The following is a 56671-nucleotide window of genomic DNA, read 5'->3' as shown; positions in this document are numbered from 1 at the left end:
CTGCCGGACAGCGTGATCAGCAGGTTCTGCGCCAGGTCGGTCGGATTCAGGCCCAGTTGCTTGATCTGCGTGCGGTCCATTTTCAGGCCCAGCGTCGGCAGGTCCATGCGTTGCTGGATATGCACGTCGACCGTGCCCGGCACCTGCTTGACCTTCTTCATCAGCTCCGAGGCGATCTGGTAATTGCTGGCCACATCCTTGCCGGCGATCTGGATGTCCACCGCCGCCGGCTGGCCGAAATTGAGGATCTGCGTGACGATATCGGCCGGCTGGAAGAAGAACTCCACGCCGGGGAACTGCTTGGGCAGCGCGCGCCGCAACTGGTCGATATAGCCCTGCGACGGCGCGTGGTCGGCGTTCAGCGACAGCAGGATCTCGGCGTCCAGCGTGCCGATGGTGCCGGCGTTGCTGTACGAGAGATTGATGGCCGAGTAGGGCGTGCCCAAGTTGTCGAGGATGGTCTGCAGGTCGCGCTGCGGAATCACGGTGCGGATGACTTTTTCCACCTCGTCCACGGTGCGCGCGGTTTCCTCGATGCGGGTGCCGGTCGGCATGCGCATGTGCAGCCGGATCTGGCCCGCGTCCACCGACGGGAAGAAGTCGCGGCCCAGCGTGAACACCAGCCCAAGCGACAGCACGCAGAACAGGATGAACGACAGCCCGAAACGGCGGCGGTGCGTCAGCAGCGACGACAGCACCACCACGTAGGCGCCGCGGAAGCGCTCGAAGCCGGCGTTGAAGCGCTCGTAGGCGCGCTGCAGCAGATTGGGCTTGCCGCCGGCGGCCTGGTGGGCGTGGCCCATCATCAGCATGACCAGCGTCGGCACCAGGGTGCGCGACAGGATGTAGGAAGCGATCATCGCAAACACCACCGCCTGCGCCAGCGGCACGAACAGGTAGCGCGCCACGCCGGTCAGGAAGAACATCGGCACGAACACGATGCAGATGCACAGCGTGGACACCAGCGCCGGCACCGCGATTTCGCCGGCGCCCTCCGAGATGGCGGTGTACAGGTCCGAGCCCTGGTGCATATGGCGCTCGATGTTTTCGATGGTGACGGTGGCGTCGTCCACCAGGATGCCGACCGCCAGCGCCAGCCCGCCCAGCGTCATGATGTTGATGGTTTCGCCCAGCGCGAACAGCATCATGATCGACGACAGGATGGACAGCGGGATGGACACCGCGATGATCAGGGTGCTGCGCCAGTTGCCGAGGAAGATCAGGATCATGGCGGCAGTCAGCAGTGCGGCGATCAGCGCCTCGCGGATCACGCCGGAGACGGCGGCCTTGACGAACAGCGACTGGTCGAACAGCGGCGTGATCTTCAGCTCCTTGGGCAAGGTCTGCATGGCTTGTGGCAGCAGCGCCTTGAGCGAGTTGACGATGTCCAGCGTCGAGGCGCCGCCGTTGCTCAGTACCGACAACAGCACCCCGCGTTCGCCGTTCTGGCGCACGATATTGGTCTGCGGCGAGAAGCCGTCGCGCACGTGCGCCACTTCGGACAGGTAGGTGACCGCGCCATTCTTGTTCAGCACCGGAATCTGATTCAGGCCGGCGATGGTGTCCGGCGAGCCATTCAGGCTGACGTTGTACTCGGTGGCGCCCAGCTTGGCGGTGCCGGACGGCAGCGTCAGGTTCTGCACGCTGATGGCGTTGGTGACGTCGGTCGGCGTCAGGCCCTTGGCGGCCAGCGCGCGCGTGTCCAGGTCCACCGACACCAGGCGCGATTTGCCGCCGTAAGGGTAGGGCACCGAGGCGCCCGGGATGGTGATCAGCTGCGGCCGCAGGAAGTTGACCGCCGTGTCGAACATCGACTGCTCGGTCATGCTGCTGCTGGACAGGCCAAGCTGGATCACCGGGATGCTGGACGCCGAGTACTTGATGATTAGCGGCGGCTGCACGCCCGGCGGCAGCTGCTTGAGCTGCGCCTGTTCCACCGCCACCACCTGCGCCAGCGCGGTCTGGATATTGGCGTTCGGCTGGAAGAAAATCTTGACGATGGTGGAACCGGCCAGCGACTGCGACTCGATGTGCGCGATGTCGTTGACGGTGGTGGTCAGGCTGCGCTCCGTGGTGGAGGCGATGCGGTGCCCCATCTCCTCGGCGGACAGGCCGTTGTACTGCCAGATGACGCTGATGACGGGAATGTCAATTTCCGGCAGGATGTCGGTCGCCATCTTGGACAGCACCAAGGGTGTCGACAACAGGATGAGCAGCGCCATCACAATGAAGGTGTAGGGCCGCCGCAAGGCGATTTGTACGATCCACATAACTGTATGCCCACATATGGAAAATGCTATGGACGCTACAATGCGCTCGAACCGGCGCGGCGACAACTTCCGTTTGGCAGGGGTCAGGCGGGGGCGGTGGTGACGTAATCGACTATGCGGTCGGCGCAGGCTTCGGAGATGGCCATGAAGCGCGCGCCGCTGCGGTAGCGGCCATGGGTGCCAACCGGATGGCTATGGACCACCGTCAGCGTGATCTCGTTGCGGATCGCGCTGCCGGGGAAGCAGAAATTCAGTACAAATTGTTCATCGGCCGGCATGGCCTGGTCGCTCACGAACGCCACGCCCATGCGCGAAATATCGATGATCTGCGCCGGTTGGGTATGCTGTCCGTGTATGTCGGTGAGATAGGCGTCCACTTGCAACAGGCGCCGTACATGCTCTCTTCTGGGGTCCATCGTTGTTTGGGATAGCCGCGAAAAGCGATAGTATAGTGCGACCGCGCACATACCGGCGATATGTTTTTCTCTACCCTGAAAGAATGACTACATCGCCCGACAAACAGATAACGAAGCTGCTGCGCAAGGTGTTCGGCATTGAATCCCTGCGCGACGGCCAACGCCGCGTGATCGACAGCGTGCTGGCTGGCCGCGACACCCTGGCCGTCATGCCCACCGGCAGCGGCAAATCGCTGTGCTACCAACTGCCCGCGCGTCTGCTCGACGGCATGACGGTGGTGGTTTCGCCGCTGATCTCCCTGATGAAGGACCAGGCGGAGCGGCTGGAGGAGGCGGGCATCGCCAGCGCGACGCAAGTCAACAGCAGCTTGTCGCGCGCCGAGGAGCTGGAAGCGCTGGAATCGATCGAAAAAGCCGGCAAGGACGTGGTGTTCTGCACCCCCGAGCGCCTCGCCACGCCTGAATTCCAGGAACTGCTGCGGCAGGCGGCCATCGCGCTGGTGGTCATCGACGAGGCGCACTGCATCTCCCAGTGGGGGCACGACTTCCGGCCGGCCTATCTGGAGATTGGCGCCGTGCTGGAAAAGCTCGGCAAGCCACAGGTGCTGGCCTTGACCGCAACCGCTACCGACGACGTCATCGCCGATATCCGCGCCCAGCTTGGGCGTCCGCGCATGCGCGTGGTGAACACCGGGATTTACCGCCCCAATCTGCAGTACCGGGTGCGGCAGGTCACCAATCCCGAAGAGAAAACCACCACCTTGCTGGACCTGGTACGCGACACGCCGGGCGTCGGCATTGTCTACGCCGCCACCGTCAAGGCGGTCAACGAGGCGTATCAGCTGCTGCGCGAGGCCGGCGAAAGCGTCACCATCTATCACGGCCGCTTAAAGGCGGCCGAGCGCAGCGAGAACCAGAACCTGTTCATGAACGGCGAGCGCCGCGTCATGGTGGCCACCAACGCCTTCGGCATGGGCATCGACAAAACCGACACGCGCTTTGTCATTCACCTGCAGGTGCCCGGCAATCTGGAAGCCTACTACCAGGAGTCCGGCCGCGCCGGCCGCGATGGCGAGGACGCCGAATGCACGCTGCTGTACTACCACGACGACACGCGCCTGCAAAAGTTCTTCCTCATGAAGAGCAAGGCGCCGGACGAGAAGCATGAACTCGACCGCGAAAAGCTGGAGCGCATGATTTCCTACGCGCAGAGCGGCTTTTGCCGCTGGAAGCTGCTGCTGGACTATTTCGGCGATCCGGTGCCCGGTTTTGAGAAGTGCTGCCGTTGCGATAACTGCCTGTCGCCGCCGGCGATATCAGGGGAGCACCTCGAACAGCAGGAACTGGGTCACCTGGGACTTGCTGAAGTTGTCGTCCGAGACCAGCACCAGGCTGGCGTGGCCGTTGGCTAGGCGCGGGCCGAACGCGATCCCTTCCAGGTTATCGATGATGGGCAGGCCGACGCTGCTCAGGTCCAGCACCAGCCGCTTTGTCATCGGCGTGAAGCGCGCGCCTTTCAGCGTCGGCAGGTGCTGCACGTCGGTGGCGCCGGCGGCATCCACCTCGTAAATGCGCACATACGTCTTGTAGCTGCCATCGTCAGCCTGCACGGCGGCGCGTTCCAGCGTCAGCATGCGGGTATCGCTCAGCGCCAGCATCTCCGAGATGCCGTTGTCGGCGGCCTTGCCCTTGCCCGGCCTGGCGGGGATGGCGTCCAGCGGATAGGCGTACTGCCCCAGCACCTCGCCGTCGCGGCCGAAATGGGTGATGCGGTTGACCGCGCCGTGCGTCGGATCCGGCTCCGGGCCATCCTGGTACATCGGGCCTTCCAGCGAGACCCACAGCGTGCGGCCGTCCGGCGCGAAACTCAGTCCTTCAAACGCCTGGTTGTCGCGCGGGCCGGACAGGCGCTCCTTCGATACCGTGAACAGCGGCGGCAGCGGCAGTTCGGACAGGAAGCCGCCGTCGCGTCGTGCGTGGCGTACAAAGGGATCGAGGCCCAGTTTGACGTCGCCCTCGCTGGCGTACCAGATGCTGCCGTCGCGCGGATCGACGCGCAGGGTTTCCAGGTCCGGCACCACGCCGTGGCCTTCCCTGTACGCCTCCTTCGACGGATAGACGCTGCCATCCGGCTGCTGCAGCAGGCTTACGCCGGTCAGCTGCACCGATTGGAAGGTGTGCTGGTCGAACGCCAGCCTGGCGCGGTAGTAGCGCGCCGGATTGTGTTGCGAACGGTCGTCGCTGATCATCACCCATTCGTCGCGGGTGGCATCGTAATCGATGCCGGACAGGCCGCCAACCATGGTGCCGGCGTACTGCATGCGGTAGGGCAGGCGTTGCTCGCCGATGAAACGCAGGCTGGAGATGGTGTCAGGCTGGCGGACGTGCAGTTGCGCGCAGCCGCCCAGCGACAGCGCGCAGGCGAGGGTGAGGAGGGTCTTTTTCATGGACGCGCATCATATCATCACTCCACGTACCATTGCGGGAAGGGATCGGCGTAATTCCGCCATGCCGCTTCGCCGGCGGCGTGTTCGGCGTCGGTCAGCACGCAGTAAGCGAATGCCTCCTCAATCGCGGCGCGGTCGAGGTTCTGGCCGATGAACACCACTTCGTTGAAGCGCTCGTCGTAGGGCTCGGCCCAGCGGCCGACCGGCTCCACCGAGGCGATCCTGCCGGCCCGTGAATACACCACCGCCCACTCCGGCCGCGTGGCCAGCCACAGATAGCCCTTGGCGCGCAGCAGGCCGGGGAAGGCGTGATCGAGGAAGCGGCTGAAGCGCTGCGGATGCAGGGCGCGCGGCTCGCGCAGCACAAAGCTGGCAATGCCGTATTCGTCGGTTTCCGGCGCGTGCTCGCCGGCCAGCTCGCGCGCCCAGCCGGCCATTTCGCTGGCCTTCCCCAGATCGAACTTGCCGGTGCCGAGTATCTGATGCAACGGCACATTGCCGCGTTCCGCAGACACGATGGCGGCGCCCGGATTGAGCGCCTTGATCACCGCGCGCACCTCGCCCAACTGCGTCAGCGACACCAGATCGGTTTTGCTGATCACCACCACGTCGGCAAATTCGATCTGCTCGGACAGCAGGCCGGCCAGCGAACGGTCGTCATCCTCGCCGGCGGTTTCGCCACGCTGCGCCAGGAAGTCGGTGCTGTTGTAGTCGGCCAGCAGATTGAGGGCGTCGACCACCGTCACCATCGTGTCGATGCGCGCCACCTGGTTGAGCGAGCGGCCATGCTCGTCCTCGAAATCGAAGGTGGCGGCCACCGGCATCGGCTCGCCCACGCCGGTCGACTCGATCAGCAGATAGTCGAAGCGGCCCTCGGCGGCCAGCTGGCGCACCTCCAGCAGCAGGTCTTCGCGCAAGGTGCAGCAGATGCAGCCATTGCTCATTTCGACCATTTTCTCCTCGGTGCGCGAAAGGGCCGCGCCGGCGTTGCTGCTGCCGTCGCGTAGCAGGCTGGCGTCGATATTCACCTCGCTCATGTCGTTGACGATGACTGCCACCCGCAGGCCTTCGCGGTTGGCGAGGACGTGGTTGAGCAGGGTGGTTTTGCCGGCGCCAAGAAAGCCGGAAAGGACGGTGACGGGCAGGCGGGTATCTGGAATGGACATGACGAATCTCGCTTCATTAATGCAATCGAGTTGCATATTAAGCGGATTCGGCAGTAAATGCAACAAAGTTGCGTTAGTCAATTGGTCGGCTTATGACCGCTTGCGGTTGCAGCTGGCGCAGGTGCCCTTGATGAGGAAGTCGATTTCCTGGGTCTGGAAACCGTCCGGCAGCTTGATCTTGCGCGGCAGCGCCACATCGGTAAAGCAGGTGACCTGCTCGCACCGGGTGCACTGGAAGTGCGCATGTTCGTGCGCGTGATGGCCGGCGCCGGCGCTGAAGCGCCATACCTGGTCGGCCCCGGCGATGCGGTGGATCAGTTCATTCTCGGTCAGCCATTCCAGCACGCGGTACAGCGTGACCGGATCCAGTTCCTCGTGCGCCGTCCTGGCCAGGTGGGCCTGGATCTCGTGGTGGGTCAGCGATTTTTTCTGGCCCAGCAAAAAGTCCAGCACCAGCACGCGCTGGCGGGTGACGCGGGCGCCGGTGGCGCGGATTTGTGATTCGGCGGTATCTGTTTGCATCCCGCTATGGTAACACGGTGCCGAATGCGGTTAGAATGTCGGCCATGAAGTACAGCCGCCCCTTCGTGCACGTGTTCCTTGCGCTCCTGCTGCTCCTGACGCAGCAGGTCGGGGTGGCGCACATCTATACGCACTGGATCGGCGCCGAGCAGCAAGAGCTTCAACTGACCGAAGAAGGCCAGGCGGAACACCGCAAGCGCCTCGCCGTCCACAAAGTGTGCGCGGAATGCGTGTCGGTGGCGCAGATGGCTGCCGCCATCACCAGTTCGCCGCTGACGCTGGCCATCTCCACCCTCAGCACCGGCCCGGTCACGGTGCCGGCCACGCTGCCCGCCTGCGAACGCACCACCTGCGTCTTCCATTCCCGCGCTCCACCTCTGGCCTGACACCCGAAATCCGTCCGATTTTTTGCCGCAGCGGGGCGCAAGGCTTCGTCACGCGTCCGTGCGGCCGTCACTTACATTGCTAGAGGTTTTACATGAAGATTCAACGCACGCTGCTGGCCAGCGCGATCCTGTCCGCCTATTCCACGCTGGCCTTCGGCCAGGCCGCGGTTCAACAGGTGGTGGTCACCGCCACGCCATTCGGCAACAGCGCGAATGACCAGATCCTGACCCCGGCCAAGGTGCTGGCCGGCGACGAGCTGCGCGACAAGACCGGCAGCTCGCTGGGCGAGACGCTGTCGCAGGAACTGGGCGTGTCGGCATCGGCATTTGGCGCCGGCGCCTCGCGCCCCATCATCCGCGGCCTGGAAGGCGCGCGCGTTAAGATGCTGGAAAACGGCATGGCCGTTTCCGACGTCTCCGGCCTGTCCAATGACCACGCGGTGGCGGCGGAGGGCGCGGTGGCACAGCAGATCGAAATCCTGCGCGGGCCGGCGGCGCTGCTGTATGGCTCCGGCGCCATCGGCGGCCTGGTCAACGTCGTCAACGAGCGCATTCCCACCGCGCTGGAGCCGAAGCTGACCGGCCAAGTGGAGGCGCGCGCCAGCTCGGTGGACAGCGGCCGCAATCTGTCCGGCACCATCGACGGCTCGGTCGACAAGATGGCCTGGCACATCGACGGCAATTTCCGCAACGCGGACGACTACAAAATCCCCGGCAACCGCGTGCTGGGTGACCCCGATTCGGCCAGCGGCCGGCTGCCGCACTCGGACACGCGCGAGCGCACCGGCGGCATTGGCGGGTCGTGGGTGGATAGCTGGGGCTTCATCGGCGCCTCGGTGTCGCGCCTGTCCAACGTCTACGGCATCCCGAGCGACGAAGGCTCAAAGATCGACCAGAAGCAGACCCGCTACGACATCGACAGCCTGGTCAAGGCACCGTTCGCGGGCTTTGAAACCTTCAAGTTCAAGGCCGGCTACACCGATTACAAGCATGCCGAAATCGGCGAGGATGGCGCGCCGGAAGTGCTGTTCAAGAACCACGCGACCGAGACGCGTTTCGAACTGACGCACAAGCCGGTGGCCGGCTGGCATGGCACCTTCGGCGTGCAGACCGAGAACACCAACTTCTCCGCCCTGAGCGCGGAAGGCGGCCCGGATACCGTGCCGGTCACGCATTCGACCTCGAATGCCGCCTTCCTGGTCGAGGAAACCGACTTCGGCCCGGTCAGGTTCAACGCCGGCGGCCGCGTAGAGCGCGTCAAGCGCGAGCCGGTGACGGGCGTGAAGCGCTCGTTCAATCTGCAATCGGCATCGGTGGGGGGGCTGTGGCCGTTCGTGCCGGGCTACGCGATCGGTGCCACGCTGTCCTACGCGCAGCGCGCGCCATCGACCGAGGAACTTTACTCCAGCGGCCCGCACGACGCCACCGCCACCTTCGACATCGGCAACGCCGACTTCAAGAAGGAGACCTCGCGCAATATCGAGCTGAATGTGCAGAAGACCACGGGCCTGATGCGCTGGAAGGCCAACGTCTTCCGCAACAAGGTCAGTGACTTCATCTATGGCCACATCACCGGCAACCTGCTGGACGAGGAGGGCAACCCGGGCGACGAGCTGCGCGAACGCATTTTCGAGCAGGCCGACGCCACCATCCAGGGCGCCGAGGCAGAGCTGGAATACAACCCGACCGGCGCCGGCTGGTCCGGCCGCGTGTTCGCGGACACCTCGCGCGGCAAGCTCGATCGCGGCGGCAGCCTGCCGCTGCAGCCGGCCAACCGCATCGGCGTCAGCACCGCATACAAGATGGGCGCGTGGCGTGCCGGCCTGTCGCTGGTGCACGCGCAGTCGCAGGACCGTCTGGCGTCGTTCGAAACCACCGACACCCCAGCTTACAACCAGCTGAACGCCAATGTGTCTTATACGCAGAAGGTGGACGGCTATGACCTGACCTGGTTCCTGCTGGCGAAAAACCTGACCAACGAAGAAATCCGCGTCTCGACCTCGGTGCTGAAGGACATCGCGCCGCTGCCAGGCCGTAACGTGGTATTCGGTGTGCGCGCCAAGTTCTGATGGCGGATATCCGGTGCGCCACTAGCTCAAATGGGCCCGGAAACTGGCCAGTTGGAATGCATCAAACCCCAGCATCGGGCCGAGACTGGTGAAATAGCGCCGATTGGTGGAATGTGCGTTGTACCCGCGTGGCGTGCGGTAGTAGTCGATCGCGTCGAGCAGGTCGCGGTCGGCCACGCCCATCGCTTGTGCCGTGCCAAGCGCCTTGAACCGATGGTCGGTCGACGCGGCGCTGGCCGCGTAGCCGCCGCCCGCGCAGACGCCCACTAAGCCCAGGCTATCTTCCGCCACGAACGGCAGCGTCATCAGAAAATGCGCCGCGCAGCGAATGTCCTCGACGCGCGCCGCAGGATTTTCCTGATCGCGCGGCTCGCCCTCGCTTTGTCCCTGGTAGGAAGGGTCAAAGGCCAGCGTCACGAAGCCCAGGTTGGCCAGCCTTGCCGCGTAGTTGGCGCCGATCTGCGCCTTGACGCTGCTGCCCGGCGTTGCGATCACCAGCGCCCTATTGTGGCCCGCGTTGCGTATCCAGCGCCAGGGCTTCGGCAGGGCCGAAGAACTCATAGTGCGTTTGCGACGGCGGCACGCCCAGTTCCGCCAGGTGCGACTTGATCGCCTTCATGAACGGGGTGGGGCCGAGGAAGTAGGCGTCCACATCGCGCGTCTGCGGCAGCCATGCGGACAGCTGCCGCGGATTCAGGTAACCGGTGGCATGCGGCTGCGGTCCATGGGCATCTGCCGACTCGTAGCAGTAGTAGCGCCGCAGTTGCGGATGACTGGCCGCCAGCGCATCGATATGCTCGCGGAAGGCGTGCACACCGGCGTGACGCGCCGCGTGAATGAAGTGGATCGCACGCCCGGTCGCCAGCGCCGCCGTCAGCATGGCCAGCGTGGGGGTGATGCCGACGCCACCGCTGATCAGCACCAGCGGCTTGTCGCTATCGGTCAGCACAAAGTCGCCGGATGGCGGGAACAGATCGACGCTGTCGCCCACCTGCAGCTGATCGTGCAGGAAGTTGGACACCAGGCCACCCGGCTCGCGCTTCACGCTGATGCGGTAGCTGACGCCATTCGCCGTCTCGGACAGCGAATACTGGCGGCGATGCGGCTCGCCGTTCACATCGACCTGAATACCGATGTACTGGCCCGGCTGGTGTGCCACCACCTTGCCGCCATCGGCGGGCACCAGCACGAAGGAGGTGATCTCATCGCTTTCCACCGTCCGGGCGCGGACCTTGAAGGCACGCGCGCCACGCCAGCCGCCCTCGGCCCGCTCGTTTTGCTGATAGACGCTTTCCTCGGCGCCCATCAGGATATCGGCCAGTTGGCCATAGGCCGCGCCCCAGGCTGCAATCACCGCGTCGGTGGCCACCTGTTCGCCCAGCACCTCGCGGATCGCCTTCAGCAGCGACGCGCCAACGACGGGATAATGCTCCGGCAGGATCTGCAAGGACACGTGCTTGTGCACGATCGTCGCCACCAGCGGACCCAGATTCTCCAGCTTCTCGATATTCTTCGCATACATGAGCACCGCATTGGCCAGCGCGCGCTGCTGATGGCCGTCATGCTGGTTGGCTTGATTGAACAGCGGCTTCACGTGCGGATAATCGCGGAACATCGACTGGTAGAAGTGGCGGGTCAGGGCTTCGCCGCCTTCTTCCAGAATCGGAACGGTTGCGCTGATGATGGCTTTGTGTTCGGTGCTAAGCATGATGATCTCTGTCGTAGGGAATTGATGACGTAAACAAGTATATCATATGAATGTTTAAATGCGCAGCAGGCGCCACCGGAAAAATCCGGCGGCGCCGCGGTTCAAGGTTTAGAGATCGAACTTCAGTTCAGCGACGTAGGTGCGTTGCGGATAAGGGTGGAAGTTCCAGTACTGGTAGTTATTCAGATTGTCCACACCCAGCGCCATGCTCCACTGCGCGTTAAAGCGATAGCGCAGGCGCGCATCGGCGGTGAAGTACTTGCTGGCCCCCTGATAGGCAAAGCCGTTGACGTCCGAATTATCCAGCGTTGAATACTGCTTGCCGCTGTAGCGCGCCGCCAGCGTCATCGACAGCTTGTCATTGACCGCGTACGTGGCCACGCCGGTGGCGCGCCACGCGGGAATGCGCGGCTGCCACTTGCCCACGCTGCTGGGCGCCTTGTCGTTGCGGATGATCTTCGAATCGGTCCACGTCAGGCTGGAACTCAGCTCCAGGCCGCGCAGCAGCACGTCGCTGGCGCCATACGAAACCTCCAGCCCCTTGGTGCGGATCAGGTCCACGTTCTGGATATTCGTCACCAGCGGGAGCACCAGCACATTGGTCTGCGAATACAGCGCGTCGGCGGTACGTTCGCCGAAGGCGGTCAGGCGCAGGTAGCCGCCATCCAGCTTGCGCTCGCCGCTGAGCTCCGTGGTCCACGACTTTTCCGGCTTGAGCTTAGGATCGTTGTTGGTCAGCTGGCCGGCGGCATTCAGGCCGCCCTGATACAGCTCCGACACCGTCGGCATGCGCACCGCGCGGCCCAGCGACGCCTTCAACACCCAGTCTTCGCTGGCCTGGTACGCCAGCGCCGCTTTCGGCGAGACATAATGCTCCGTGCGTTCCGCGTGCGCCGCCGCATTCAGCGCGTTGGCGGTCACGCCGTCGTGCGCATGCCAGTGCTCGAAGCGCGCGCCCAGAACGGTCTTCCATTGCGGCGCGAACTTCCAGGTGTCCTGCGCATACAGGCTGTTGATCTCCGTCTTGCCGGCAAAGCGCGAAGTTGGCGCGCTGACCGGCGTACCGCTGATCCAATCCGCGACAGGCGACTCGGTGCTGCTTAACTTGTAAGCCTCGCGCTGGTAGCCGAATTCCGCGATATGCGCCGCATCCGGGCGCCACACGCCCTTGGCCGCCAGGGTATTCCAGCCGGTGCCGCCCTGATTGACCAGGCGTCCGGCGCCGCCGTTCAGCGATGCCGGCATCGTCACGGTGGTCGCAGCGCGCAGTCGGTCCTTGTCGTAGTCATACAGACTGGCGGCGATTTCCCAGTCGAACACGCCCCTGGTGTTGGTCTTTAGCGTGAGGCCATGCATGACATGCCGCAGGTCTTCGTTGGAGACGTTGAAATCGGTTGGCGTCAGCGTGTACGCGTGCCCGCTGACGTTGACGGTGCCGCTGTACACCGGCTGGCCGGCCGCATCGCGCAGATAGCTGGTCGGGCGGCCCTCCGACGCATTGCGCCACAAGCCGAAGGTGTAGGTGGCGCGCATGGTCGGCGAAAAATCGACCGCCAGCTTGGCCTTCAACTGATCCTGCACGGTGTGATATTGCGTGGCCGCGCCCAGCAGATACCAGGGACTGTTGGTGCGGTCCAGGCCCGCCACCGCGCCGCTCACCGGCGTGCCGGCGCTGCTCAGTGACGACGCGCCGGCCGCGCGCGTGGGGAAGGTCAGCGGCTGTCCTTCGCTGTCGGTGCGGTTCAACGCCAGCCACCACGACCACGCGCCCTGGCGGTCGCCCAGCGAAAAACTGCCTTGCTTGCCGTCGTAGCGGTCATTGGTGCCGTACAGTTTGAAGGGCTGGTGCGTCAGCGTCAGCTTGGCGTGGGCTTCGAAGCGGGTCGGCATGCGCGTGACGTAATCGACCACGGCGCCGACCGAGTTGCCGCCGTACGCCGCCGAGAAAGGCCCATACAGCACATCGACGCGTTCGATTTCCTCGGGGCTGACCATGCCCCAGCGCGGCGCAAACGTGGCGCCGTTGCCGAGATAATTGGACAGCAAGATACCGTCCGCATACACCATCGAGCGCGCGCTGTTGCCGGTGCCGGAAGCGCGCGTGGACAGCACGGCGTGGTTGTAGTCGCCGATGTAGCGCTTGCGCACCAGGAGACTGGGCAGGTATTTGAGCGCGTCCTCGGCATCGGTGGCGTTGATATCGCGCTCGATGTCCTCTTTGGTGATGCCCTCAATGGTGGTGGGAATTTGCGTTGGCAGCGAAGTAGGGCGGTTGCCGGTGATGGTCACGGTGCCCAGTTGATGCAGCGGCACGCCGTCTTCGGCGTGGACCTGAGCGGCAAAGGCGGCAAGCAGCGCCACTGCCAGGGGAGACATGGTGGTGTTCATGCTATTCCTGATGATGCGTAATGATGGCCGCCATCCTCGCGAGCGGGAATGGCGGAAATGACGGACTAACGATCAGGAAAGGGCGGGCGGCCCGCGTGGGCTGGCGGCGCGCCATGGATGCAGCGGCTGCGGCGCGGTGTAGAACAGCGGGGGATACAGGTCATGGCCGCCGATGACGGCGAAACCATGCACGGGAGAAGGCGGCAAAGCCGGCGTGGACGCCTGCAGCGCGCAATAGGCGCAATGCTCCATGCCGTGCATGACGTTGGTCGGCGCCTTCTTGGCGCCGCTATCGACGGTACACATTTCCGCCAGCGCGGCGCTGGTGGTGGCCGCCAGCGCATGTGACACGGTCGGCGCCAGCGCGGCAAACAGGACGGCCAGCATGGCGATCCAGATGTGCAGCACTTGGCGTTTGGCGGACTTGAACATCCGGCAATTATAAACCAGCACGCGAAAATCTGGCTATTGTGAATGAGAACTGTTATCATTCCGCTCGTTTTAGATTCGTCAATATTGCTCCCATGCCTCAATTGTCCCTGCACGTAGCGCCATTCAAACTGACCGCGTTGGCCGCCGCGGTATCCCTGCTGACGGCGCCGCTCGCGCTGCACGCCCAGCAAACCGACGACGCGCCGATGGAAACCATCCAGGTGTCGGGCAGCTGGCTCGGCTCCGGCCTGCAGAACAGTGTGAAGAATTTCGCCGGCGCGCGGACCGTGGTCAGCAAGGAAGACATCGACGACACCGGCGCTGCCAACATCGGCGACGTGCTGCGCCGCATCCCCGGCGTCCAGTCGACCGACAACTCGGGCACGGCCGGCAGCGCCATCTCGCTCAACATCGGCATCCGGGGACTGACCGGGCGTTACTCGCCGCGGTCGACCGTGCTGCTGGACGGCATTCCGCTGGCGGTGGCGCCGTACGGCCAGCCGCAGCTGTCGTTCGCCCCGGTCAGCCTCAACAATATTGAATCGATCGACGTGGTGCGCGGCGGCGGCGCGGTGCGCTACGGCCCGCAGAACGTCGGCGGCATCATCAACTTCCGCAGCCGCGCCATCCCCGACGGCGACGGCATCCATGGCGACGCCAACGTCCGTTACAACAGCTTCGGCGAGGGCCGCAGCAACCGCCAGTACAGCGCCTTCGTCGGCGGCACCGCCAGCAACGGTCTTGGCGTCGCGCTGCTGTACTCGGGCATGGAAGGCTCGGAATGGCGCCAGGGCAGCGACGAGCGCGTCAACGACGTCGCGCTGAAGTTCCGCTACCCGCTGAACAACCACAGCGAGCTGTACGGCAAGGTGTCCTACTACGACGTGCTGTCGCGCACGCCGGGCGGCCTGACGGTGGCGCAATACAAGGCCGACCCGTTCCAGAACACGCGCCCGACCGACTTCTGGAGCGGCGACCGCCATGGCGTCGACGTCGGCTACCTGAACACCCTCTCGGCCACGCAGGAAGTCGAGATCAAGGCCTACTACAACGAAAGCTTCCGCCAGAGCGCGCTGATCAACAACGCCAAAACGCAGATCACCTGGCAGCCGCGCAACTACCAGGTGCTGGGCATCGAACCGCGCTACACGCAGCGCTTCAACGCCGGCGGCATGACGCACGACGTCACGGTCGGCTACCGCTTTCTGCGCGAGCGCGGCGACGACAACAACTACCTGCAGACGGTGGCGACCGGCCTGAACGGCGCCACCAGCACCTTCGTCAACAGCACCGACGCGCACGCGGCCTACATCGACGACCGCATCGCGCTGGGCCAGTGGCGCATCACGCCGGGCGTGCGTTACGAGCAGATCTCGTCGACCCGCAACGACCTGGCCGCCAAGGCGAGCTTCGACACCGACAACACCAAGGCGCTGCCGTCGCTCAACGTGGCCTACCTGCTGCATCCGGCGCTGACGGTGTTCGCCAACTACACCACCTCGTTTGGTCCGGTGCAGAACACGCAGTTGAATTCGCAAACACCTGCCAATCCGCTAAAACCGGAGCTGGCCAAAACGGCCGAGTTGGGCGCGCGCTGGAAGAGCGGTGCGGTGAGCGCCGAGGCCACCGTGTTCAAGCTCAAATTCGACAACCAGATCGTGCAAGTGCCCGGCATCACGCCGGCGACGTTCCAGAACATCGGCGCCACCAACCACGATGGCATCGAAACCGCCGCCGACTACACGTTTGACGAAGCCGGCCCGCTGGCCGGGCTGAACGTCTACGCCAACTACACCTACACCAAGGCCATCCAGGAATCGGGCGCGACGGCGGGGTTGGACGTGCCGTTCTACTCGCGCACCACCGACACGCTGGGCGCGCGCTACCGGGTGGGCGCCTGGACGGCCAACCTGTCGACCACGCACCAGACCAGGCAATACTCCGACACCGCCAACACGGTGGCGGAAGCGGCCAACGGCGGCGTCGGCCAGATCCCCGGCTTCCGCCTGTGGAACGCCAACCTGTCATGGAAAGGGCGCGGCTACGAAGTGGCGGCCGGCGTCAACAACATCGCCGACAAGCGCTACTACACCCGCAACGTCGACGGCAACGCCGGCCGCATGGCCGGCGCCCCGCGCACCGGCTACCTCCAGCTCCGCCTCACCTACTAAACTCCGGGGTCAGGTCCTCCATTTCTACACGAGCTCTACGGTTTAGCCGCTTTTTTCACCGCGCGGCTGGCCGTTGTGAGGGACACGCCGAAGTGGCGGGCAATTTCGCTGAGCGTGTAGGCGTGGGTGCCGTAGGCTGCCGCGATCGCGTCGTCCCGGCTGGCGTGAGTGTGACTGTACGCACTCAGCGGCGGGGCGAGGGCGCTGCGTTGTGATTTGGGTATGCCGGCCTGAGGTTGGGTGGTCGGGCGTTGAAACTGCTGCTGGAATGCCTCATCCCCGAGAATCAGTTGATGGACGGTGTTGATCAGCGGCGATGGGCAATCAATCCGCGCGTGAACGAACTGGCGGAAGGCCTCTTTGGCGTTCGGCATTGACGGATGGAAGCGTGTGAGCAACGGCGTGATTGCCAGCCAATCTGGAGGCGGCGTGTCGCTCAAGGTGAGGTGGTAACTGCTCCAGCGCCAGTCTTCCGGTAGCTTTACCAAGCGGGCCCGGACTGGGTTGAGGACGATATATCTGGTCAGTTCAAGCAGGTAGCTTTCCTTGTCGACCAGAATCGCCTTGTAGCGGCCTTGAAAAACGTGGCCGACCAGGCCGTGACGGCGGTTGAAGTATTGAGAATAGATGCCGTTGAGTTGTCGCATCCCCTGCGCCAGATGACCGTCCAGTGTTTCCACCAGGATGTGGTAGTGATTGCCCATCTGGCAAAACGCATAGATCGCGAAGTGGAATCGCTCACACACCTGTTTCAAAGTTTGCAGCCATACGGCGCGGTCGGTGTCATCGTAATAGATAAGCGCTTTCCGGTCACCGCGGCTGGTGACGTGATAGAGCGCGCCGGGAAATTCCAGTCTGAGTGGACGAGTCATTCACCGAGCGTAGCGCATCAGTCCAATTACAGTTTGTCCCAGATCAGCTCGTGTAGAAATGGAGGACCTGACCCCGGAGTTGGCGTAGGACTAAGATGACATTTTGCAATGTTCGCAGCCTACATAGGACTACAAGGTGCTCCTATACCGTCGGATTAGGCCGCTGGATATAGTGTCTACATCAACGACAGACACATTATCACGAGGCTTACTATGAACGCACTGCACACCACCCCAGCCGCCGCACCGCAAATCAGCCTGATCGGCGCTCAGCAGAACGACTTGCTCCGCGCCCTGTCGCGCGAGGATCTGCTCGCGCTGTTCGGCGATCTGGAACTGGTGACGTTGCCGGAAGGTAAGCATCTGTTCGACTTCGGCGACGCCGTCGAGTACACCTATTTCCCAACCAACGCCATCGTCTCGCTGCAATATGTGATGGAGGACGGCGCCACCACCGAGATCGCCGTGGTGGGGCGTGAAGGTGTGGTCGGCGTGGCGCTGCATCCGACCGAGCGCGCCAGCTATGCCGCCGTCGTGCAGACCGCCGGCTATGGCTATCGCCTGAAAACCTCGGTGCTGCGCGAAGTGTTCTACACCGGCGGCCCGCTGGCCCAGCAACTGATGCGCTACACCAGCGCCATGTTCGCCCAGCTGGCGCAAAGCGTGGCCGGCAGCCGTCACACCAGCATCGAGCAGAAACTGTGCCGCTGGCTGCTGGAACGCCTGGACCGTTCGCTCTCCAACGAGCTGAAGGTGACGCAGGAGATGATCGCCAACATGCTGGGCGTGCGCCGCGAGAGCATCACCGGCGCGGCTGGCAAGCTGGCCCAGGAAGGCTTGATTACTTACCGCCGCGGCCTGGTGACCGTGCTGGATCGGGATGGCATGGAACGCCGCGCCGGCAGCTGCTACCAGGGCCGCGTCGGCAACTCGGCAACGGCGGCGCAGCGTTACGCGGCTTGAGAGGGAATTAGTGGAGGACGCGGGACGGCGGGTTGATCAGGAAGCCGCCGAAATCCGCCCGCGCCGGCATCCTTGCCGCCAGATCCTGATCCAGCTTGCGCTGCACCAGCTTGTGCCAGGCGCTGGCCCAACGGGCCGCCAGCTGGGATTCTTCGGCCGAACGGGCATACAGCGTTCGTTCCACAGCAATTTTTTGACGTTGCAGGGCGTAGCTGGCGGAGAGCAAAGTAGTCATGGCGTAGTGTGACTGGCTTGGGTTGATCGGAAATGCATTGCCATTGTGCCTGCGCCCGCCCGGTTTTGAATGTGCGCCACTTCACCCATAACGATGAGTAATCTCCCAGGCGTGTAAAATACACGCCTGTTGCTTTTTCGCATCGCCGTCTTCCGGCTTACTTTCCCTGATGAATTTCTCCAAAAATGCCTTGGCGGGGCTGACCACGTCGTTCGCGTTGGTTCCTGAATGCATCGCTTTTGCGCTGGTTGCGCATCTCAATCCACTCACCGGCCTGTACGGCGCTTTCTTTATTTGCACCGTCACGGCGCTGTTTGGCGGCCGTCCGGGCATGATTTCCGGTGCCGCCGGCTCGATGGCGGTGGTCATCGTGGCCCTGGTGGCCCAGCATGGGCTGCAGTATTTTCTTGCCACAGTGATATTGAGCGGCGCAATCATGCTGCTGTTCGGCGTGCTGCGCATGGGCAAGCTGGTGACGATGGTGCCGCATCCGGTGATGCTCGGCTTCGTCAATGGCCTGGCGATCGTCATCGCCTGGTCGCAATTGCAGCACTTTAAGGTTGATGGCGCGTGGCTGCGCGGCGCGACGCTGGCGTGGATGGGCGCGCTGGTGGGGCTGACGATGGTGGTCGTTTACCTGTTGCCGCGCCTGACCAGGGCCCTGCCGCCGGCACTGGTGGCCATCGCGGGAGTCGGCGTGCTGTCGGCGACGCTGGGCTTGCCGGTGCGCACACTCGGCGATATGGCGCATATCGCCGGCGGGCTGCCGGCGTTCGCGCTGCCGGACGTGCCGATGACGCTGGAGACCGTACGCATCGTATGTCCTTACGCGCTGCTGATGGCGGTGGTGGGCCTGCTGGAAACGCTGCTGACCTTTAACCTCACCGATGACATCACCGAAACGCGCGGTTTGCCGAATCGTGAATGCGTGGCGCTGGGCGCGGCCAACGTGGCGTCCGGCCTGTTCGGCGGCATGGGCGGGTGCGCGATGATCGGCCAGACCATGATCAATCTGAGTTCCGGCGGCCGTACGCGGGTGTCGGGCGCGGTCGCGGGCATCATGATTTTGCTGTTCATCCTGTTCTTGTCGCCGCTGATCGAGCGCATTCCGCTGGCGGCGTTGGTGGGCGTGATGTTCGTGGTGGCGCAGCAGACTTTCGCCTGGAGTTCCCTGCAGGTGCTGGGCAAGGTGCCGCGTCATGACGCGCTGCTGATCGTGGCGGTGACGGCGATCACCGTGGCCACCGATCTGGCGACGGCGGTGCTGTGCGGGATTGTGATCGCGGCCTTGAGTTTCGCCTGGCGCCATGCGCGTGACATCCGCGCCAACGTGGCGCAGGGCGATGGCGTCAAAACCTATACGCCGCATGGCACGCTGTTCTTTGCGTCGATTACGCAGTTCCACGCGCTGTTCGATGCGCAGGGGGATCCATCATCGGTGACGCTGGATTGCCGTCACCTGCGGCTGGCCGATCACTCGGCGCTGGTGGCGGTGGCCGCCCTGAGCGAGCGCTATGCCAAGGCCGGCAAGACGTTGCGGGTGCTGCACCTGTCGCAACGCTGCGAAACGCTGCTGCGGCGCTCGGGCGTGATGGCGATGGTGTGACGAGGCGGCTGCAAAAGTCCGCCTCGTCGGGCCGGTGTTACTTGCCTTCCAGCGCGGCGATGGCGGCGGCGACGCCGGCGCCATAGGCCGGATCGGCCTGGGTGCAGTTGTAGATGTGACGTTCCTGCACCGGCTTCGACACGCCATGGATCGCGCGCGCGGTGTTTTCAAACAGCAGCTTCTTCTTCTCGTCGGTCAGCAGGCGGAACAGATTGCCCGGCTGCGAGTAGTAGTCGGTGTCCACCCGGTGGTTCCAGTGGTCGGCGGCGCCTTCCAGCGACAGCGGCGGTTCCTTGAACTGCGGGCTTTCCTGCCATTCGCCGCGGCTGTTCGGCTCATACGGCGTCTGGCCGCCGCCGTTCGGCGTGATGCGCATGGCGCCGTCGCGGTGGTAGCTGTGGAACGGGCACTTCGGCGCGTTGACCGGAATCTGGTGGTGGTTCACGCCCAGGCGGTAGCGGGCCGCGTCGCCGTACGAGAACAGGCGCGATTGCAGCATCTTGTCCGGCGAGAAGCCCACGCCCGGCACCACATTGGCCGGCGAGAAGGCCGACTGCTCGACTTCAGCGAAGTAGTTTTCCGGATTGCGGTTCAGCTCCAGGATGCCGACGTCGATCAGCGGGTAGTCGCCCTTCGGCCACACCTTGGTCAGGTCGAACGGGTGGTACGGCACTTTGGAGGCGTCGGCTTCCGGCATGATCTGCACCGCCAGTTTCCAGCGCGGGAATTCCTTGCGCTCGATGGCGTCGAACAGGTCGCGCTGCGAGCTTTCGCGGTCGACGCCCACCAGCGCGGCCGCCTCGGCGTCGCTCAGGTTCTCGATGCCTTGCTGCGAGACGAAGTGGAACTTGACCCAGAAGCGCTCATTGGCGGCGTTGATGAACGAGTAGGTGTGGCTGCCGAAACCGTGCATGTGGCGGTAGCCCTTCGGAATGCCGCGGTCGCTCATGACGATGGTGACCTGGTGCAGCGCTTCCGGCAGCAGGGTCCAGAAGTCCCAGTTGTTTTCGGCGCTGCGCAGGTTGGTCTTCGGGTCGCGCTTGACCACGTGGTTCAGGTCGGGGAACTTGAGCGGGTCGCGGAAGAAGAACACCGGCGTGTTGTTGCCGACCACGTCCCAGTTGCCTTGCTCGGTGTAGAACTTGACTGCGAAGCCGCGGATGTCGCGCTCGGCGTCGGCCGCGCCGCGTTCACCGGCCACGGTGGAGAAGCGCATGAAGATGTCGGTTTGCTTGCCGACTTCCGAGAACAGCGCGGCGCGCGTATACTTGCTGATGTCGTGCGTGACGGTGAAGGTGCCGTGGGCGCCGGAGCCCTTGGCGTGCATGCGGCGCTCCGGTATCACTTCGCGTGCAAAGTGCGCCAGCTTTTCCAGGTGCCATACATCCTGCAGCAGAACCGGGCCGCGCGGGCCGGCGGTCTGGGTGTTTTGATTGTCGACGACGGGGGCGCCGGCAGCGGTAGTGAGATTTTTCATTGAAACTTCCTTCGCCTGAATGGGATGAATGGAAACTTCCAGCATAACGACTACAGCTTGTTTGCGCCGCTCTCTTTAGGGAGAGGACGCCTGGGGCAAACGCAGCAACTGCGCCTGCGCCAGATTCGGATACAGCGGGGGACTGAGCACGTGCGACACGGTGCGCGCCACCATCGCGCACGCCATCAGGCTCAGCACCATGGCGTGGCCGTCGACCATTTCCATGACGATGATGAAGGAGGTCAGCGGCGCCTGCGTCGCCGCCGCCAGGAAGCCCACCATGCCCAGCGCGATCAGCGCGGCGGCGTGCGGATAGTGCAGCAGCAGCGCGATATCGTTGCCGAGCGCGGCGCCGATCGCCAGCGACGGCGCGAAGATCCCGGCCGGCACGCCGGACCACGCGGTCAGCCAGGTGGCGATGAATTTGAGGAAGAAGAAAATGCCCGGCTCATGCTCGGCGCCGGCCAGCATCTCGCGCGTGTGGTCGGAGCTGCTGCCGAACACGGCGCCGCCCGAATACAGGCCGATGGCCGCCACCGCCAGCCCGCAGCCGGCGGCAAACAGCACCGGCTTGCGCAGCCGCGCGCGGCTGAACCAGTCGCGCGGCGGGCCGCTCAGCGACGCCAGCAGCAGGCGCGAGAACAGGCCGCCGGCCAGGCCGCTGGCCAGCGCCACGATCAGGCCCGGCACGATCAGCGCGGTGTCGATGCCGGTGGCGTGAATCAGGCCGAAGTACGTGCCGTTGCCGTTGATCGATACGCCCATCAGCCCGGCCAGCACGATGGCCGCCATCAGCAGGCCGCTGCGGCGCTGCTCCGGCGTGCGCGACAGCTCCTCGATGGCGAACATGATGCCGCCCAGCGGCGTGTTGAAGGCGGCGGCGATGCCGGCCGCGCCGCCGGCCACCAGCAGGCCGTGCGCGCTGACGCCGCTGCGCTCCGGCAGCCAGCGGCGCGCCGTCAGCATGACGCCGGCCGCCACCTGCACCGACGGGCCTTCGCGCCCCAGCGACAGCCCGGCCAGCAGACCCCAGGTGGTCAGCAGCACCTTGGCGATGCTGAGCCTGAGCGACACGAACAAGCCTTGCTTGTCCGGCGCGGTGACCGGTTCCAGCGCCGCCATCACTTGCGGAATGCCGGAGCCGCCGGCGCCGGCCGCGTAACGCCGCGTCATCCAGACGATGGCGGCGGTGCACAGCGGCGTCCACAGCAGCGGCGACCACCAGACCGCCTGGTACATGCTGAAGAACCGCGCAAACGCGTATTCCGATACCGCGCTGAAGCCAACCACGGCCAGCCCGGCCAGCGCGGCAAAGGCCACCACCAGCACCCGCGCGCGCCACACGCGCCAGTCGCTGAATTCTTTGCGGAAGGTGTTGCGGATGTCGTGCGCAGGCTTCATGGGCTGGTCGGAAAATGAAAAACGCCCGGCTGTGGGGGCCGGGCGTTGTATCTTACATCAGTTTACTTAAGCGATTATTTGCTTGGGTAGACGATGTCGTCACGACGGTCGTGCGCGCGGGCCGCGTCGTCGGTGCCGGTGGTTTTTTCCTTGCCGTAGCTGATGGCTTCCATCTGGCTGTCTTTCACGCCTTGTACTTTCAGGGCGGTGATCAGGGCTTGAGCGCGCTTCTGGCCCAGGGCCAGGTTGTACTCGGCGCCGCCGCGGTCGTCGGTGTTGCCTTCGACTTTGATCGAGACGTTCGGGTTGGCGGCCAGGAACTTGGCGTGGTCGGCAACCAGGGCGTCGAATTCCGGCTTGACGGTGTACTTGTCGAAGTCGAAGTAGACGCTACGGTTTTTGTAGATCGAGCTGTTTGGGTCCAGGTAGGCTGGCAGCGGTGCTGGTGCAGGCGCCGGTGCTGGGGCGGCCACTGGCGCCGGCGCTGGTGCCGGAGCAGGGGCTGGCGCCGGTGCTGGCGCAGGGGCTGGTGCTGGGGTCGAGCAAGCGCTCAGCAGAGCGATGGTGCAGGCTGCCAGCAGGATATTGGTTTTAGCTTTCATCGAAATACTCCCGATTTAGTTTTGTTGGAGGGACATGGTGTGTGAGGCTGTTCCGCAGCCCGCGACCAGTATTATATAAGGGTTTCCCTTGGAAATATTGGTCTCTTGCATTATTTTTTCATCCAAGCTAAAAATGGCGTGATATCCATATTGCTTTCGATATACCAGGCGCGGCGCGCGATATCGAACTTGGCGCCCAGCGCCTTGACCTGATCCTTGTCCTGGAAACCGGCGGTCAGGTAATGACGCGTGACCGGCGCGGCCACCGAGGCTCGCTCGTTGCGCGCATTGCGTTCCAAGGCAGCCTCGGCCGCTGCTGAAGATTTGGGCAGTCGCATCTGCGCCAGGAAGCTGCTGCGGGCCGCCGCGTCGGCCGGCGACACCAGCGTCAGCCGCGCGCGGGCGCGGGTCGCCGCCACATAGAACAGATTTTCCTCTTCGCGCCGCGGCTGCGAAGGGTGGGGGAATTCCCCTTCCTCCAGGAAGGGCAGGATGACGTGTTCAAATTCCTTGCCCTTGGCGTTGCCGGCGCATTCGATCAGCACCGACTTGCGGTCGCGCTTGCGGCGGATGAAGGCTTCGCGCGCGTTGACCGCGTTCCAGAACTCGCGCAGGCTTTGCCCGGACGCGGCCGCCGCAGCCAGCAGGCTGGCGATCGACTTGTTGATGACGCCGGCGTCGTAGGCGCGCACGAAGATGCGGCGCGCGGTGGCGGCCAGTTGCACCCGCTCGCACAATTCGGTCAGCACGGCGGCGGCCGGCGCGCCGGTGTCGACCGTCGCCAGCCAGGCCAGCGCGTCGATCACGGCGCGCTTGGTGGCGGCGCTGGCAACGTCGCGGTAGCCCGGTTCGACGCCGTCGCGGCGCTCGTCCTCGATCAGGAACAGCTCGCCCAGCAGGTCCGGGCTTTTGAGGATCTGCTGCTTGAAGTTGTCCATGCTGCGGGCGGAGAACCGCATTTCGCTGAAGGCCACCAGCGCGTCGACGATGGCCACGCGCACCTGCTCGGACTTGACGGTGGCGAAATCGCGCAGGGCAATGGCCAGCAGGCCGCGCAGGAACAGGATCTCGTCGCGCTGCAGATAGCCGGCCATGGGCGGCGTGCGGTAGTCGATGTCGGCCTCGATCAGCGCGTTCTCGATGGCCATCGACTGGTGGCGGTCGCGCAGCAGGATGGCGCAGCCGTCGTAGCTGTGGCCGTCCGCCTTCCACTGGCGCACGGCGGCCACCACGCGCTGGGCGCAGTCGGCGGCGTCAGCGTAGTGGGCGTGCTGCAGCTCGGTGCGCAGCGGCAGCGCCGATTCCACGCGTTTTTGCTTGAACTCGGCCATGGCATAGGCCAGGTGCGGGCCGTGGCGCCAGGTCTGCGTCAGCGGATAGCGCGCCAGCTTGGGGAAGCGCTCGGCGAAGCGGCGGTTGAGGAACTCGTCGCTGGCGCCCAGCTTGGCGAAGATCACCTGGTCCTTGTCGCCGGCGCCGACGAAGAAGCATTGCGGGCGGTCGATCAGCGCCTCCAGGATGCGGAATGAGGCCTCGTTGAGGTCGTGCAGCTCGTCGCACAGCACCAGCCGGTAGTCGTGGAACTGTTCGGCCAGGCGGGCGCCGCCGTGCAGATTGCAGGCCAGGTCGTAGCTGGCGTCGAACGGGCCGCGGAACACCGCGCCGGCGCCGCCGTCCAGCCGCATGGCCTCGTATTCCAGCGTGATCAGGTAGTCGGTCAGCGGCACGCCCAGCAGCTCGGCGGCCTCCTCGTGGCCGAGGAATTCGACGTCGGCGTCCAGCGCCATCGTGGCCTTGAGGTTCTGCTGCACCTCCAGGAACTGGCTCAGCGCCAGGCTGTGGGTGTGCAGCTCCAGGCCGTCGACGCGGCCGGCGTAGCGCTCGCCGGTGCGGTCGATGGCGTGCAGCGCGTGGTCTTTCAGTGCGCGCAGGTCGCGGCACTGGCGCACGTCGTCGTTGTCGGCCAGGTCCATCATCCAGGCCGCGAAGTCCTCGAAGGTCAGCACCGCCACGCGCTCGGCCAGCGTCTGCGGCACGCCCACCTCCAGCAGGCGGCGGCGCAGCACCTCGCGCGCTTCCGGGGTGAAGGTCAGCGCCAGGATCTGTTCCGGCGCCAGCTTGCGCGCCAGCGCCTCGCCGATGCGCAGCGCCAGCGTGGTGGTCTTGGCGGCGCCGGCGTTGGCGTCCACCAGCACCACCTTGTTCTGCGCCAGCTGGATGGCGGTCTGTTCAGCGGTGGGGATCAGGCCTTGCGGCGTGAAGCGGGGTGGATTGGTCGGGTTCATCCCCTACATTATAGCGACCGGCAGCCGCAAGCTGGGGGCGCCGATGGCGGCCGGCGCGCCGGCCGGCGTCAGGCGCGCGGTGGCGCCCTCGATGAACTGGGCGCTGAACACGCGCCGCTCGGTGCCGGTATCGTGCTGGTCGATGCGCGCGCACAGCAGCTCGGCCGCCGCCGCCGCCATTTTGGGCAGCGGCTGGCGCAGCGTGGTCAGGTTGTAGCTGATCCAGTTGGACGGCTCGACCGCGTCGAAGCCGGCCACCGACAGCTGGCCCGGCACGTCCAGTCCCAGTTCGTGGCGCGCGTAGTCGAGGCAGCCGATGGCCATGACGTCGCTGCCGCAGATGATGGCGTCCGGCACGCTGCCCAGCTGGGCGATGATGGCCTTCAGGCCGAGCGCGCCGCTGCGGTAATCATAGGCGCCCGGCACCACCACCGGCGCCGGCAGGCCCAGCTCGGCGATGCGCTCGCAGGCGCCGCGCTGGCGTTCGCTGGCCACGCTGTAGTCGTCGTTGCCGGCGATGATGCCGAACTGGCGGTGGCCGGCGGCGGCCAGGCGCGAGGCCAGCATGCGGCCCGACTCCAGGTGGTCGCAGGTGACGGTGTTGACCGTATGGTCGCGCAACTGGCGGTTGAACAGCACCACCGGCATGCGGCGGCGGTCGAATTCGGCGATGTGGCTTGGCGACAGGCGGGCGGCGGCAATCACGCCGTCCACCTGGTATTGCCAGATGTCGGCCAGCACGCGGTCGACGTCGGCCTCGCGCTGCAGCGTGAACAGCAGCACGCGCTTGCCGCGCGCGGTCATCTGCTGGCTGACCTCGGCTAGCAGCTCCGGGTAATACAGATTGGCCTGACTGGTGATGATCAGCGCCACCATGTGCGAACGGCGGGTGATCAGGCTGCGCGCGGCGGCGTTGGGAATGTAATCCAGCAGCGCGGCCGCCTTCATCACCAGCGCGTAGGTGCCGCGCGACACACTGGCGCCCGGCTTGAAGCAACGCGATACGGCCGATTGCGATACCCCGGCCAGTTGCGCCACATCATAGGACGTCACGCGGCGGTTCTCGGCGGCGATCGCGGCCTTCAGCGCGCCGGCCTCATCCTCAACTGTCAGCTTCGATTTGCTCATCGTGAAAAGCGGTGGATTGTTCTTTTGTTGGTTTTTTATTAGTTAAACGAGCATAATTAAAAAATTACCGACTGGCAATAAATATCGCATTTCTGCAAAGAAATATCTTCTCACTTGTGGCTAGGGTGCAATGTTTGCCGCGCCCCGGCTTTATCTGATAAAATCCCGCCCCTTTACCTGAACGGAAAGGGCAAGATGGCCATTGCTTGCGGTGTTGACTTCGGCACGTCCAATTCGACGGTGGGCTGGGTGCGTCCCGGCCATCCGGTGATGCTGGGACTGGAGGATGGCAAAGCCACCTTGCCGTCGGTGGTCTTCTTCAACGCGGACGACGACGAGGTCAGGTACGGGCGCGCGGCGCTGGCCGACTACCTGGCCGGCTACGAGGGACGCCTGATGCGCTCGATGAAGAGCCTGCTCGGCACCAGCCTGATCGACGGCCAGACCGAGGTCGGCGGGCGGGCGCTGCCGTTCCGCATGCTGCTGGCGCAGTTCATCGGCGAGCTGAAAAAGCGCGCCGAGCGCGCCGCCGGCCGCGAGTTCACGTCGGCCGTGTTCGGCCGCCCGGTCCACTTTATCGACGACAGCCGCGAGAACGACCAGCTGGCCGAGGACACGCTGGCCGAGGTCGCCCGTTCGGTCGGCTTCAAGGACATCGCCTTCCAGTTCGAGCCGATTGCCGCCGCGTTCGACTATGAGTCGCAGATCGAGCGCGAGGAACTGGTGCTGATCGCCGACATCGGCGGCGGCACCTCGGACTTTTCGCTGGTGCGCCTGTCGCCCGAGCGCGCCAAACAGGCCGAGCGGCGCGACGACATCCTGGCCAATGGCGGCGTGCACATCGGCGGCACCGACTTCGATAAATACCTGAGCTTGTCGGCTATCATGCCGCTGCTCGGTTATGGCAGCCGCCTGCGCAACAACAGCGAGGTACCGTCCAGCTACTTCTTCAACCTGGCCACCTGGCACACCATCAACCAGGTCTACACCAAGAAGATGTGGACCCAGCTGGCCGACCTGATCCGCGACGCCGCCGAGCAGGAAAAGCTGCAGCGGCTGCAGCGCCTGATCGACGAGCGCGCCGGCCACTGGCTGGCGATGAAAGCGGAAGAGGGCAAGATCGCGCTGTCTTCCGCCGAGCAGGTGCGGCTGGACCTGGACCGGCTGGCGCCGCCGGTGCTGCTGGACCTGCGCCGCGAGCAGTTCGACGGCGCCATCGAGCAACTGGTGGGCTCGGTCGAAACCACGGTGCAGCAGTTGCTGCGCGACGCCGGCGTCACGCCGGCGCAGGTGGACACGGTGTTCTTCACCGGCGGCTCCAGCGGCGTGCGCAAGCTGCGCGAGCGCATCGGCGCGGTGGTGCCGTCGGCGCGCAAGGTCGAAGGCGACCTGTTCGGCAGCATCGGCGCCGGCCTGGCGCTGGACGCGGTCCGCAAGTTCGGCGCGTAAGCCATGCTCGACCAACCAATCGTCATGCTGGACTTTGAAACCACCGGGCTGTCGCCGGCGATGGGCGACCGCATCACCGAGGTGGCGGCGCTGCGCATTGTCGGCGGCGAGGTGGTGGAGCGTTACGTGTCGCTGGTCAATTGCGGTGTGCGCATTCCGTCCTTCATCACCGGCCTCACCGGCATCACCCAGGCCATGGTGGACAGCGCGCCGCCGGCCGACGAAGTGGTGCCGCGCCTGCTGGACTTCATCGGCGCCGACGCGCTGTCCGCCCACAACGCCAGCTTCGACGAAAAATTCCTGCGCGCCGAGGCCGAACGGCTGGCGCTGGCGCCGCGCCACGCGTCGCTGGTGTGCTCGCTCAAGCTGTCGCGCCGCGTGTTTCCGGCGTTGGGCAGCTACAAGCTGGGCCAGCTGTCCGGCGCGCTCGGCATCCGCTTCCGCAGCGCCGCCCACCGGGCCGAGGCCGACGCCGAGGTGGCGGCGCAGGTGCTGATCCATATCGGCAGCCACTTGCGCGCCGCCTACGGCATCCGCCAGATCGACCCGGATCTGTTCGTCGCCGTCAACAAGCTGGCGGCGGCCAAAGTACCACAATTCCTGCAAAAACGCGGCCAGCCCGTTTGACCGTCGTCAAACCCTCGCCGGGGACGCGTTTTACACTTTAATCAACAATGTTGTCATGTTGGTCAGAGGTGTATCGTGAAAAAACAGTGCACGGCCAAGGAGGGGTACGACGTTTTCCGGTGGTTCCTGGACGCCGCCGAGCGCGGCAACGCCTATGCACAATTCAACCTCGGCCGCATCTACAAGGCCGGCGACGGCGTCGCGCGCGACGAGGCCAAGGCGTTCGAATGGATGAGCAAGGCCGCCGCCCAGGGGCTGGCCTACGCCCAGAACCAGCTGGGCGCCATGTACTACTACGGCCGCGGCGTCGAGCAAGACGATGAGCAGGCGGTCCACTGGTTCCGCCGCGCCGCCCGCCAGGGCGACGCTTCCGCCCAGCAGAACCTGGGGCAGATGTACCGCAAGGGGCGCGGCGTGCCGCACAGCGACGACATCGCGCTGGCCTGTTTTTGCCGCGCCGCCGAGCAGGGCCTGGCCAGCGCGCAGACGCTGGTGGGCGAGGCCTATTGCCACGGCTGGGGCGTGGCGCGCAACTATCCGATGGCGCTGGCCTGGTTTCGCAAGGCCGCGCTGCAGAACGACGCCAACGCCCAGCTGCACCTGGGCCTGATGTACAAGCACGCGCGCGGCGTCGCGCGCAGCGAGGCGCAGGCGGTGGCCTGGTTCCGCCAGGCCGCCGCGCAGGAAGACCCGGTGGCCCAGCGGCTGGTGGGCGTGGCCTACGCCGAGGGGCTGGGCGTGGCGCGCGATCCGCGCCGCGCGTTCGCCTGGCTGCTGCGCGCGGCCGAGCAGGAGGACGCCGACGCCCAGTTCAACCTGGGCGTAATGCTGGCCAACGGCCGCGGCGTTGAGCGCGACGATGAAACCGCCTTTACCTGGTACCACCGCGCCGCCAAGGCCGGCCACGCGCTGGCGCAGTACAACCTCGGCGGCCTGTATGCGCGCGGGCGCGGCGTCGGCCGCGACGAAAAGATGGCGCTGGAATGGTATCGCCGCGCGGCCGAGCAGGGCACGCCGCACGCGCAGTTCAATGTCGCCGTCATGTACGCCAACGGCCACGGCGTGGCCAAGGACGACGTGCTGGCCGCCGCCTGGTACCGCAGCGCGGCCGAGCAGGGCGACGCCAGCGCCCAGAACAACCTCGGCGTCATGTACGCCAACGGCCTCGGTGTTGATCGCGACGACGTCCAGGCGGTCGACTGGTACGGCCGCGCCGCCGAGCAGGGCCACGCGCTGGCGCAGTTCAACCTGGGCGGCATGTACGGCAGCGGGCGCGGCGTCGAGCGCGATCCGGCGCAGTCCTTCATGTGGCTGACCTTGGCGGCGCAGGCCGGCGATGTGGCGGCCGTCAGCAACCGCCGCCGCATGTCGCTGGCGATGTCGCCGCAGACCATCGAGGCGGCGCGGGAGCTGGTGCGCAAGTGGCGCGACGCCCGTCCCGCGCCGTGCCGCGCGCCGCGCAAGCGGGCGGTCGAGTAGCCTCAGCCGGCGGCCGGCGCCGAGGCGGCAGCGGCGGCCGGCGCGCGGCGGTCGAGGAACAGGCTGTTGCCGTGGATCTTCTTGGCCTGTTTCTTCGAATCGGCGGCGGCGGTGGCGATCTGGTGGTGGGTGTAGTACTGGCGCGGCTCGACGCGGATCGCCCCGATCGACAGGCTCATCAACGAATAAAACACTTTCTTGCCCTGGCGGTCTTCGCTGATATAGCCGCCCCGTTCGCGGTCCTCGTTGCTGTAGAAATTCAGCACGTGATGCGCGAACTCGTCCAGCACCGCCTGGCAGCGCCGCTCCCAATCCTCGCTCTGGAACAGCACCATGAAATCGTCGCCGCCGATGTGGCCGACGAAATCGCGGTCGGGGTCGCAGTACGCGGTCAGGATGTTGCCGGTCAGCTGGATGACGTCGTCGCCCCGGCGGTAGCCGTAGACATCGTTGAACGGTTTGAAATGGTCGAGGTCGAAGTAGCAGACCCAGAACCGCGTGCCGCTTTCCAGCAGGCGGTCGATGTGCTCGGTGATCGGCACGTTGCCGGGCAGCTGCGTCAGCGGATTGGCGTAGCGCGCCGCGTGGATCTGCATCTGCGTGATCTCGCGCATCAGGTCGTGGCCGGTGCCCATGCCGAGGTAGCGGCCGTGCTCGGTGATCATGAAGCCGTTGAACAGGTGGTGCGCGTCGGCCTCGGCCATGCGGCGGCTGAGTTCCTGCAAGCTGGTGTTGCGGTCGGCGATCAGCGGCTTGCGGTCCATGAACTGCCTGCACGATTTTTTACCGTACAGCTCGCGCTCGTAGGGGCGGGCGAAGTGCTCGATCATGTCGAAGCGGTTGATCAGGCCCTGCGGCTGGCCGTCGTCCACCACCGGGATGATCATCAGCTTGGGATTTTGCTGGAAAATTTCATATACATCGTTGTTGTTCATGCTGGACGGCACCGCCGGCACCGCCTGCAGCAGCTTGTGGATGCTGGCGTTGTGCTGGTCCTGGCGGCGCTGCGGGTAGACCGCCACGCCGTTGCGCGACAGCGCCTTGACCACCTCGGCTGGCGCGGCGCGCGCCGGTACCGGGTGCGGCCGGCCCAGGTGATAGCCCTGGCCGCAGGCGACGCCGACGTCGCGCAGCACCAGCAGCTCGGCCTGGGTCTCGATGCCCTCGGCGATGACCCGGGTGTTGGATTTTTCGGCGATCTCCTGGATCGAGCGCACGAACTGCAGCTTCACCGGGTCATGATTGATGCCCTGGATGAAGTGCATGTCGATCTTGACGTACTCCGGCCGCAGCTCTGACCACAGGCGCAGGCTGGAAAAGCCCTCGCCGAGGTCGTCGATAGCGATCTGGAAGCCCATGGTGCGGTAGTGCAGCACCGCTTCGCGCATCAGGTCGTAGTCATAGGTCGGCTGGTTTTCGGTCAGCTCGATGATGACGCGCTCCGGGTTGATGCCGATCTGGTGGATCACTTCCAGCGTCTCGCCATGGCGGGCGTCGCGCTGCAACAGGCATTCCGGGCTGACGTTGAGGAACAGCTTGCCGGGCAGCTGCAACTCGGCAAAGCGCTCCAGCACCACCTTGCGGCACAGGTGCTCGACCTGCACCGTGAGGCCGTTGGCGCGCGCCGCCTGGAACAGATTGATCGGCGAATGCAACGGTGAATCGGACGGACCGCGTATCAAACCCTCATAGGCGATGATTTCGCCGGTCGGCATGTGTACAATCGGTTGGAACAGCGCACTGAGCTGCTTGCGCGCCAGGATGTCGTGCAAATGCGCGCGCAGCACGGCCGCCTCGTTGTCGTCGTCGCGGGGCTTCAGGTAGGTGACGCTGGCTGGGAGGGCGGAATTCACGATGAATCGGGTGCCAAATATCGGTTTAACTGTACGATCTTAAAGGGCATTTGTGACCGGAAGATGAATTTTGGAAACAAATTTTGCGGCACATACGGTAAACTGGGGCAATCGCCAAGGGGAGCAGGGTCTTTATGCAGTATCGTCACATCGTTTTTTGCCTGAGTTTGATGGGCGCCACGCATGCCGGCGCCACCGGGGTCGCGGTCCAGGTGCAGGATGCCACTGGCAAGGCGCTACCCGATACCGTGATCTATATCGAGCCAGAGAGCGGCGCGGCGCCCGCCCGGCCGGCTTCGGCGGTGATCGAACAGAAGGGCCTGAAGTTCCTGCCGCTGGTGACCGTGGTGCAGACCGGCGCCACCATCAATTTCCCCAACAACGACAAGGTCCGTCACCATATCTACTCGTTCTCGCCGGCGCACAAGTTCGACCAGAAGCTGTATTCCGGCCAGGCCGCCTCGCCGCAGGTGTTCGACAAGGCCGGCACCGTGGTCCTGGGCTGCAACATCCATGACAAGATGATCGCCTACGTCAAGGTGGTCGACACGCCGTATTTCGCCAAGACCGACGGCGCCGGCGCCGCCCGCATCGAGCTGCCGGCCGGCGGCAAGTACGTGGTCAAGGCCTGGCACTACAACACCGTGGGCGGCGCCACGCCCGAGCAGACGCTGACGGTGAAAGCCGGCGACCTGGCCACCACCGTGTTCAAGCTGCCGATGAAACCCATCGTGGCCGAAGACGCCGCGCTTTAAAAGGATGGCCTGAGCATGCACTTGCGTTTCCGCAGCCTCGAAAGCCGTATCGTCACCCTGTTCCTGGTGCTGATCGTCGCGGTGCAAGTGGTGGGCCTGCTGGTGATCCAGCGCGGCATCGACAACAACGCGCGCCTGGCCATCGCCAGCGAACTGGGTAACGGCGCCAAGGTGTTCCACCGCCTGCTGGAGCAGAACGCGCAAAGCCTGCTGGCCGGCGCGCGGCTGCTGGCGCGCGACACCGCCTTCGTCGCCGCCATCGGCAACAACGACGAAAGCGACCGCGCCACCATCGAGTCGGCGCTGGTCAACCATGGCCGTCGCATCAAGGCCTCGCTGACCATGCTGATCGGCGATGACCGCAAGATCAGCGCCGCCACCAATCCGGCGCAGGCGGCGGGGCTGGAGAAGATCGCCCTGTCGATGCTGGACGCGGCGGAATCGGCGGGCGGCGCCAGCGGCATCGGCATCGTCGACCGCCGGCCGTTCCAGATCGTCGCCGTGCCGGTCAAGGCGCCGATCACGATCGGCTGGATTGTAATGACCTTCCCGATCGACCGCCAGCTGGCCACCGACATGCGCGAGGTCAGCTCGCTGCACACCACGGTGCTGACCCGCGACACGCAGGGCAAATGGCTGTCGGCCGGCTCCACCTTTGTGGGGCCGTCGGCGCAGGACGTGGTGGAGCAGTTGCAGGCCATGGGCGCCAAGGCGCCCGCCGGCCCATTCGACCTGACGGTGGAAACCTCGCAGTACAGCGCGCGCCTGATCTCCATCGGCGACGACAACGGCCATTCCGCCAGCGTGCTGCTGGCGCGCTCGATCGACGAGGCCACCGCCGAATACCGCCGGCTGGAGCGCTGGCTGATCGGCCTGACGCTGGCCGGCATCGTGGTCTCGATGCTGGCCATCATATTCACCGCCAAGCGCATCACGCAGCCCATCGGCCAGCTGGTCACCACCGCCAAGCGGCTGGAGGAGGGCGACTACAAGGTGTCCATCGACAGCACGCGCGAGGACGAAATCGGCCAGCTGGCGCACGCCTTCGACGCCATGCGCGAGGGGATCGCCAAGCGCGAACAGGAAATCCGCCGTCTGGCGTACTGGGACACGCTCACCAACCTGCCGAACCGCGCGCAGTTCGTGCTGCTGCTGAACGACGCCCTGCTGGAGGCGCGCCGCCGCGAGGAATGCCTGTTCGTGCTGATGATGGACCTGGACCGCTTCAAGCACGTCAACGACGTCATGGGCCACAGCTTTGGCGACGCGCTGCTGCGCCAGGTGGCCGGCCGCCTGCAACTGCTGCTGGCCAACCGGCGCCAGTCGTCGGCGCAGGTGGCGCGCCTGGGCGGCGACGAATTCGCCGTGCTGCTGCCGGCCGCGAACACCGACGCCGCGCAGATGATGGCGGCCGAAATCCTGCAGGCGCTGGAAACGCCGCTGTCGCTGGAGGACCAGATGGTCGACATTGGGGCGGGCCTGGGCATCGCCGCCTATCCGGAGCATGCGGACGACGGCGAGACGTTGCTGAGCATGGCCGAAGTGGCGATGTACACCGCCAAGCAGCGCAACGACGGCGCCGTGCTGTACGACGCGGCGATGGACAAGTCCAGCGCCAAGAGCCTGTCGCTGCTGACGGAGCTGCGCAACGCGGTCGAGCGCAACGAGTTCCGCCTGCACGTGCAGCCGAAGATCTCGCTGGAAAGCGGCAAGGTGGTGGGCATGGAGGCGCTGGTGCGCTGGGTGCATCCGGAGCGCGGCAACGTCTTCCCCGACGAGTTCATTCCGTTCGCCGAACAGACCGGCTTTATCCGCGTGCTGACGCGCTGGGTGATGGAGCGTTCGGCGGAGCTGTGCCGCGAGCTGTCGCTCAAGGGCCATCACCTGAAGGTATCGGTCAACCTGTCCACGCGCGACCTGCTGGACCAGGACCTGCCGGCCAAGTTTGCCGACCTGCTGGCGCGCCACAAGCTGACGCCTGGCTCGTTCTGCCTGGAGATCACCGAGAGCGCCATCATGGACGACCCGGTGCGTGCGCAGAACACGCTGGAGCGCCTGAGCGCCATGGGCCTGGACCTGTCGATCGACGATTTCGGCACCGGTTATTCCTCGCTGGCCTACCTCAAGCGGCTGCCGGTGAATGAACTGAAGATCGACAAATCCTTCGTGCTGAACATGGAGAAGGACGAAGGCGATACCAAGATCGTGCGCTCCACCATCGACCTGGGTCACAACATGGGGCTGCGCGTGGTGGCCGAGGGCATCGAGAGCGAGGCGGTGTGGCGCCTGCTGGCGGCGCTGGGCTGCGACCAGGGCCAGGGCTATTTCATGAGCCGCCCCATCCCCGGCGACCAGATGATCGCCTGGCTGGAGAAGTGGCGCGCGCCGATCGCCATCGCCGCGCCGGAGGATAGCGAGGCGGCTGTCGATAGCTGATTTGCATTTCATTCCTCTAAAACTGCAGTACGTCGCATTATTTCGCGGCGGCGCGCGCCGCGGCGTTAAGCTGGCCAGATCGCAATCGTTCCGGGAGCATGCATGAACCGTTTGTTTGCCGTCTTGATCGCCGCCTTGTGCGGACACGCCGCCGCCGCTGATTTCTCCCCCGCCAGTTTCAAGCTGCAGAACGGCCAGCCCAGCCAGTTGCTGGTGCTCGGCACCGCCCATCTGTCGCAGCTGCCCAAATCGTTCGACCCCGCCAATCTGGGCGCCTTGCTCGACCTGCTGGCCAACTGGCAGCCGAAAGCCATCGCCATCGAAGCGCTGTCCGGCCCCCAGTGCGACTACATGCGCCGTTATCCCGGGCGCTACGACGACACCATCAAGACCTATTGCTTCGACGTCGCGCCGGCCCGCGCCGCCACCGGGCTGGATGTGCCGGCCGCCACCGACCAGACCGAGCGCATGCTGGCCACGTGGCCGGCCGCGCCAACGCCGGCCCAGCGCCGCAAGCTGGCATCGCTGTTCCTGGCGGGCGGCGAACCCGCGTCGGCCGTGGTGCAGTGGCTACGGCTGCCGGCCGAAGAGCGCCGTGCCGGCGATGGCATCGATGATCGCCTGGCGGCGCTGCTGGAAGACCTGCGCCAGAAGCGCAACGAAGACTACCTGATCGCCGTGCCGGTGGCGGTGCGCGGCGGCCTGGAACGCGTTTACTCGATGGACGACCACACCTCCGACGCGCCCTTGCCGGCGGCCGATGAAAAAGCCTACGGCGAAGCCGTCATGAAGGCCTGGGACAACCGCTACACCGCCGAACGCAAACAGGTTTCCGCCGCGCTGGAGGCCCGGCTGGACACGCCGGCCGGCGTGCTGGCCATGTACCGCGCCTACAATGCGCGCGGGCAGGGCGAGCTGGTCTACCGCAGCGACTTCGGCGCCGCGCTGGAGGAACCGTCGCCGCAGCGCTTCGGCCGCAACTACGTCGACTCGTGGGAGACGCGCAACCTGCGCATGGCGTCCAACATCCGCGAGGTGATGGCGGCGCAGCCGGGTATGCGCACGCTGGTCATCGTCGGCGCGTCCCACAAAGGTTATCTGGACGCCTATCTGAACCAGATGCACGACGTCAGCATCGTCAACACCGAGGCGCTTCTACGGGCCCAATAAACCCGCTATGATCGATAGCACATTCTTTGACTACATGGACCCACGAATGAATCAATTGAAGAAAGCGGCCGTTGCCGCCGCAGTCCTGGTCGCGCAAGGCGCCATGGCGCAGACCTGCAATGTCGCCGGTGGCGGCCTGGCGTACCCGGTCACCGCTACCGTGGACCAGCAGGACAATTACCATGGCACCGTCATCGCCGATCCATACCGCTGGCTGGAAGACGCCAACAGCGCGCAAACCCGGGACTGGGTGGTGGCGCAGAACAAGCTGACGCAAAGCTACCTGTCGCAGATTCCCGCCCGCGAAGCGATCAAGGAGCGTCTGACCAGGCTGTGGAACTTCGAGCGCTTCAGCGTGCCGTTCAAGGAAGGCGGCCGCTATTTCTACAGCCGTAACGACGGCCTGCAGAATCAGTCAGTGCTGTACACCATGAAGACGCTGGCCGACGTGCCGCGCCTGCTGCTCGATCCGAACACCTTGGCCGCCGACGGCACCGTGGCGCTGGCCGGCCTGGCCGTGAGCCCGGACGGCAAATACCTCGCTTACAGCACCGCCGCCTCCGGCTCCGACTGGAACGAGATCAAGGTGCGCGACATCGACAGCGGCAAGGACGTGGAAGATCACATCAAGTGGGTCAAGTTCTCGCGCACCGCCTGGCTGAGCGACGGCTCCGGCTTCTTCTACAGCCGCTACGACGAGCCGAAGGAAGCCACCAAGCTGGCCGACGTCAACTACTTCCAGAAGCTGTACTTCCACAAACTGGGCACGCCGCAAAGCGCGGACGTGCTGGTGTACGATCGTCCCGACCACAAGGACTGGGGCTTTGGCGGCGAGGTGACCGAAGATGGTCGCTACCTGATCATCAACGCCTCGCAGGGCACCGAGAACAAGAACCGCGTGTTCTACAAGGATCTGAGCAAGAAGGACAGCAAGGTAGTCGGCCTGCTGGAGGAGTTTGACGCGGCTTATGACTTCATCGGCAACGACGGCCCGGTATTCCTGTTCCGCACCGAGCGCAATGCGCCGCGCGGCCGCATCGTCAGCATCGACACCCGCAAGCCGGGCGTGTTGAACTGGAAGCAGATCGTCCCGGAAAGCAGCAACACCATGGTGTCGGCTTCGCTGGTCAACAACCAGCTGCTGGTGGATTATTTGAGCGACGCCCATAGCCTGGTCAAGGTCTACGACCTGAAAGGCAAGGCGCTGCACGACGTCGAGCTGCCGGGCCTGGGCACCGCCGGTGGCTTCAGCGGCAAGCGCGGCGACACCGAAACCTTCTACTCCTACACCAGCTTCACCACGCCCAGCACCATCTACCGCTACGATTTGAAGACCAACAAGAGCAGCGTGTACCGGCAGCCGAAAGTGGACTTCGACCCGACCGCGTTTGAAACCCGCCAGGAGTTCTACACCTCGCGCGACGGCACCAAGGTGCCGATGTTCATCGTCTCGAAGAAGGGCCTGAAGCTGGACGGCAGCAATCCGACCTATTTGTATGGCTACGGCGGCTTCAATATCTCGCTGACGCCGGCGTTCTCGGTGGCCAACCTGGCCTGGCTGGAAATGGGCGGCGTCTACGTGGTGGCCAACCTGCGCGGCGGCGGCGAGTACGGCGAATCGTGGCACGCGGCCGGCACCAAGCTGCAGAAGCAAAACGTCTTCGACGACTTTATCGGCGCCGCCGAATGGCTGATACAGCACAAGGTGACGTCGCCGGCCAAGCTGTCGATCGGCGGCGGCAGCAACGGCGGCCTGCTGGTGGGCGCGACGATGACCCAGCGTCCCGACCTGTTCGCGGCGGCGCTACCGCAAGTGGGTGTACTGGACATGCTGCGCTTCCACAAATTCACCATCGGCTGGGCATGGACCTCGGACTACGGCTCGTCCGACAATCCGGACGAGTTCAAGGCGCTGCTCAAGTATTCGCCGCTGCACAACCTGAAGAAGGGCGCTTGCTACCCGGCCACCATGATCACCACTGCCGACCATGACGACCGCGTCGTGCCGGCCCACAGCTTCAAGTTCGCCGCCACCGCGCAAGCCGACCAGGCACCGGGCGGCGCGCCGATCCTGATCCGCATCGAGAGCAAGGCCGGCCACGGCGCCGGCAAGCCGACCACCAAGCAGATCGAGGAAGTGGCGGACCGCTGGGGCTTCCTGGCCCGTGCGCTGCACATGGAGGGCGGCGAAGTCCAGGCGGCCGGCAGCAATGCCGCCGGCGCCGGCGCTTCGGCAGCGTCACAGCGCTGACGTTTCTTTCCCGGCGCGGCGAGCACCGGTGGTCAACGGTGGATGACCACCAGCAGCGCCTTCGCCTCGGTCTTGCCGTGATTGCGGATGATGTGTTGCTGGTCGCCCGGGTAGCGCGCGGTGCTGCCCAGTTTGACCTTCTTCTTGTCGTTGCCGACTTCCACCTCCACCGAGCCGTGTAACAGCGTCAGGTGCTCCTGCGCGCCGGGATCGTGGCCTTGCGAGGCCAGCTCACCGCCCGGCGCCAGCGTCAATTCATACCACTCGTATTTGCTGGCCAGTTCCAGCGGCCCGAGGATGCGCAGCACGTAGCCGGCGTGGTGGCCGGGCAGGGTGGGCGTTTCGTGGGCATCGATCACGCGGATGGTTTCCGTCTCACGCTCGGCGGTGGCCAGCAGTTCGCCGATCTGCACACCCAGCGCATTGGCCAGCCGCCAGGTGATGGCGATGGTCGGATTCGCCTTCTCGCGTTCTATTTGTGACAACATTGACTTGGAGACGCCGGCAATGCGTGACAGGTCTTCCAGCGTCAGGCCGCGCGCCAGGCGCAGGCGCTGCAGGGCGGCGCCTACTTCAGGAGGGGTATTGGACGAAACAATTGTGTTCATTATAGTGGTTGCGGAGTTCACTGGCACTCTATAAAATTCAATATATCGAATTTGAATTCGAAATAGCGAATTTTGCATAAGATAGCGGAATCGTATCACACACAAGGACCATCATGAGCAATCCACAAGACACCTTCTACAGCGGCCTCCAGCAAACCCTGGATCAACTGCGCGACCAGGGCCTGTACAAGCCGGAACGCGTGCTGGCCTCCCGCCAGGGCGCGGAAGTGATGAGCGAGGATGGTCGTACGCTGATCAATATGTGCGCCAATAACTATCTCGGCCTGTCGGGCCAGGAGTGGGTGGCGCAGGCCTCCATCGACGCCACCGAAAAGTACGGCTACGGTCTGTCCTCGGTGCGCTTCATCTGCGGCACCCAGACGGTGCACAAGCAACTGGAGCAGGCCATCTCGAAGTTCCTCGGCACCGAGGACACGATTCTGTACGCAGCCGCCTTCGACGCCAACGGCGGCGTGTTCGAGCCGCTGTTCGACGAGAACGACGCCATCATCTCCGATGCGCTGAACCACGCCTCCATCATCGACGGCATCCGCCTGTGCAAGGCCGCGCGCTTCCGCTACGCCCACAACGACATGGCCGACCTGGAAAGGCAGCTGCAGGCCGCGGCCGACAAGCGCCACAAGATCATCGTCACCGACGGCGTGTTCTCGATGGACGGCACCATCGCGCAGCTGGACAAGATCGTCGAACTGGCGGAGAAATACGGCGCGCTGGTGATGATCGACGAATGCCACGCCTCCGGCTTCATGGGCAAGACCGGCCGCGGCACGCACGAGCACCACAACGTCATCGGCAAGATCGACATCATCACCGGCACGCTGGGCAAGGCCCTGGGCGGCGCCATGGGCGGCTTCACCTCCGGCCGCAAGGAAGTGATCGAGATGCTGCGCCAGAAATCGCGTCCCTACCTGTTCTCCAACACGCTGGCACCGTCCATCGCCGGCGCCTCGCTGGCGGTGCTGGAGCGCCTGTCGTCGTCGACCGAGCTGCGCGACCGCCTGCATGAAAACACCGCTTACTTCCGCCAGGAGATCGAGCGTATCGGCTTTACCATCAAGCCGGGCACGCACCCGGTGGTGCCGGTGATGCTGTTCGACGCGCCGGTGGCGCAGAAATTCGCCGCGCGCATGTATGAACTGGGCGTGCTGCTGAGCGGCTTCTTCTACCCGGTGGTGCCGATGGGCCAGGCGCGCGTGCGCGTCCAGCTCTCCGCCGCGCACACCCGCGCACAGCTGGACACCGTGCTCAAGGCATTTGAACAGGCCGGCCGCGAACTGGGCCTGCTGAAGAACTAAGACGGACCTCGTCAGGAACCAAGAAATGGAACAACAAAAAATCCTCGTCATCGGCGCCAATGGCCAGATCGGCAGCGAACTGGTGGAAGCACTGGCGGCGCAGCACGGCGCGCAGAACGTCATCGCCAGCGATGTCTCGCCCACCAACCTGTATAACGCGGCGCGCTACACCACGCTGAATGTGCTGGACAAGCAGGCGCTGGCCGCGCTGGTCACGGAAGAGGGCATCACCCAGGTGTACCAGCTGGCGGCCATGCTGTCGGCCACCGGCGAAGCGGCGCCGCTCAAGGCCTGGACCCTGAACATGGACGGCCTGCTGAACATCCTCGAAGTGGCGCGCGAGCGCGGCGCCATCGGCAAGCCGCTCAAGGTGTTCTGGCCATCGTCTATCGCCGCCTTCGGCCCGAATACACCGCAAGCCGCCACGCCGCAGTTGACCGTGATGGACCCGACCACCATCTACGGCATCAGCAAGCTGGCCGGCGAGCGCTTGTGCGAATACTACTTCCTGAAGTACGGCGTGGACGTGCGTTCGATCCGCTACCCGGGCATCATCAGCTTCAAGTCGCCGCCAGGCGGCGGCACCACCGATTACGCCATCGCGATCTTCCACTCGGCGCTGCGCGGCGAACGCTATGAATGCTTCCTCGGCCCCAAAACCACGCTGCCGATGATCTACATGCCGGATGCAATCCGCGCCACCATCGAGTTGATGGACGCGCCGGCGGAGCTGGTGAAAGTGCGTTCCTCCTACAACGTGGCCGGCGTGTCGTTCAATCCGGAAGAACTGGCGGAAGCCATCGCCCGCAAGGTGCCGGACTTTAAAATCGCCTACAAGCCGGACAGCCGCCAGGCCATCGCCGACTCCTGGCCGCAAAGCCTGGACGACAGCGCCGCCAGCGCCGACTGGGGCTGGAAAGCGCGCATCGGCGTGGATGAAATGGTCGACAGCATGCTGGCGAATATCGACGTCAGCCTGGGCAAGGCCGCCTGAGAGCGCGCCGCCCGCCGCAACGGCAACGAGAAAGAGAGAGACATGAGATGGACATGAGCGTTTTTGATTTATTCAAAATCGGCGTCGGCCCATCGAGCTCACATACCGTGGGCCCGATGGTCGCCGCGCGCCGGTTCTTGCTGGACAACGCTCCGTTGGATGACGTGGCCGAAGTCAAGGCCGAACTGTATGGCTCGCTGGCCCTGACCGGCATCGGCCACGCCACCGACAAGGCCGTGCTGCTTGGCCTGATCGGCGAAACACCGCAGGATGTGGTGCCCACGCGCGTGGACGCGCAACTGGCGGAAGCCGAAGCGGCCGGCCAGCTCGCGCTGCTCGGCCAGCACGTGGTGCCGTTCAAGCGCGGCACGCACCTGGTATTCCACATGGCCGAATCGCTGCCGGAGCACCCGAACGGCATGCGCTTCACGCTGACCCGCAAGGACGGCGCCAGCGTCAGCAAAGTGTACTACTCGGTCGGCGGCGGCTTTATCCGCGAAGAGGGCGAGGAAGCGGTGGCGGTGGCGTCGGTGGTTGTGCCTTATCCCTTCGGCACCATGGACGAACTGCTGGCGCACGGCGTGCGCAGCGGCCTGACCATCCCGCAGATGCTGCGCGCCAACGAGTGCGTCCGCATCAGCGACGATGTGCTCAACGCCGGCCTGGATAAAATCTGGCACGTGATGCGCGACTGTATCGCCCATGGCCTGGACACGCCGGGCCAGCTGCCTGGCGGCTTGAACGTCAAGCGCCGCGCCGCCAGCCTGTGGAAGCAGGCGCAGGACAGCGCCGGCAGTCCCAACAGCCTGCCGCACGACGCGATGCATCAGGTCAGCCTGTACGCGATGGCGGTCAACGAGGAGAATGCCGCCGGCGGCCGCGTGGTGACGGCGCCGACCAACGGCGCGGCCGGCATCATCCCCGCCGTGTTGCGTTACTACGCGGAAGACTGCAAGCCGAGCGACCCGGTCACCGGCGTGCGCAACTTCCTGCTGACGGCGGCGGCCATCGGCATGCTGTGCAAGCGTAACGCGTCGATCTCCGGCGCGGAAATCGGCTGCCAGGGCGAAGTGGGCGTGGCCTGCGCGATGGCGGCGGCCGGCCTGGTGGCGGCGCTGGGCGGCAGCAATGGCCAGATCGAGAACGCCGCCGAAATCGGCATCGAGCACCATCTGGGCATGACCTGCGATCCGATCGGAGGGCTGGTGCAGATTCCGTGCATCGAGCGTAACGGCATGGGCGCCGTCAAGGCGATTACGGCCGCCTCGCTTGCTCTGAAGGGCGACGGCACCCACTTTGTCAGCCTGGATGAGGTGATCGAGACGATGCGCCAGACCGGCGCCGACATGCAGGCGAAGTACAAGGAGACTTCACTGGGCGGCCTGGCGATTCACGTCATCACCGTCAATCACGCGGCTTGCTGACGGCCAGCCGCAGCTTGAACTGATCGTCGACGGCCACGGTCGCCGCTTCGCCGACCGGCACCAGCAATGCCGGGCTGCTGACCACCTGGCCGTCATGCTTGATGACGGTTTTCACGAATACCGAGTTGCCGCCGGCTTTGGTCAGCAGCAGCTCCGTGCGCCAGGCGCCACTGGCCACCGCCGCCGGCACGCCTTCCTGTACCAGCAGCGCCGGGGCGGATGTCTCGCCGCCGGCATTCAACTTCATCTTGACCATGTATTTGTCCGTGCCCTGCGCAGCGGCGTTTGCGGCGCTTGCCGCGTTGACGGCCATGCCGCCATAGCCGCATGCGGCGACGAGGGCGGCGATGGCGAGACGGCCCGCGGCGCGCCGGAACTTGCTGGGTGGGGTGTGCTGCAACTGCATGATGCGCTCCTTCAGTGGGTGGATGGACTGCCAGTGGCAGTGGATCAATGCTGCCTGGGTGGGCATCTGCGTTTTCAGCATAGCGTCGGCGTAACTGCGTTTCAGCGTTGGGTGCTCGCGCACGACGGCGGCGTCACAGGCCAGTTCCTGGTCCAGCCGGAAGCGGCGCGCGGCCAGATGAACCAGCGGATGGAACCACAGCGCGCATTGCGTCAGCGCGCAGAGGGCGTTCATCAGCGGGTCGCGGCGGCGCATATGGACGGCTTCGTGGGCCAGAATGAGCTGCCGCTCATGCGGCGTGTAGCGCGCCGCAAAGTCGGCCGGCACGACGATGATGGGGCGCCACAAGCCGACCACTGTCGGACCTTCATCGGTGCGTGTGCTGTGATGGATGCCGCCATCGTGGCGCAGCGGCCCGAGTTGCCGGCGGTAGCGGCGATGGACCACAGCATGCCACGCCAACATCGCCACGGCGACCGCTAACCAGGCGGCCACCAGCCATGGCAGCCACGACTCCCACGGCTGCCATGGCTGGACGCCGGCGGCCGCGAAGGCCGCGGGCAGGGCGGCGCTGGCGAACTGCCGTAGCGGCGCGACGGCCTGCTGGACCGCTGCCGGCATGCGCCATGCGGACAGCGAGGCGGCGGCCATCGCCAGCATCGCTGCCGGTACGGCGGCCCAGGCCAGGTAGGCCAACTGCGCGCCGAAAGCCCTTCGTAGCGGCAGCCGGATCGCGCACAACAGCAGGATCACCGCGCCGGCAACCAGGCTGGCCGCCAGCAGCGCGCGCAGGATGTCATTTGCCATCGCTTAGTTTCTGAACGAGGCGCTTCAATTCATCGAGATCGCTGGCACTCAGCTTGCCGTGCTGGCCGAAGTGCGCCACCAACGGCGCGATGCGACCGCCGAACAGGCGCTCGACCATGCTGCTGCTCTCGGCCACCACCCACTGGTCGCGCGTCAGCAGCGGGGCATAGAGGAAACGCCGGCCGTCCCTGTCGGCGCGCAGCGCGCCTTTCTTGAGCAGGCGGTTGAGCAGCGTCTTGATGGTGGCTTCCTGCCATGGCTGTTGGTCGCTGAGCGCGGCGACCACGTCTTCCGCCGTGCGCGGGCTGCCGGTCCACAGCACTTCCATCACCTGCGACTCGGCTTCACTGATTTGAACTGGTTTCATAAGATCGATTACGCATGTAAACGATGGTGATGATTACACGCGTAATCGATTGCGTCAACGTTTTTCGTGTTGAAGGAGCTTGCGGAACGCGTCCGCGGCGAGCGGCTTGCTGAAGTGGTAGCCCTGCATCTCGTCGCAATCCTGCTCGCGCAGGAACTCCAGCTGCTCCACCGTCTCCACGCCCTCGGCGATGGTGGTCAGCCCCAGGCTGCGGGCCATGTTGATGATGGCGCTGACGATGGCCTTGTCCTCGCTGTCGGTGCTGATGTCGCGCACGAAGGACTGGTCGATCTTCAGCTTGTAGACCTTGAACTTCTTCAGGTGGCTCAGCGACGAGAAGCCGGTGCCGAAATCGTCGATCGACATGCGGATGCCGCGATCGTGCAGCTGGTTCATGGTGGCGATGGCGCCTTGCGGATCCTGCACCGCCACGCCCTCGGTCAGCTCCAGCTCCAGGTATTCCGGCGGCAGGCCTTCCTCGTACAGCACCTGGGCCACGTGCGACGGCAGGTCGGCGGTGCGGAACTGGATGGCGGACAGGTTCACCGCCATCACCAGCGGCGGCAGGCCATCGTCCAGCCACGCGCGCGCCTGGCGCACGGCCTGGCGCAGCACCCAGTCGCCGATGGCCACAATCAGGCCGCTGTCCTCGGCGGCCGGGATGAATTCGGCCGGCGACACCGCCCCCAGCTCCGGCGTGTTCCAGCGCAGCAGCGCCTCGGCGCCGACGATCTGGCCGGTCTTCAGCGATACCTGCGGCTGGTACACCACGTGCAGTTGTTCGCGCTCCAGCGCATAGCGCAGCGCGTTCACCAGCTGCAGATGGCGCGCGGCGCGCTGCTGCATGGCGGCGGTGAAGAAGCGGAAGTCGTGGCGGCCGGCGCGCTTGACCTGGTACATGGCGGCGTCCGCGCGTTGCAGCAGGGTTTCCACGTCCCAGCCATCGTCCGGATACATGGCGATGCCGATCGAGGCCGATACCTTCAGGTCGTGCGCGCCGACCGTGTGGGCCTGGCCGGTGACGTTCAGCAGCTTGCGGGCGACGTCGCTGGCTTCGCTGCCGCCGGCATTCGGCAGCACGAAGATGAATTCGTCGCCGCCCAGGCGCGCCACCAGGTCGGTCTCGCGCAGGCAGCCGGTCAGGCGCAGCGCCAGTTCGGACAGCAGGGCGTCGCCCACCGTGTGGCCGAGCGTATCGTTGATGTCCTTGAAGTGGTCCAGGTCCATCATCAGCAGCGCCATCGGGGTGCGGTGGATGCGCGCCTGTTCCAGCAGATGGCGGGCGCGCTCGTGCAGTTGCGAGCGGTTCGGTAAGCCGGTCAGCAGGTCGTAGTGCGCCAGGTATTGCACCCGCTGGTCCGCCTGCTGCCGCACCGCTTCGCGGTCGAAGTTTTTCAGCGCGAACTCGATGTCCAGCGTCATCTCCAGCAGCAGCTCGCGTACCTCCGGATCGAAGGCATTCACATCGCTGGAGTAGGGCGCGAAGAAGCCGATGATCTCGCCGTCGCGGCGTAAGGGCACCGCCGCCGACGAGGCCCAGCCATAGCGCGCGCCGTGCGCGTGCCAGTAGGCCGTCTCGGGCGCGTGCTGGTAATCCTGGCACCAGTAGGGCTGGCCGCTGTGGTAGGACAGGCCGATCGGCCCGCGGCCTTCCGGCGTGTTGGGATCGAGCGACACTTCCAGCTGGTCCAGGTATTCGACGCCGCCGCCGAAGGAGGCGGCCACGTTGATCCGGCCATGCTCCTTGTCGATGATGCCGATCCAGGCCATCGCCATGCCGCCGTAGTTGACCACGTCGCGGCAGATGCGTTCGAACAGCTCGGCCTCGCTGTGGCTGCGCACGATGGCCTGGTTGCACTGGCTGAGTGCCGAATACAGGCGGCTGATGCGCTGGATGCGCTCCAGTGCCTCGTTGCGCTCCCGGTCCAGCCGCGCCAGCCCTTGCTGGGTGTGCGCCAGCCAGCCCCACACGCTGTCGCGCGCGTTGTCGTTGACGGTCAGCGGATCGGAGAAGTCACCGCGCCCCAGCTTTTCCATGCCGGCCTGCAGTTGGTCGACCGAACAGCCGAGCGCCGCGTCCAGCCGCCGCTTGGCGCGCCACACCAGCAGTACCAGCATCAGGGCACTGAACATGAAGGCGCTGCGCGCCAGGTTGGCGTCCAGCGCCGTCTCCTCGACCAGGGCGCGGGTGCGGCGGTCGACGCTGTCGTTGACGGCGCCGATGGGGCGCATGATGTCGGCCTTGGTGCGGTGATAGGCGGCGTCGTGCAGCATGGCGGTGGCCTGTTCGACGCTGCCGCCGTTGGCGCGCAGGTCCATGGCGGCCACTTCGAGGTTAATCAGCTTGTCCGACTCGTTCTTGGCGGTGGCCAGCAGCGCCAGCTCTTCCGGCGAGAAGTGCGCCTCGCGCATCAGTTGCATCAATGGTGCCGGCGCGTCGCTGGCGCGCGGCCGCACACCGTTGGGCTGCACCAGGTCCCAGTAGACGTTTTCGTAATTGCGCGGGCGCGGCGCGCGGCCTTCGCGGATGTCGACGATGTCGTTGTAATTCTTGCGATACTGCGGCTCGCCGGTGGCCACGTAGGTGCGGGCCATGCGCGTCAGGTCGTCGGAAGACTGGCGCAGCTCCTCCACCAGGTTGTGCGAGGCATAGCGCACGTCGTTGGCCTGGTCGATGCGTTTTTCGGTCCACACATAGAACATGAATGCCACCGCCACCAGCAGCAGCGTGCCGGAGCAGGCCCACAGGTAGCTGACGAATTGCGGTTGCGGCGGACGGGCGTGGGACTTCATCGATTCTGCACAGGTGGACGGAAGGTCAACAGTATATGGCCTGACCACGTCACCAGCCAGCACCGCAGGTCAAGGTCATGACCATAAAACAACGTGAATTTCACGGGACGGCGCAAGGCGCACTATAATAGTCCCTCGCTTTGTACCGTCCTGCAGCTCAACTGGAATCTTCTTCTTATTTATGCAATACGTGTCTACCCGCGCCGCCCAGTCGGCCGCCGCTTCGTCTCCCCACCAATTTTCCGACATTCTGCTGGGCGGCCTGGCCAGCGATGGCGGCTTGTTCCTGCCCGCGACGTACCCGCAAGTGACCGGCGCCGAGCTGGATGCGTGGCGCAAGCTGTCGTACGCGGAGCTGGCGTTCGAGATCCTGAAGAAGTTCGCGACCGATATTCCGGAAGCCGACCTGCGCGCGTTGACCGCCAAGACCTATACCCAAGAGGTGTACAAGAACGCCCGCAAGGACGAAAGCGCCGCCGACATCACGCCGCTGCGGGTGCTGGAAGAGGGCGAGAACGGCACCAGGCTGGTGTTGCAGGCACTGTCCAATGGCCCGACGCTGGCCTTCAAGGACATGGCGATGCAGCTGCTGGGCAACCTGTTCGAATATGCGCTGGCGCGGCAGAACGCGGAACTGAATATTTTCGGCGCCACCTCGGGCGACACCGGCAGCGCCGCCGAATACGCAATGCGCGGCAAGAAGGGCATCCGTGTCTTCATGCTGTCGCCGCACAAGAAGATGAGCGCCTTCCAGACCGCGCAGATGTTCTCGCTGCAGGATCCGAACATCTTCAACATCGCCATCGAAGGCGTGTTCGATGACGCGCAGGACATGGTCAAGGCCGTGTCCAACGACCTGGCATTCAAGGCCAAATACAAGATCGGCACCGTCAACTCGATCAACTGGGCGCGCGTGGTGGCGCAGGTGGTGTACTACTTCCGCGGCTACCTGGCGGCGACCACTTCCAACGAGCAGAAGGTGTCGTTCACCGTGCCGTCGGGGAACTTCGGCAATATCTGCGCCGGCCATATCGCCCGTATGATGGGGCTGCCGATCGACAAGCTGGTGGCCGCCACCAACGAAAACGACGTGCTGGACGAATTCTTCCGCACCGGCGTCTACCGCGTGCGCAAGTCGGCCGAAACCTATCACACCAGCAGCCCGTCGATGGACATCTCCAAGGCGTCCAACTTCGAGCGCTTCGTCTATGAACTGGTGGGCCGCGACAGCGATCGCACCCGCGCGCTGTTCCAGAAAGTGGAGACCCACGGCGGCTTCGACCTGTCCGGCAAGCCAGGCAGCGACGGCGACGAATTCAAGCTGGTGTCGAAGTACGGCTTCAAGTCCGGCAAATCCACCCACGCCGACCGCGTCAACACCATCCGCGACGTGGCGGACGACTACGGCATCGTGATCGACACCCACACCGCCGACGGCATCAAGGTCGCCAAGGAGCACATGGAGCCGGGCGTGACGATGATCGTGCTGGAAACGGCGCTGGCGGCCAAGTTCAACGAAACCATCCTGGAAGCGCTGGGCGAGGATGCCGAACGCCCGGACGGCTTCGAGAACATCGAAGACCTGCCGCAGAAGTTTGTGGTCATGAAGCCAGATGTCGCGGCCATGAAGGCCTACATCGCAGCCAATACGGGTCTGTGATGAGCGAGCCGCGTAAGCCGATGCTGTCCGTCAGCGAAGCGCTGGCGCAGATGCAGGCCGCCGTGCGCCCGGTGGCGGAGGTGGAAGTCATCCCGACGCTGGAGGCCAACGGCCGCGTGCTGGCGACGGCGCAGGTGTCGGGCATCAACGTGCCGGGCGCCGACAATACCCAGATGGACGGCTACGCGGTGCGCGCCGCCGATTGCGCCAGCGGCCAGGCGTCGCTGACGGTGTCGCAGCGCATTCCGGCCGGTCACGTGGGCCAGCCGTTGTTGCCGGGGACGGCGGCGCGCATCTTCACCGGCGCCATGATTCCGGAAGGTGCGGACGCCGTCGTCATGCAGGAGCAGTGCGAGCTGGTTGGCGATGTGGTCACCATCCGCCATGCACCCAAGGCGGGCGAATGGATACGCCGCGCCGGCGAGGACATCACCAGCGGCAGCGTGGTGCTGCCGGCTGGCACCCGCCTGCGCAGCCAGGAGCTGGGCCTGGCGGCGTCGGTCGGCCTGGCGCAACTGCCGGTCAGGCGCAAGCTGCGCGTGGCGGTGTTCTTCACCGGCGACGAGCTGACCATGCCGGGCGAGCCGCTGGCGCCGGGCGCGATCTACAATTCCAACCGTTTCACGCTGCGCGCGCTGCTGGAGAACCTGGGCTGCGAGATCACCGATTTCGGCATCGTGCCGGATTCGCTGGACGCCACGCGCGTGGTGCTGCGCGAGGCGGCGCAAGGCCATGACCTGATCGTGACGTCCGGCGGCGTATCGGTCGGCGAGGAGGATCACATCAAGCCGGCGGTGGAAGCCGAGGGCAAGCTGAATATGTGGCAGATCGCGGTCAAGCCGGGCAAGCCGCTGGCGTTTGGCGAAGTGCGGCAGGCGTTCTTCATCGGCCTGCCGGGCAATCCGGTGTCCAGCTTTGTGACCTTTTTGCTGTTCGTGCGGCCGTTCGTGCTGCGGCTGCAGGGCGTGGAGGGCGCGATCGCGCCGCGCGCGTTCCCGATGCGCGCCGATTTCGACTGGCCCAAGGCCGACAAGCGCAACGAGTTCCTGCGCGTCCGCATCAACGACGCCGGCGGCGTGGAGCTGTTCCGCAACCAGAGTTCCGGCGTGCTGACGTCGACCGTGTGGGGCGATGGCGTGGTTGACAATCCTCCGGGCCAGGCCATCGCCGCCGGCGACGTGGTTCGATTTATACCGTTTAGCGAGTTATTGTACTGATGGTGATTACCGTAAAATTCTTTGCCAGTGTGCGCGAGGCTGTGGGCACGTCGTCGGAATCGATGGCGCTGCCGGCCGGCGTGGGCACGGTGGGCGCGCTGTGCGAGCATCTGGCGGCGCGCGGCGAGCAGTGGCAGCAGGCCTTGAGCCATCCGGCGCTGCGCATGGCGTACAACCAGGTGATGTGCGGCGCCGACACGGCCATCGCCGATGGCGCCGAAGTGGCGTTCTTCCCGCCGGTGACGGGCGGCTGAGCCGTTCCGCTCAAGTCGTTTTTTTGGCCTTGCGCGCGGCGGCCAGGTCGTCGCACATGCCGCACGCCTTGGCGTGGCGGTAGCGGCGCCACGCCGAGTAGGTGAACACGCCCGCCGCGATCAGCGACCAGGCGGCGGCGCTGAGGTAATCTTCCCTGGCGGTGGATCCTTTGAACCATTCCACCGCCGCCAGTATGCCAAACAGCGGCACGGCCGCCAGCAGGAAGCGTTTTATCCAGAATAGCGCACCCATGGTTTCTCCCTCGTTTTTATCGGACCGAATGCATGCAGTCTAGTTTGACATCTTTTCGCGTCGCCGTCATCGGCGGCGGCCCCGCCGGGCTGATGGCCGCGCAGACGCTGGCGCAAGGCGGGGCGCAGGTGGACGTCTATGATGCCATGGCCTCGGTCGGACGCAAGTTTTTGCTGGCGGGGCGCAGCGGCATGAATATCACGCACGACGAGCCGTATGCGGATTTCGTGACGCGTTACGGCGCCAGCGCGGCGCCGTTGCGGCCAATGCTGGATGCGTTCGGCCCGGGCGCGGTGCGCGATTTTGTCCATGGCCTCGGGCTGGAGACGTTTGTCGGCACTTCCGGCCGCGTGTTCCCGACCGATATGAAGGCGGCGCCCTTGCTGCGCGCCTGGCTGCATCGCCTGCGCGAGAGCGGCATCCGCTTTCACATGCGCCACCGCTGGCTGGGCTGGCGGGATGAGGCGCTGTGCTTCGAAGCGCCTGGCGATGACGGTGGCGCTCAGGATGGCGAAGGCCGTCCGGCGGCCACGCGCGATCTGCTGGTGCGGCCTGACGCGGTGGTGCTGGCTCTGGGCGGCGGCAGCTGGGCGAGGCTGGGTTCAGACGGCGCCTGGCTGCCCTGGCTGGCGGCGCGTGGCGTGGCGGTGGCGCCGCTGGCGCCGGCCAATTGCGGCTTCGATGTCGCCTGGAGCGAGCATTTCAGCAGCCGTCACGCGGGCGAGCCCTTGATGACGGTGGCCGTCATCGCGCGCGACGGGCAGGGACAGGAAATGCGCCGTCAGGGACAGTTCGTGGTGACGCGGGGCGGGGTGGAGGGCAGCCTGATTTATGCGCTGTCCGCCGCGCTGCGCGACCAGATTGCAGCCGATGGCCAGACGACCATCTGGCTGGATCTGATGCCCGATTGGAGCGAGCAGCGGGTGCTGGACGAGTTGTCGCGGCCGCGCGGTGCGCGCTCCATGGCCAGCCATTTGCAAAGTCGGCTTGGCATCAAGGGGGTGAAGGCGGGGCTGTTGCGCGAGTGCCTGAGCAAGGAGCAGTTCGGCGACGAGACGCGGCTGGCGGCCGGCATCAAGCGGCTGCCGGTGACGCTGCTGCGGCCACGCCCCATCGATGAGGTGATCAGCACCGCCGGCGGCGTGCGCTGGGAGGCGTTGCAAGGGACGATGCTGAAGGCTGTGCCGGGCGTGTTCGTGGCCGGCGAGATGATCGACTGGGAGGCGCCAACCGGCGGCTATCTGTTGACCGCCTGCCTGGCCGGCGGCGTGGCGGCGGCGCGCGATGCGCTGGCCTGGGCCGCGGCGCGCTAACCTTCGGGCCGCGTCGATGACGCGGTGCCGCGCCGCCGGCGGCGCTTATTCCCAGCTGACGTCGCCCGAGCCGGTGCGGCTGACGTTGCGCTGGTCCGGGTTGCCCAGCACGCGGATATCGCCGCTGCCGCGCAGCGTCAGGTCGGCCGACTGCTTGGCGAAGACGTGGCTGGTGCCCGAGCCTTTCAGATTCACGGTCACTTTTTCCGCCGCCAGGTGGCGCGCATCCAGGTCGCCGGAGCCGGTCAGTTCCGCCTCCAGCGTCTTGCAGCTGCCGGACGCGGTGATCTTGCCGGAGCCGATCATCTCCAGCTCCACGTTCTCGGTGCTGCCGGCGTTCAGATTCAGGTTGCCGCTGCCATGCGCGCCGGCGGTCAGCGTGCGATAGCGGCCGCTGAAGTTCACATTGCCCGAGCCATGCAGTTGCAGTTCCATGCGCTCGCCGTTGAAGCCGGACGCCTTGGTATCGCCGCTGCTGCTCACCACCAGTTCCTCCAGCGACGGCAGTATCAGCTCCACCTGCAGCCGGTGACGGGGATTCAGCAGCATGCCCTTGGTGCCGATGTGCAGGTCGCGGCCATCCTGCACGGTTTCCACGTTGGCCAGCGAACGCTGTTCGCCGCGCACCCGCAGCGACGCGGCCTGGCCCTGCGTCAGTATCAGGTCGATCGGCCCGCTCAGCTCCACCGAAGTGGCCATGGCGTCGATCTTGCGCGTCTCGCTGCCCAGCGAGCGGCCAACGGTGCTGGTCGGGTTATTGCTGCCGTAGGCCTTCAGCATGCTGTAGGTCACGCCGATCAGCACAAAGGCCAGGACCAGCAGGCTGGCGCCGATTTTCATTAAAGCTCGCATATTCCCATCCTCAACGGCCGCGCAGCAGCGACACGTTCATCGCCGCATAGCGTTTCAGGCCGATCACGGTATAACGGGTCAGCACGATGCTGACCAGGCACAGGCCGATGCCGCCCAGGATCAGCCCCAGGCCGATCAGCGACTGCGTGGTGCGCGCGCCGCTGTCGAAATCGGTGGTGATGACGACGTCGCCGGTGGCCACCGACTCGGCGCGGTTCAGCAGCCGTCCGCTGCGGCTCAGGCCTTCCTCGTCCGAAGGCGCGCCGTCCGTTTCATCCTTGTTGATCTGCACCCCCATGCGGTCGATCGACACGCGCCAGCCCTGCGCATCTTCTTCCTCGGCGCGGGTGTCGAAGTGGGAGTTGGTGAACTCCATCAGGTGGTGCAGCGGCCCCTCCAGCGCGAGCTCGTTCTGGCCCGACAGGCCGCTGGCCGTCAGCGCCACGCCGCCGATGTAAAAGGCAAACGCCGAGATATAGATCGCGCCCAGCAAGCTGGCATAGACCATGGCCGGGATGACCATGAACAGGTTGAAGATCGCCAGCCCGACCAAGGACACCATGGCGCGTGCCAGGTTGAACGGCGTCTTGCTCTGGCCGAAGGCGCTCAGGTGCGCGTTGGCGCGCAAGGTCATGGCGATCTTGCGCGGCTCGTCCAGTTCCTGGTACACCTCGGCCTCGCTCCGGCCGGCCACCAGGCCGTCGATGAAGCGCTGCTCGTAGTAGGCCAGGGTCTTGGCCACCGTTTCCGGCGGCAGACCCTGCATCGCCTGCCTGAGCGCGTCGAGGTATTGCTGCTTGTTCATGATGTCAGTTTTCCAATGTTGCTTTGAGTTTCAGCCCACGATACGGCTTAACCGATGATGCGACTGTACGCACACGCCCGTCCACGCGCCACAGGCATGTGACAGGCTGCATAAAAGGCGGCACAGGCGACCAAAACCGGCTACTGGACGGCGCTCCTCTTCAACAGCGCGGCGGCGGCCACGCCGCTGCGCACCGCCGCCTCCAGCGTCGCCGGATAGTTCTTGGCGGCATCGCTGGCGGCCGTGTAGTCGCCCGCTAGCACCAGGCCGGGCAGGCCGGTGTCGTTGGCGGGACGGCGCAGGCCCGGCGCACAAGCATAGGTCGCGCGCTTTTCGGTGATGACCTTGAACCAGTCGGGCCGGCCCAGCTCCGGCCATTGGAAGTCGACCGCCAGTTGCACCGCCACCGCCTCGGCCAGCAATTCCTGCGGCTGGGCGGCGGCCGGCCCGGAGGCGCTGATGACTACCGCCAGCAGGCCCGCCTGGCTGGCGTCCAGCTGGCCGCGGTCGAACACGAACTGGCCGTAGTGGTGGTTGCCGGGATCGTCGCGCAGCGCATAAAACGGCAGTTTCAGGCGGATCGCGGCGTCGTACTGCAGGTAGACGGTGGTGATGGCCTCCGGCTCGAAGGCGGTCAGCCGGGCGCACAGGGCGCTGGTGTCGCGGCCGGGAATGTCGTGCAGCAGCGTGGCGGCCTGGCTGGCGCCGGTGGCCAGCACCACGCCGCCAAAATACGTGCTCCAGGTGCCGCCGACCGCCGAGCCGCTGATGTCCAGTTGCCACAGCCGGCCCTCGATCGAACGGATCGCCTGCACCTTGGCGCCGCCGCGCGCCGAGCCGCCGCGTGCTTCCACCCAGGCGGCGGCCGCCTCCGGGAACAGTTTGCTCAGATCGGTGCGCGGCAGCAGCATGTCCGAGGCGCGGCGGCGCGCGCCCAGGCTATCGCGCAGCACGTTGAGGAAGATCTGCGCCGAGGCGCGTTCCGGCGGCGTGTTCAGCGCCGCCAGGCACAGCGGACGCCACATCAGCGCGATCAGGCGTGGCGTCTGGTCGAAGCGCTCCAGCAGTTCGCTGACGCTGCAGTCGTTGTGCAACTGCCAGTCCATCCAGCGCGCCGAGGTGGTGAAACGGGCCAGGCTGAGTTTGTCTTCGCCGGTCAGGCCCTGGGCTCTGAACAGGGCGGTCAGCAGGTGCAGCGGCGCCGGTAGCGGCAGCGATGGCGCCACAAAGTCCATGCCGCCGGTGTTGGGCGGATAGCGCATCTGCAGCGGCAGCGTCAGCACGGCCTGGTCGCGCGCGACGCCGGTGAGTTGCATCAGGCGCAGTGTTTCGCTGTAGGCGCCCAGCAGGATGTGCTGGCCGTTGTCGAGGTGGGCGCGGTCGGTGTCGACGCGGCGGGCGCGGCCGCCGAAGGTGCGGGCGGCCTCCAGCAGCGTCACCTTGTAGCCGGCCTGGGCCAGCTCGACGGCGGCCGCGCAGCCGGCCCAGCCGGCGCCGATCACCGCCACCGAGCGCCGCGTCTGGCCGGGATCGGGCTGGCCGCGTTTGTCGGTGGGCGCGCCCGGGGAGGCAAGATCGCGGTCAGCCACGGACGTAGGTCTTCCACGCCAGCCACAGCTTGCGGATCGGCGTCAGCGAGATGCGGTGTTGCAGCACGTGGTAGCCGTCGGCCTCGACTTCGGTCAGCAGGGTGCGGTAGATCGCGGCCATCATCAGGCCGGGACGCTGGGCGCGGCGGTCTTCCTTGGGCAGCAGCGCGAAGGCTTCGTCGTAGACGGTCTGCGCGCGGGCGATCTGGAAGGCCATCAGTTGTTCAAACTTGTCGGTGTGCCTGGCGTTGAGGATGTCGGCGGCGGTCACGTTGAACTGCTGCAGTTCGTTGATCGGCAGGTAGATGCGGCCCTTGCGGGCGTCCTCGCCGACGTCGCGGATGATGTTGGTCAGCTGGAAGGCCAGGCCGAGCTTTTCGGCGAATTGCAGCGTTTGCGGATTGGTCACGCCAAAGATGCTGGCCGACAGGATGCCGACCACGCTGGCCACGTGCCAGCAGTATTTGTTGAGGGCGGCAAAGTCGAGATAGCGGGTCTGGTTCAGGTCCATCTCCATGCCGTCGATAATGGCCTGCAGGTGCTCTTCCTTCAGGTTGTACGGCTGCAGGTGCGGCGCCAGCGCCTGCGTCACCGGATGGGTCTGGGTGCCGGCGTACATGCTGCTGATTTCCTTGCGCCACCAGGCCAGCTTGATGCGGGCGATCGACTCGTCGGTGCACTCATCCACGGTGTCGTCGACTTCGCGGCAGAAGGCGTACAGGGCGGTGATGGCGCGGCGACGCTCCGGCGGCAGGAACAGGAAGCTGTAGTAAAAACTGGAGCCGCTTTGAGCGGTCTTTTGCTGGCAGTAGTCGTCGGGTGACATGGATAAAAAAGCAATGGGCTGTTCGAAGCCGCTATTCTATAGGAAGGGGGATGCGCGTGGTCTGCAACTTATGGCGATTTGCGGATACAATATGTTACCTTTGTCGGAGTTCTTACGTATGAATCTACAGATTGTCGCAGCCTTGATGATTCTTCCAGCCGTTGCTGGATGCCAGGGCTCGTCTGCGGACGATACGGTGCCGATGAAAACGGCCACGTATTACATGCAGAATTTGCAGGAGGCGCGTGACACGGCCCAGCGCTGCAAGCTGCTCGACGAGCAGAAACTGCGTACCTTGAGTGTTGGGGATTACCAGGAATGGCAGATTTCCAACGAGGGCGTGAATTGCCAGACGGCGTTGTCGGTGTCGGAGGCGGCGTCGGTGCGCGAGCTGGTGCTCAAGCAGGGCAAGTCCTCGGCGCCAGTGGCGGCGCCCAAAGTTTCTGCGCCACCGCCGTCATCCGCGGTGCCGGCGCTGCGCGAGCGCAGCGACCAGAAAATCAGCTCGTCCCGGACGTACGCGCCGGTTTAACGCTCGGGCGTTCCGCCGGCGGCGTCAACGGAGCCGCATCAGGCGCTTCTTCATGCGCACGGCGGCCCAGAAGACGCCCATCCAGTCGCGC

Annotated in this window: 48 protein-coding genes (2 of these 48 only partly in view); 21 read left to right on the top strand and 27 right to left on the bottom strand. The window is 65.4% G+C overall.

Annotation, left to right across the window (positions count from 1 at the left end; all coding sequences use genetic code 11):
* Both FHW58_RS07390 and FHW58_RS07385 read right to left on the bottom strand, forming a co-directional pair.
* Positions 1-2270 carry the 5' portion of an efflux RND transporter permease subunit gene (locus FHW58_RS07390; protein ID WP_179672401.1) on the bottom strand. It extends 937 nt beyond the left edge of the window, so 2270 of the gene's 3207 nt are visible here — the first part of the coding sequence; its start codon is at positions 2268-2270; its stop codon lies off the left edge, out of view.
* Between the two features lie 83 nt (positions 2271-2353).
* A complete protein-coding gene (locus tag FHW58_RS07385) occupies positions 2354-2686 on the bottom strand; it encodes a PilZ domain-containing protein (RefSeq protein WP_179672400.1) in 333 nt (110 codons plus the stop codon).
* Positions 2687-2769: 83 nt separating this feature from the next.
* On the opposite strand from FHW58_RS07385, the gene FHW58_RS07380 reads away from it, so the two are divergent.
* Positions 2770-4098: an ATP-dependent DNA helicase RecQ gene (locus tag FHW58_RS07380; protein ID WP_179672399.1), complete on the top strand. Its 1329-nt coding sequence runs from the start codon at positions 2770-2772 to the stop codon at positions 4096-4098.
* On the opposite strand, the gene FHW58_RS07375 is transcribed toward FHW58_RS07380, so the two are convergent.
* From FHW58_RS07375 to FHW58_RS07365, 3 genes are all read right to left on the bottom strand, one after another.
* Positions 4003-5133 carry an esterase-like activity of phytase family protein gene (locus tag FHW58_RS07375; protein WP_179672398.1) on the bottom strand — a complete coding sequence of 377 codons (1131 nt, stop codon included), beginning with the start codon at positions 5131-5133 and terminating at the stop codon, positions 4003-4005. The two genes, FHW58_RS07380 and FHW58_RS07375, sit on opposite strands and share 96 nt — an antisense overlap.
* 17 nt (positions 5134-5150) lie before the next feature.
* Positions 5151-6299, bottom strand: coding sequence for a GTP-binding protein (locus tag FHW58_RS07370; RefSeq protein WP_179672397.1), 1149 nt, complete (start codon positions 6297-6299; stop codon positions 5151-5153).
* A gap of 90 nt (positions 6300-6389) precedes the next feature.
* Positions 6390-6821, bottom strand: coding sequence for a Fur family transcriptional regulator (locus tag FHW58_RS07365; RefSeq protein WP_179672396.1), 432 nt, complete (start codon positions 6819-6821; stop codon positions 6390-6392).
* 44 nt (positions 6822-6865) lie between these two features.
* Between FHW58_RS07365 and FHW58_RS07360 the strand changes: the two genes are divergently transcribed.
* Together FHW58_RS07360 and FHW58_RS07355 are read left to right on the top strand one after the other, a co-directional pair.
* Positions 6866-7207: a hypothetical protein gene (locus FHW58_RS07360; RefSeq protein ID WP_179672395.1), complete on the top strand. Its 342-nt coding sequence runs from the start codon at positions 6866-6868 to the stop codon at positions 7205-7207.
* 92 nt (positions 7208-7299) lie between these two features.
* On the top strand, positions 7300-9276 hold the full coding sequence (locus FHW58_RS07355) for a TonB-dependent receptor (protein WP_179672394.1): 1977 nt from the start codon (positions 7300-7302) through the stop codon (positions 9274-9276).
* 21 nt (positions 9277-9297) lie between these two features.
* Here FHW58_RS07355 and FHW58_RS07350 read toward each other — a convergent pair whose 3' ends face one another.
* The 4 genes from FHW58_RS07350 to FHW58_RS07335 form a co-directional block, all read right to left on the bottom strand.
* Positions 9298-9837: an alpha/beta hydrolase gene (locus FHW58_RS07350; RefSeq protein ID WP_179672393.1), complete on the bottom strand. Its 540-nt coding sequence runs from the start codon at positions 9835-9837 to the stop codon at positions 9298-9300.
* Entirely contained in the window at positions 9779-10984 is a 1206-nt protein-coding gene (gene hmpA, locus FHW58_RS07345) for an NO-inducible flavohemoprotein (RefSeq protein ID WP_179672392.1), read from the bottom strand. The genes FHW58_RS07350 and hmpA overlap by 59 nt, the downstream gene beginning before the upstream one ends.
* Before the next feature lie 108 nt (positions 10985-11092).
* Complete coding sequence (locus FHW58_RS07340; RefSeq protein ID WP_179672391.1) at positions 11093-13372, bottom strand: TonB-dependent receptor; 2280 nt, start codon at positions 13370-13372, stop codon at positions 11093-11095.
* Positions 13373-13444: 72 nt separating this feature from the next.
* Positions 13445-13804 carry a DUF2946 domain-containing protein gene (locus FHW58_RS07335; RefSeq protein ID WP_179672390.1) on the bottom strand — a complete coding sequence of 120 codons (360 nt, stop codon included), beginning with the start codon at positions 13802-13804 and terminating at the stop codon, positions 13445-13447.
* Between the two features lie 92 nt (positions 13805-13896).
* Between FHW58_RS07335 and FHW58_RS07330 the strand changes: the two genes are divergently transcribed.
* Positions 13897-15975 carry a TonB-dependent siderophore receptor gene (locus tag FHW58_RS07330; RefSeq protein ID WP_179672389.1) on the top strand — a complete coding sequence of 693 codons (2079 nt, stop codon included), beginning with the start codon at positions 13897-13899 and terminating at the stop codon, positions 15973-15975.
* Positions 15976-16010: 35 nt separating this feature from the next.
* On the opposite strand, the gene FHW58_RS07325 is transcribed toward FHW58_RS07330, so the two are convergent.
* Complete coding sequence (locus FHW58_RS07325; protein WP_179672388.1) at positions 16011-16847, bottom strand: transposase; 837 nt, start codon at positions 16845-16847, stop codon at positions 16011-16013.
* 213 nt (positions 16848-17060) lie between these two features.
* Here FHW58_RS07325 and FHW58_RS07320 point away from each other — a divergent pair, with 213 nt between their 5' ends.
* Complete coding sequence (locus tag FHW58_RS07320; protein WP_179672387.1) at positions 17061-17810, top strand: Crp/Fnr family transcriptional regulator; 750 nt, start codon at positions 17061-17063, stop codon at positions 17808-17810.
* 7 nt (positions 17811-17817) lie between these two features.
* Here the strand turns inward: FHW58_RS07320 and FHW58_RS07315 are convergent, their stop codons facing one another.
* Positions 17818-18045, bottom strand: coding sequence for a hypothetical protein (locus FHW58_RS07315; protein WP_179672386.1), 228 nt, complete (start codon positions 18043-18045; stop codon positions 17818-17820).
* 169 nt (positions 18046-18214) lie between these two features.
* Here FHW58_RS07315 and FHW58_RS07310 point away from each other — a divergent pair, with 169 nt between their 5' ends.
* Positions 18215-19651, top strand: coding sequence for a SulP family inorganic anion transporter (locus tag FHW58_RS07310; protein WP_179672385.1), 1437 nt, complete (start codon positions 18215-18217; stop codon positions 19649-19651).
* Between the two features lie 37 nt (positions 19652-19688).
* On the opposite strand, the gene FHW58_RS07305 is transcribed toward FHW58_RS07310, so the two are convergent.
* The 5 genes from FHW58_RS07305 to FHW58_RS07285 form a co-directional block, all read right to left on the bottom strand.
* On the bottom strand, positions 19689-21128 hold the full coding sequence (locus tag FHW58_RS07305; RefSeq protein WP_179672384.1) for a catalase: 1440 nt from the start codon (positions 21126-21128) through the stop codon (positions 19689-19691).
* A gap of 75 nt (positions 21129-21203) precedes the next feature.
* Positions 21204-22529, bottom strand: a complete 1326-nt coding sequence (locus FHW58_RS07300) for a chloride channel protein (protein ID WP_179672383.1) — start codon at positions 22527-22529, stop codon at positions 21204-21206.
* A 74-nt stretch (positions 22530-22603) separates the two neighbouring features.
* A complete protein-coding gene (locus FHW58_RS07295; protein ID WP_179672382.1) occupies positions 22604-23131 on the bottom strand; it encodes an OmpA family protein in 528 nt (175 codons plus the stop codon).
* A gap of 110 nt (positions 23132-23241) precedes the next feature.
* Entirely contained in the window at positions 23242-25416 is a 2175-nt protein-coding gene (locus FHW58_RS07290) for a UvrD-helicase domain-containing protein (protein ID WP_179672381.1), read from the bottom strand.
* A 3-nt stretch (positions 25417-25419) separates the two neighbouring features.
* On the bottom strand, positions 25420-26544 hold the full coding sequence (locus tag FHW58_RS07285; protein ID WP_179672380.1) for a LacI family DNA-binding transcriptional regulator: 1125 nt from the start codon (positions 26542-26544) through the stop codon (positions 25420-25422).
* A 195-nt stretch (positions 26545-26739) separates the two neighbouring features.
* Between FHW58_RS07285 and FHW58_RS07280 the strand changes: the two genes are divergently transcribed.
* From FHW58_RS07280 to FHW58_RS07270, 3 genes are all read left to right on the top strand, one after another.
* Entirely contained in the window at positions 26740-27993 is a 1254-nt protein-coding gene (locus tag FHW58_RS07280; RefSeq protein WP_179672379.1) for an Hsp70 family protein, read from the top strand.
* 3 nt (positions 27994-27996) lie between these two features.
* Entirely contained in the window at positions 27997-28620 is a 624-nt protein-coding gene (locus tag FHW58_RS07275) for a PolC-type DNA polymerase III (RefSeq protein WP_179672378.1), read from the top strand.
* A 75-nt stretch (positions 28621-28695) separates the two neighbouring features.
* On the top strand, positions 28696-30099 hold the full coding sequence (locus FHW58_RS07270) for an SEL1-like repeat protein (RefSeq protein ID WP_179672377.1): 1404 nt from the start codon (positions 28696-28698) through the stop codon (positions 30097-30099).
* A 2-nt stretch (positions 30100-30101) separates the two neighbouring features.
* Here the strand turns inward: FHW58_RS07270 and FHW58_RS07265 are convergent, their stop codons facing one another.
* On the bottom strand, positions 30102-31919 hold the full coding sequence (locus FHW58_RS07265; RefSeq protein ID WP_218892720.1) for a GGDEF domain-containing protein: 1818 nt from the start codon (positions 31917-31919) through the stop codon (positions 30102-30104).
* A gap of 167 nt (positions 31920-32086) precedes the next feature.
* Here FHW58_RS07265 and FHW58_RS07260 point away from each other — a divergent pair, with 167 nt between their 5' ends.
* From FHW58_RS07260 to FHW58_RS07245, 4 genes are all read left to right on the top strand, one after another.
* Positions 32087-32707: a methylamine utilization protein gene (locus tag FHW58_RS07260; RefSeq protein WP_179672375.1), complete on the top strand. Its 621-nt coding sequence runs from the start codon at positions 32087-32089 to the stop codon at positions 32705-32707.
* A 15-nt stretch (positions 32708-32722) separates the two neighbouring features.
* Positions 32723-35143 (top strand): bifunctional diguanylate cyclase/phosphodiesterase, encoded by a 2421-nt coding sequence (locus FHW58_RS07255; RefSeq protein WP_179672374.1) that lies wholly within the window; start codon positions 32723-32725, stop codon positions 35141-35143.
* 102 nt (positions 35144-35245) lie between these two features.
* Positions 35246-36313 (top strand): DUF5694 domain-containing protein, encoded by a 1068-nt coding sequence (locus FHW58_RS07250; RefSeq protein WP_179672373.1) that lies wholly within the window; start codon positions 35246-35248, stop codon positions 36311-36313.
* Positions 36314-36359: 46 nt separating this feature from the next.
* Complete coding sequence (locus FHW58_RS07245) at positions 36360-38564, top strand: prolyl oligopeptidase family protein (RefSeq protein WP_179672372.1); 2205 nt, start codon at positions 36360-36362, stop codon at positions 38562-38564.
* A 32-nt stretch (positions 38565-38596) separates the two neighbouring features.
* Here the strand turns inward: FHW58_RS07245 and FHW58_RS07240 are convergent, their stop codons facing one another.
* The gene (locus FHW58_RS07240) at positions 38597-39172 is read right to left on the bottom strand and encodes a helix-turn-helix domain-containing protein (RefSeq protein ID WP_179672371.1); all 576 of its coding nucleotides are present in this window, start codon (positions 39170-39172) and stop codon (positions 38597-38599) included.
* A 113-nt stretch (positions 39173-39285) separates the two neighbouring features.
* Here FHW58_RS07240 and kbl point away from each other — a divergent pair, with 113 nt between their 5' ends.
* The 3 genes from kbl to FHW58_RS07225 are packed head-to-tail and all read left to right on the top strand — an operon-like array spanning position 39286 to position 42906.
* The gene (gene kbl / locus FHW58_RS07235; protein ID WP_179672370.1) at positions 39286-40488 is read left to right on the top strand and encodes a glycine C-acetyltransferase; all 1203 of its coding nucleotides are present in this window, start codon (positions 39286-39288) and stop codon (positions 40486-40488) included.
* A 25-nt stretch (positions 40489-40513) separates the two neighbouring features.
* The gene (locus FHW58_RS07230; protein ID WP_179672369.1) at positions 40514-41482 is read left to right on the top strand and encodes an NAD-dependent epimerase/dehydratase family protein; all 969 of its coding nucleotides are present in this window, start codon (positions 40514-40516) and stop codon (positions 41480-41482) included.
* A gap of 47 nt (positions 41483-41529) precedes the next feature.
* On the top strand, positions 41530-42906 hold the full coding sequence (locus tag FHW58_RS07225) for an L-serine ammonia-lyase (RefSeq protein WP_179672368.1): 1377 nt from the start codon (positions 41530-41532) through the stop codon (positions 42904-42906).
* On the opposite strand, the gene FHW58_RS07220 is transcribed toward FHW58_RS07225, so the two are convergent.
* From FHW58_RS07220 to FHW58_RS07210, 3 genes are read right to left on the bottom strand one after another with little or no spacing between them, the layout of a single operon-like run.
* The gene (locus FHW58_RS07220; RefSeq protein WP_179672367.1) at positions 42887-44119 is read right to left on the bottom strand and encodes a M56 family metallopeptidase; all 1233 of its coding nucleotides are present in this window, start codon (positions 44117-44119) and stop codon (positions 42887-42889) included. The two genes, FHW58_RS07225 and FHW58_RS07220, sit on opposite strands and share 20 nt — an antisense overlap.
* Entirely contained in the window at positions 44109-44486 is a 378-nt protein-coding gene (locus tag FHW58_RS07215; RefSeq protein WP_179672366.1) for a BlaI/MecI/CopY family transcriptional regulator, read from the bottom strand. The genes FHW58_RS07220 and FHW58_RS07215 overlap by 11 nt, the downstream gene beginning before the upstream one ends.
* Before the next feature lie 54 nt (positions 44487-44540).
* Positions 44541-47279, bottom strand: a complete 2739-nt coding sequence (locus tag FHW58_RS07210) for a bifunctional diguanylate cyclase/phosphodiesterase (protein ID WP_179672365.1) — start codon at positions 47277-47279, stop codon at positions 44541-44543.
* A gap of 181 nt (positions 47280-47460) precedes the next feature.
* Between FHW58_RS07210 and thrC the strand changes: the two genes are divergently transcribed.
* From thrC to moaD, 3 genes are read left to right on the top strand one after another with little or no spacing between them, the layout of a single operon-like run.
* Positions 47461-48939 (top strand): threonine synthase, encoded by a 1479-nt coding sequence (thrC, locus tag FHW58_RS07205; RefSeq protein WP_179672364.1) that lies wholly within the window; start codon positions 47461-47463, stop codon positions 48937-48939.
* Positions 48939-50156 carry a gephyrin-like molybdotransferase Glp gene (gene glp, locus FHW58_RS07200; RefSeq protein WP_179672363.1) on the top strand — a complete coding sequence of 406 codons (1218 nt, stop codon included), beginning with the start codon at positions 48939-48941 and terminating at the stop codon, positions 50154-50156. Before thrC ends, glp begins: the two co-directional genes overlap by 1 nt.
* Positions 50156-50410, top strand: coding sequence for a molybdopterin converting factor subunit 1 (gene moaD, locus FHW58_RS07195; protein ID WP_179672362.1), 255 nt, complete (start codon positions 50156-50158; stop codon positions 50408-50410). The genes glp and moaD overlap by 1 nt, the downstream gene beginning before the upstream one ends.
* 10 nt (positions 50411-50420) lie before the next feature.
* On the opposite strand, the gene FHW58_RS07190 is transcribed toward moaD, so the two are convergent.
* The gene (locus tag FHW58_RS07190) at positions 50421-50663 is read right to left on the bottom strand and encodes a hypothetical protein (protein WP_179672361.1); all 243 of its coding nucleotides are present in this window, start codon (positions 50661-50663) and stop codon (positions 50421-50423) included.
* A 32-nt stretch (positions 50664-50695) separates the two neighbouring features.
* On the opposite strand from FHW58_RS07190, the gene FHW58_RS07185 reads away from it, so the two are divergent.
* Complete coding sequence (locus FHW58_RS07185) at positions 50696-51976, top strand: TIGR03862 family flavoprotein (protein ID WP_179672360.1); 1281 nt, start codon at positions 50696-50698, stop codon at positions 51974-51976.
* 45 nt (positions 51977-52021) lie between these two features.
* Here FHW58_RS07185 and FHW58_RS07180 read toward each other — a convergent pair whose 3' ends face one another.
* The 4 genes from FHW58_RS07180 to hpnD form a co-directional block, all read right to left on the bottom strand.
* Positions 52022-52828, bottom strand: coding sequence for a head GIN domain-containing protein (locus FHW58_RS07180; protein ID WP_179672359.1), 807 nt, complete (start codon positions 52826-52828; stop codon positions 52022-52024).
* A gap of 10 nt (positions 52829-52838) precedes the next feature.
* The gene (locus FHW58_RS07175; RefSeq protein ID WP_179672358.1) at positions 52839-53633 is read right to left on the bottom strand and encodes a DUF1700 domain-containing protein; all 795 of its coding nucleotides are present in this window, start codon (positions 53631-53633) and stop codon (positions 52839-52841) included.
* A 140-nt stretch (positions 53634-53773) separates the two neighbouring features.
* Positions 53774-55222 (bottom strand): hydroxysqualene dehydroxylase HpnE, encoded by a 1449-nt coding sequence (gene hpnE, locus FHW58_RS07170; protein WP_179672357.1) that lies wholly within the window; start codon positions 55220-55222, stop codon positions 53774-53776.
* Positions 55215-56048, bottom strand: a complete 834-nt coding sequence (gene hpnD / locus FHW58_RS07165; protein ID WP_179672356.1) for a presqualene diphosphate synthase HpnD — start codon at positions 56046-56048, stop codon at positions 55215-55217. Before hpnD ends, hpnE begins: the two co-directional genes overlap by 8 nt.
* Positions 56049-56250: 202 nt before the next feature.
* On the opposite strand from hpnD, the gene FHW58_RS07160 reads away from it, so the two are divergent.
* Positions 56251-56580 carry a hypothetical protein gene (locus FHW58_RS07160; protein WP_179672355.1) on the top strand — a complete coding sequence of 110 codons (330 nt, stop codon included), beginning with the start codon at positions 56251-56253 and terminating at the stop codon, positions 56578-56580.
* Between the two features lie 24 nt (positions 56581-56604).
* Here the strand turns inward: FHW58_RS07160 and hpnC are convergent, their stop codons facing one another.
* On the bottom strand, positions 56605-56671 hold the 3' end of the coding sequence (hpnC, locus tag FHW58_RS07155; protein WP_179672354.1) for a squalene synthase HpnC. Its footprint extends 767 nt past the window's final position; the window shows 67 of its 834 coding nt (coding positions 768-834); its start codon lies beyond the right edge, outside the window — the gene reads right to left on this strand; the stop codon is at positions 56605-56607.

Source organism: Duganella sp. 1224, assembly GCF_013408245.1.
Classification (GTDB): domain Bacteria; phylum Pseudomonadota; class Gammaproteobacteria; order Burkholderiales; family Burkholderiaceae_D; genus Rugamonas.
Note: the sequence above shows the minus strand (reverse complement) of the source record. Positions and strands in the feature narration are given on the sequence as shown.

Bases quoted from the DNA above. Each gene is read 5' to 3' on its own strand.
- FHW58_RS07365 (WP_179672396.1), bottom strand. From the start codon at position 6,821: ATGCAAACAGATACCGCCGAATCACAAATCCGCGCCACCGGCGCCCGC.
- FHW58_RS07230 (WP_179672369.1), top strand. From the start codon at position 40,514: ATGGAACAACAAAAAATCCTCGTCATCGGCGCCAATGGCCAGATCGGC.
- FHW58_RS07280 (WP_179672379.1), top strand. From the start codon at position 26,740: ATGGCCATTGCTTGCGGTGTTGACTTCGGCACGTCCAATTCGACGGTG.
- FHW58_RS07325 (WP_179672388.1), bottom strand. From the start codon at position 16,847: ATGACTCGTCCACTCAGACTGGAATTTCCCGGCGCGCTCTATCACGTC.
- FHW58_RS07225 (WP_179672368.1), top strand. From the start codon at position 41,530: ATGGACATGAGCGTTTTTGATTTATTCAAAATCGGCGTCGGCCCATCG.
- FHW58_RS07360 (WP_179672395.1), top strand. From the start codon at position 6,866: ATGAAGTACAGCCGCCCCTTCGTGCACGTGTTCCTTGCGCTCCTGCTG.
- FHW58_RS07370 (WP_179672397.1), bottom strand. From the start codon at position 6,299: ATGTCCATTCCAGATACCCGCCTGCCCGTCACCGTCCTTTCCGGCTTT.
- FHW58_RS07335 (WP_179672390.1), bottom strand. From the start codon at position 13,804: ATGTTCAAGTCCGCCAAACGCCAAGTGCTGCACATCTGGATCGCCATG.
- FHW58_RS07175 (WP_179672358.1), bottom strand. From the start codon at position 53,633: ATGAACAAGCAGCAATACCTCGACGCGCTCAGGCAGGCGATGCAGGGT.
- FHW58_RS07375 (WP_179672398.1), bottom strand. From the start codon at position 5,133: ATGAAAAAGACCCTCCTCACCCTCGCCTGCGCGCTGTCGCTGGGCGGC.
- hpnD (WP_179672356.1), bottom strand. From the start codon at position 56,048: ATGTCACCCGACGACTACTGCCAGCAAAAGACCGCTCAAAGCGGCTCC.
- FHW58_RS07215 (WP_179672366.1), bottom strand. From the start codon at position 44,486: ATGAAACCAGTTCAAATCAGTGAAGCCGAGTCGCAGGTGATGGAAGTG.
- FHW58_RS07190 (WP_179672361.1), bottom strand. From the start codon at position 50,663: ATGGGTGCGCTATTCTGGATAAAACGCTTCCTGCTGGCGGCCGTGCCG.
- FHW58_RS07310 (WP_179672385.1), top strand. From the start codon at position 18,215: ATGAATTTCTCCAAAAATGCCTTGGCGGGGCTGACCACGTCGTTCGCG.
- FHW58_RS07260 (WP_179672375.1), top strand. From the start codon at position 32,087: ATGCAGTATCGTCACATCGTTTTTTGCCTGAGTTTGATGGGCGCCACG.
- FHW58_RS07355 (WP_179672394.1), top strand. From the start codon at position 7,300: ATGAAGATTCAACGCACGCTGCTGGCCAGCGCGATCCTGTCCGCCTAT.
- FHW58_RS07320 (WP_179672387.1), top strand. From the start codon at position 17,061: ATGAACGCACTGCACACCACCCCAGCCGCCGCACCGCAAATCAGCCTG.
- kbl (WP_179672370.1), top strand. From the start codon at position 39,286: ATGAGCAATCCACAAGACACCTTCTACAGCGGCCTCCAGCAAACCCTG.
- FHW58_RS07285 (WP_179672380.1), bottom strand. From the start codon at position 26,544: ATGAGCAAATCGAAGCTGACAGTTGAGGATGAGGCCGGCGCGCTGAAG.
- FHW58_RS07240 (WP_179672371.1), bottom strand. From the start codon at position 39,172: ATGAACACAATTGTTTCGTCCAATACCCCTCCTGAAGTAGGCGCCGCC.
- thrC (WP_179672364.1), top strand. From the start codon at position 47,461: ATGCAATACGTGTCTACCCGCGCCGCCCAGTCGGCCGCCGCTTCGTCT.
- FHW58_RS07160 (WP_179672355.1), top strand. From the start codon at position 56,251: ATGAAAACGGCCACGTATTACATGCAGAATTTGCAGGAGGCGCGTGAC.
- FHW58_RS07295 (WP_179672382.1), bottom strand. From the start codon at position 23,131: ATGAAAGCTAAAACCAATATCCTGCTGGCAGCCTGCACCATCGCTCTG.
- FHW58_RS07255 (WP_179672374.1), top strand. From the start codon at position 32,723: ATGCACTTGCGTTTCCGCAGCCTCGAAAGCCGTATCGTCACCCTGTTC.
- FHW58_RS07250 (WP_179672373.1), top strand. From the start codon at position 35,246: ATGAACCGTTTGTTTGCCGTCTTGATCGCCGCCTTGTGCGGACACGCC.
- hmpA (WP_179672392.1), bottom strand. From the start codon at position 10,984: ATGCTTAGCACCGAACACAAAGCCATCATCAGCGCAACCGTTCCGATT.
- FHW58_RS07340 (WP_179672391.1), bottom strand. From the start codon at position 13,372: ATGAACACCACCATGTCTCCCCTGGCAGTGGCGCTGCTTGCCGCCTTT.
- FHW58_RS07275 (WP_179672378.1), top strand. From the start codon at position 27,997: ATGCTCGACCAACCAATCGTCATGCTGGACTTTGAAACCACCGGGCTG.
- FHW58_RS07380 (WP_179672399.1), top strand. From the start codon at position 2,770: ATGACTACATCGCCCGACAAACAGATAACGAAGCTGCTGCGCAAGGTG.
- FHW58_RS07315 (WP_179672386.1), bottom strand. From the start codon at position 18,045: ATGACTACTTTGCTCTCCGCCAGCTACGCCCTGCAACGTCAAAAAATT.
- FHW58_RS07350 (WP_179672393.1), bottom strand. From the start codon at position 9,837: ATGAGTTCTTCGGCCCTGCCGAAGCCCTGGCGCTGGATACGCAACGCG.
- FHW58_RS07220 (WP_179672367.1), bottom strand. From the start codon at position 44,119: ATGGCAAATGACATCCTGCGCGCGCTGCTGGCGGCCAGCCTGGTTGCC.
- FHW58_RS07180 (WP_179672359.1), bottom strand. From the start codon at position 52,828: ATGCGAGCTTTAATGAAAATCGGCGCCAGCCTGCTGGTCCTGGCCTTT.
- glp (WP_179672363.1), top strand. From the start codon at position 48,939: ATGAGCGAGCCGCGTAAGCCGATGCTGTCCGTCAGCGAAGCGCTGGCG.
- FHW58_RS07245 (WP_179672372.1), top strand. From the start codon at position 36,360: ATGAATCAATTGAAGAAAGCGGCCGTTGCCGCCGCAGTCCTGGTCGCG.
- FHW58_RS07290 (WP_179672381.1), bottom strand. From the start codon at position 25,416: ATGAACCCGACCAATCCACCCCGCTTCACGCCGCAAGGCCTGATCCCC.
- FHW58_RS07210 (WP_179672365.1), bottom strand. From the start codon at position 47,279: ATGAAGTCCCACGCCCGTCCGCCGCAACCGCAATTCGTCAGCTACCTG.
- FHW58_RS07330 (WP_179672389.1), top strand. From the start codon at position 13,897: ATGCCTCAATTGTCCCTGCACGTAGCGCCATTCAAACTGACCGCGTTG.
- FHW58_RS07385 (WP_179672400.1), bottom strand. From the start codon at position 2,686: ATGGACCCCAGAAGAGAGCATGTACGGCGCCTGTTGCAAGTGGACGCC.
- moaD (WP_179672362.1), top strand. From the start codon at position 50,156: ATGGTGATTACCGTAAAATTCTTTGCCAGTGTGCGCGAGGCTGTGGGC.
- FHW58_RS07300 (WP_179672383.1), bottom strand. From the start codon at position 22,529: ATGAAGCCTGCGCACGACATCCGCAACACCTTCCGCAAAGAATTCAGC.
- FHW58_RS07305 (WP_179672384.1), bottom strand. From the start codon at position 21,128: ATGAAAAATCTCACTACCGCTGCCGGCGCCCCCGTCGTCGACAATCAA.
- FHW58_RS07185 (WP_179672360.1), top strand. From the start codon at position 50,696: ATGCAGTCTAGTTTGACATCTTTTCGCGTCGCCGTCATCGGCGGCGGC.